Raw genomic sequence first — 41,693 nt, forward strand, 5'->3', positions numbered from 1 at the left:
GCCCCGACCCACGGGGCGATCGCGCCGGACGGCTTCGACCCGTGGCGCGAGGCGTTCCGCATCATCCAGGGGCGCGAGATCTGGCAGGCCTACGGCGACTTCGTCGAGACCAAGCGGCCGCGCTTCGGCCCCGGCGTGCGCGAGCGCATGGCGTTCGCCGCGACTGTCACCGAGGCGGCGGCCAACGAGGCCTATGCCGTGAAGGCGGCGGCGCTCGCCTGGATTCGCGGCGTGGTCAAGCCCGGCACCGTGCTGGCGCTGCCGACCGTCCCGTGCGTCGCGCCGAGGGCCGACGCGCCGCAGGACCTGCTCGAGTCGTTCCGGGTCCGGGTGATGCGCCTCACCTGCACGGCCGGGATGGCCGGCCTGCCGCAGGTGACGATCCCGGTCAGCACGATCGAGGGCTGTCCGGTCGGCCTCTCCTTCATCGGCTGGGCGGGCGGCGACGAGGCGCTGCTCGACCTCGCGGTGCGGCTCGCGCCCTTCGTCGGCGCCACCGCGGAGTAGCGGCCCCGCACTTTCTCTCGGATTGGTATACGAAGCGTGGACGCGGCGCCCGTTGCACGGGCGCAACGCGCGCCGGCATTCGGCCTCGCGTCTTCGTGATCACGACGGTGTTCCGTCCCGGCGGCCGCGCAAGACATCCTTCACCGGCGTCGCGGACAGTCTGCGCCCTCGCGGACACTGCCGCGATCGCGCCCGGGATCGAACCAATCCGGTCACCGACGCACCTTATTTGCGCCCGATCGGCCCACCAGATGACAGGGGTCGACCGGGTGGGACGATCCGCCGGCCGGCGGCCGCGAGGCCAGACCGAAAGAACCCCCGGCACGCATCCGGCGTGCCTTTCCGGAGACTGCGCAATGCCCCGTACCGAGCTGCGAACCTTCGAGACCGACGCGCCCCCGGCAGCCGCCCGCACCCCGGCCGACAGCAAGGTCGAGCGCGCCGAGACCGGTCGCCCGACCGGCCGCGAAGCCCGCCGCACCACGACCGACCGTTCCGCCGTCGCCTACTGCGTCGACAACGACCTGATCTGATCCCGATCTGATCAGCGTCGGCGCTCCGAGGCGCTGGTCATTCCGGGGCGGTGCACAGGGCCGAACCCGGAATCCAGCGGCGGTGCCGGAGTTCGGGGTTGAATTCCGGGCTCGCGGCTTCGCCGCACCCCGGAATGACGGTCGCGGACCTCTCTCAATACTTCATTGGCACGTAGAGCTCGGCCGGGAGCGTGCGGCGCTCGTAGTTCGGGTTGAACACCCGGTCGGGCAGCGCGATCGGCACGTGCGGCACCGGCTCGTAAGGAATCTGCTTCAGCAGGTGGTCGATGCAGTTGAGCCGCGCGCGCTTCTTGTCGTTGCCCTCGACGATGAACCACGGCGCCTCGCGGATGTTGGTCCGGAACAGCATGTCCTCCTTGGCGCGCGTGTAGTCCTCCCAGCGCACCCGCGACTGCAGGTCCATCGGGCTCAGCTTCCACTGCTTCATCGGATCGTGGATGCGCATGAGGAAGCGCATCTGCTGCTCCTCGTCGGTGATCGAGAACCAGTATTTCAGGAGGATGATGCCGGAGCGCACCAGCATGCGCTCGAACTCCGGCACGTCGCGGAAGAACTGCTCGACCTCGTCTTCGGTGGCGAAGCCCATCACCCGCTCGACGCCGGCGCGGTTGTACCAGGAGCGGTCGAACAGCACGATCTCGCCGCCGGCCGGCAGATGCGGCACGTAGCGCTGGAAGTACCACTGGGTGCGTTCGCGCTCGGTCGGCGCCGGCAGCGCGACGACGCGGGCGACGCGCGGATTGAGCCGCTGGGTGATGCGCTTGATGACGCCGCCCTTGCCGGCGGAGTCGCGCCCCTCGAAGATGACGACGATCTTCGCCTTGGTGTGCTGCACCCAGTCCTGCAGCTTGATCAGCTCGGCCTGCAGCGTGATCAGGTTGCGCAGATAGTCGCGGCGATCGATCGAGGGCGGGTGCGTCCGCTTGTAGATCTTGCGGATCTCTTCCGACAGGGCCGGCTCGGACAGCTCGAGCTCGTAGTCCTCGTCGAGCGTGTCGGCGAGCTCGGCGTCGAGCCAGTCGAGGCCGCCGTTCTCCGACCTGACGTCGCCGGCATGGCCGTCTCCGGCACGACCGTTTTCCGAATTGCCGTCGCCCTGCTTGCCATTGCCCGACTTGCCGTTGCCGGGCTTGCGGTCGTCCATCTGTCGCTCCGGTGAAGTCGCTGAACCGGCGAAGGGAATCGCCGGTCCAGACAGTGCCCGCGAGTGTGCGACAGTTCGATGACAAAGTCCGCGCGGCCGAGGGTCGCGCACCCTGCCCCGGGCCCCTCGAGTCACGCCGGATGGGCGGCGATCCAGGATTTCATCTTACTCACCAGCTCGGGAACCGGCAGTCGGGCGACGTCGTCCTTCGAGTAGCCGCGCTCGGTGAGGTCGACATACATCGCCGCCATGAAATCGTTGAAACGGCTCCACACGGCCGCCGGGCCGCGCGTCCGGGTCCCCCGCTGCGCCGAGAGCCAGTTCCGCACCTCGGTGAGTGCACGCAGCGGATCGTTGCCGTGGACGGCAATATCCGAGTTCGACATATCGGAGATCGCGGCCTGATAGCGATAACGCTCGGCTTCGAGGATCAGGCACCGCTTCGCGTTCAGGGATCGCGTGCCGAAGACCCGGCATCCGACGTCGAGTCCGAGCTCGAACGGCATGTTCAGGCGATAGAACTCGCCGCGTCGGCTCGCTCTCAGGCGCGATAGGTCATGGATGGCGAATTTCGACGTTCGGATGAGATCGATGATCTTGAGAACCCGCGGCTGCCCCGAGTCGGTCCTCTCCAGCGCAATTCTCGGCGCGAGGCCGAGATCGATCACGCAGAACAGAACAGGGCGAAGAATCGAAAGGTAATCGTCGTCGAAAGGGCAATTGATGAAGACATTATCCGAAAATGACATGCCGCAGACGCCCCCGGCACTCCTATCCGAATTTTTGCTTGGCGTAGGTATCGTGGCTGCGGACCGTCCCGTCCTTGCCGTGAACGAAAAGCTCGCCACCATTCTTGCGAAGCTTGTCACGCGCATAGGCGACGGCATCGGCCTGCTTGTCGAACGTCCGGGAGGCCCGTAACGCACCGGACTGTCGCACGCTCCACCCGCCGTTCGGCGAAGGCATCACGTGATGCTGGTCACGCTTCATCGCAACCTCCGTCCAGAGCTTCGACCATAGCGCCGGCCCGCCGGCCGACACAAGCGTCGTTTGTGCCGGCGGCGCGACCACAACCCACCGCTCGTCTCCCGTCACACCCGTGTCGGGTAGTTCGGGCTCTCGCGCGTGATGGTCACGTCGTGGACGTGGCTCTCGCGCAGGCCGGCGGCCGAGATCTTCACGAACTGCGCCTTCTCGTGCAGCTCGGCGAGCGTCCTGGCGCCGACATAGCCCATGGCGGCGCGCAGCCCGCCGGTGAGCTGGTGGAGCACGGCGCCGGCCGGGCCCTTGTACGGCACCTGCCCCTCGACGCCCTCCGGCACCAGCTTGAGCGAGTCCTTGATGTCCTGCTGGAAGTAGCGGTCGGCCGAGCCGCGCGCCATCGCGCCGACCGAGCCCATGCCCCGATACGTCTTGTAGGAGCGGCCCTGATAGAGGAACACCTCGCCGGGCGTCTCGTCGGTGCCGGCGAGCAGCGAGCCGATCATGGCGCAGTCGGCGCCGGCGGCGAGCGCCTTGGCGAGATCGCCCGAAAACTTGATGCCGCCATCGGCGATCACCGTCACCTTGGCGTCGCGGGCGACCCTGACGGCGTCCATGATGGCGGTGAGCTGCGGCACGCCGACGCCGGCGACCACGCGGGTGGTGCAGATCGAGCCCGGGCCGATGCCGACCTTGACGGCGTCGGCGCCGGCGTCGATCAGCGCCTTGGCGCCGTCGGCCGTGGCGATGTTGCCGGCCGCCACCTGCACGGCGTTGGACAGCTTCTTGATGCGGGTCACCTGCTCGAGCACGTGGCGCGAGTGGCCGTGCGCCGTGTCGACGACGATCAGGTCGACGCCGGCCCCGATCAGATGCTCGGTGCGGGCATAGCCGGAGTCGCCGACCGTGGTCGCCGCGGCGACCCGCAGGCGCCCCTGCGCGTCCTTGCAGGCGTTGGGGTTCGCCACTGCCTTCTCGATGTCCTTCACGGTGATCAGGCCGACGCAGCGATACTGGTCGTCGACGACCAGGAGCTTCTCGATGCGGAACTGGTGCAGCAGGCGCTTCGCCTCCTGCTGGCTGACGCCTTCGCGCACCGTGACCAGGCGCTCCTTGGTCATCAGCTCGGAGACCTTCTGGTCCGGATCATGGGCGAAGCGCACGTCGCGATTGGTGAGGATGCCGACCAGCCGGCCCTCGATTCCGGCGTCGGTGGTGACCACCGGGATGCCCGAGATCCGGTTCTCGGCCATCATCCGCAGCGCCTCGGCGAGCGGCGCGTCCGGCCCGATGGTGAGCGGGTTCACCACCATGCCGCTCTCGAACTTCTTCACCTGGCGCACCTGGGCGGCCTGCGCCTCGGGCTCGAAGTTGCGGTGGATGACGCCGATGCCGCCGGCCTGGGCCATGGCGATCGCCATGGCGGACTCCGTCACCGTGTCCATGGCGGAGGCGATGATCGGGATGTTGAGCGGGATCTCGCGGGTGAGGAAGGTGCGCACGTCGGCCTGCGAGGGCAGCACGTCGGACAGGCCGGGCTGCAGCAGCACGTCGTCGAAGGTGAGGGCCTCGCGCGGGGGGGCGTCGGACAGAACGGCCATGCCAAGCTCCTGGTCGCCGCAGGGGTCTCGGAGAAAGCGAATCCGGCCCGGTCGTCGTCGACCGGGAAGACTCGAACGCCCCTGTACGGAGTTGGCGAGGGTGGTTAGCACGCGCCTGCGACAATGGGAAGGCGGTAGCGCCGTGGCGCGCCGGGCGGGCCGGGGCGATCGGCGGGGCCAGGCCGAGCGGCCACCGGCCCGAAGCCGTCGTGAACCGGGCCGGCGCGGAGGGCTACCAACCGGCAGCCCGTCGGTAGAGAGATACGCCCATGCCCACGCTCCGATCCACGCTCGGCCGGATGGCCGGACCCGTGCTGTCGCTCGCCGTCCTGATGGCGGCGGGGGCGACGCCCGCGGCCGCGACCGAGACGGCCGGCGTCCCGGACGCGCGCTCCTGCTTCGATTCACGGACCTCGCTCGACGCGCGGTTCGCCGCCTGCAGCCGGGTGATCGACGCCGGCGGCGAGGCGGGCCGCGATCTCGCCGTCGCCCACTGCAACCGCGCCCATGTCCGCATCGAGCGGCGCGACCTCGACGCCGCGCTCGCCGACGTCGACGCCGCGATCCGGATCGACCCGACCTTCGCCTGCTCGTACAGCAACCGCGGCCGGGCGCTCGCCTTCAAGGGCGACGTCGACGCCGCCGTCGCGGCCTATGACGAGGCGATCCGGCGCGACCCGCAGTTCGCCATCGCTTACAACAACCGCGGCGACGCCTTCCTGACGAAGGGGGACGTCGATCGGGCCATCGCGGATTTCGACCGCGCCCTGGCGCTCGCCCCGGACTTCGTCCTCGCCTACGACAACCGCGCCGGCGCGTATCTCAGGAAGCGCGATCACGTCCGCGCGCTCGCCGATCTCGACCGGGCGATCGCGATCGCGCCGGACCGCGCCATGTCCTATCTGGTGCGCGGCAACGTGTATCGCGGAATGCAGGACTACGAGCGGGCGATCGCCGACTACGGAAAGGTGGTCGAGCTGTTGCCGGACGACGCGCGCGGCTGGCGCAATCGCGGGCTGATCCACCTGTTGCGCTACGAGGACAAGAAGGCGCTGCCCGACTACGACCGGGCGATCGCGCTCGATCCGGCCGACGTCTACTCCTACAACAACCGGGCCCGGGCCCGCATCGCGGTCGGCGACCGCAAGGGCGCGATCGCCGACTTCCGCAAGGCCCTGGCGCTCAGCCCCGGCCTGCCGCAGGCGATCGACGGGCTGAAGAGCCTCGGCGCCAAGCCGTGACAGCGAGCGCCGTGACGCCGACCACCGTGAGGCCGAACCCTGACGGCGCGCCCGCGGACGGGCGCGCCCTCCACTCCACGTCGCGAGGACGGCGCCGCGCTCACCGCCGCCAGCCGGGGGGCGGGCCGTGGCGCTCGATGGCGTCGACGATCTCGCGGTGCTTGCGGTTCTCGCGGGTCATGTAGACGCTGATCACGGCGTGCGCCGAGGGCACCAGCATGATGATCGGGAACGTGAAGATCGTCAGCAGCGTGAGCACGACGCTGAGGGCCAGCAGGACGAGATTGAAGATCGCGGCGAACGGCTGACCGTTCACCAGCAGGCCGAGGGGAGGCAGGAAGACCGCCAGGACGTAGATCATCGCCGCGTCGCTCCGGGGCACGGGGTGAGGCGCGCGAAGGCGCCGTCGAACCGTCATGTAGGGGCTCGCGCGACGCGCGCAATCCGGGGTGCGGCAGGCTGACTCCGGGGGGCGTATGGGCGGTGCTGTGGCACCGTTTTCCCGTGCACCCTCTTGCCGGCCGGCGCGTCCCGGCGCATAGGCGGGGCCCGCTCGGGCCTCCATGCGGAGGCTCCCGTTCCGTCGCCGCCCGGTGTCCCTCCGCATGCCCCTGCCCCGCGAGCGCATCGTCCCGTTCATCGTCGCGGTCGCCCTGTTCATGGAGAACATGGACTCGACCGTGATCGCGACGGCCCTGCCGGCGATCGCGGCCGACATCGGCACCTCGCCGATCGAGCTGAAGCTCGCCATCACGTCGTACCTGCTGGCGCTCGCGATCTTCATCCCGATGAGCGGCTGGATGGCCGACCGGTTCGGCGCCCGCACCATCTTCCGCAGCGCCATCGTGGTGTTCGTCGCGGGCTCGATCCTGTGCGCGATCTCGGGGGCGCTGTGGCACTTCGTGCTGGCGCGCTTTCTCCAGGGCATGGGCGGCGCCATGATGAGCCCGGTCGGCCGGCTGGTGCTGGTGCGCAGCGTCGACAAGAGCCGGCTCGTTGATGCCATGGCGCTCGTCACTCTGCCGGCCCTGATCGGCCCGCTCCTGGGCCCGCCGCTCGGCGGCTTCATCACCACGTTCGCGAGCTGGCACTGGATCTTCCTCATCAACGTGCCGATCGGCGTGATCGGCTTCGCGCTGGTGACGGCCTTCGTCGACAACGTGAAGAGCGACGTGCCGGAGCCGTTCGACACGGCCGGCATGGCGCTGGTCGCGCTCGGCATCGGCGGGCTCGCCTTCGGTGCGACGGTGAGCACCGTCGCGTTCGTGCCGACCTGGGTGGCGGCGACGCTGCTCGGGCTCGGCGCCGTCGCGACCGCGGCCTACGTGGCCTATTCGCGCCGCGTCGCCAACCCGGTGATGGACCTGACGCTGTTCGCGCTGCCGACCTTCCGGGCCGGCGTCGCCGGCGGCTTCGTGTTCCGCATGGGCGCCGGCGCCCTGCCGTTCCTGATGCCGCTGATGCTGCAGATCGGCTTCCACATGACGCCGTTCGAATCCGGCCTGGTGACGTTCGCCACCGCGATCGGCGCCATGGTGATGAAGACGCTGGTGCCGAAGATTCTTCGCCGCTTCGGCTTCCGCGCCACCATGACGGTGAACGCGCTGCTCGCCGGCGTCACGATCGGGGCACCGGCGCTGTTCACGCCCTCCACGCCGGTGTGGATCATGATCGCCGTGCTGCTGGTCGGCGGCCTCTTTCGCTCGCTGCAGTTCACCAGCATCAACACCATCGCGTTCGCCGAGGTGGATCCGCGCCGGATGAGCCGCGCCACCTCGCTCACCAGCGTGTCGCAGCAACTCTCGGTGTCGGCCGGCGTGACGGTGGGCGCGCTGGCGCTGGAGACCGCGATGGCGCTGCGCGGCGACGCGGCGCTGTCCGCCGCCACCTTCCCGCCCGCCTTCATGACCATCGCCCTCCTGTCCGCCTCGGCGACGCTCCTGTTCGCGATGATGCCGAAGGACGCGGGTGCGGAGATGGCGCAGCGGAAGTGAGGTTTCGTGATCAGGCCGACAGGAGACGGTCGATCTCGTCGTGCGCCTCGGCGAGCACGATGGCCTGCGGGGAGCCCGGCGCCTCGGCCATGACGGCCGCGAACAGGCGGTCGCGCCGCCGCGGGTCGACGAGCCAGTCGACGACCTGCCGCATCGCCGCCTCGTGCCGCTCCCAATGCGCGTTGCCGAGGCGACGGTCCTCGAGCAGCGCGAACGGGTGCCACTCCCTGATCATCGTGCGACTGACCAGCGCGGCCATGTGCAGGGACGCCGCGAGGGCGGGGTCGGCGTCCCAGAGCGAGAGGAAGGGCGCCAGGTCGGTGTCGGTCCGGGCGATCATGCACAGCACGGCTTCCACGTCGTCGTCGCTGAACAGCCACTCGCCCGTGCCGGCTCGGCGGAACAGATCCGGGGGCCGCGCGAGCGTGTCCGTCCAGTAGGCGCGCAGGAACCGGTCGACGGCGTCGACCTCGGCCTTCGACCAGCAGTCGCGAAAATTTTGGCCGTCCCAGCCGAGCGGCCCGCGCCCGAGGCGGATCAGCGCGAGCTCCTTGCCACAGATCCGGAACCGCGCGTTCGCGGCCAGAAGCTCGAAGATGCGGGGCAGGAAGTGCCGGACCTCGTCCGCCGCCGACCCCTCGGAGACATGGTGGGCGGAGCCGAGATACGCTTCGATAAGCTCGCAGGACAGGTCCTCTCGCCGCGTGGTCGCGAGCGCCCGCGCCGCCTGCGCGGAGACGCAGCACGCACAGACCGTCGCGCTCCGGCCGCGCCAGCGGACCTCCGGAAACACCGCGTACGCGTCGCGGATCGCCTGCCCGAGCGCCTCGTCCGTCTCCGCCATGCCGCCACCCGGTGTCGATCAGACGATCCAGCCCCTGCGACCAGACCAGCGCCCAAAAATGTCGTCCAGATATCGTGCCAGCTCGGGCGCCTTCGGTTCGCACGCCCGAAGAGACGCGCCATTTCGACGACGCCTGCCTCTCACCGTCACCCTGAGATGGCCGCGCGCCCGCGCGAAGCGCGGGACCGCGGCCCTCGAAGGGCGACGGCCCGGGCCGCATCCTTCGAGGCCCGGCTTCGCCGGGCACCTCAGGATGACGGGTCGAGCCGAGACGGCGGAATACGCTCCGCCATTCCGCCCTACGACGATCCGGCGACGCTCGCTGAAGTCCAGGGCGGGGAAGCGTATTCTTGAACCTGACGGCGCCGGCCACGGTGGCCGAGCATCGAATCGAGAGAAGGACCAGCGATGAGCGACGACATCACCAGGGACAGCAACGGCAACCCGCTCGGCGACGGCGATTCGGTGACCGTGATCAAGGATCTGAAGGTCAAGGGGACGTCGGAGACGATCAAGCGCGGCACGCTGGTCAAGACCATCCGGCTGACCGGCAATCCCGGCGAGGTCGAATGCAACACCAAGCAGGTCAAAGGCCTCGTGCTGAAAACGGAGTTCCTCAAGAAAGCATAGCCCCGCTTTGCGGGTCCGCCGGGCGCGACCGCGAAGCGTATTGCGCCGAAGCTCCTGCGCGGGCCGCGATGCCGAGACGGTGGAATACGCTCCGCTGTTCCGCCCTGCGACGATCCGGGCTGAGCTTGCTCTCTGTCATGGCCGGGCTCGTCCCGGCCATCCAAGTCTTCGCTGCAAAACGAACGCCAAACGTGGATGCCCGCGACAAGCGCGGGCATGACGACTCGGAGCTGAAGGTGCAGGGCGAGCGACGCGAAGCGTTGCCCGCGCCGTCCGGCACCGCTATTCCGACCGCGTGGGCACGGCGCCATGCGCCGCGCCCACCCTACGACTCGGACACCTGCCTAAAACCCATCGCCAGCACGTACAGCTCGGCCGAATCGGCGCGGCTGGCGGCGGGTTTGACGTGCTTGACCTTGGCGAAGTCGCGCTTGAGGTCGGCCAGGAGATCACCCTCCGTGCCCCCGCGAAGGACCTTGCAGAGGAAGGAGCCGCCGGGGCTCAGGACTTCGCGGGCGAACATCGCGGCGGCTTCGGCGAGCGCCATGATCTTCAGGTGGTCGGTCTGGCGATGGCCGGTGGCGTTGGCGGCCATGTCGGACAGCACCACGTCGGCCGGGCCGCCCAAAAGGGCCTTCAGCTTGGCGGGCGCCGTGTCGGCCAGAAAGTCGAGATGCAGGAGGTCGACGCCGACGATCGGCGGCATGTCGAGGATGTCGATGCCGACCACCCGGCCCTTGCGGCTCTCAGCGCCGACGCGTTTGGCCGCCACCTGGCTCCAGCCGCCCGGCGCCGCGCCGAGGTCGACGACGCGGCCGCCCGGCTTGAAGAGCTTGAAGCGGTCGTCGAGCTCGATCAGCTTGTAGGCGGCGCGCGAGCGAAAGCCCTCGCGCTTCGCCCGCGCCACATAGGGGTCGTTGAGCTGGCGGTCGAGCCAGAGCTTTTGGGCGAGCGTGCGGCTCTTCTTCTTCTTGACCTGGACTTTCAAAGGCCGGTTGCGGTCGGAGGTGGTCATGGGGTGCTCGGGTCGGTGGCGGCGCGCACCGGTGGTGCGCCTCTGCGAGGCGTCATGCGCGGGCGCGACCCGCGCATCCATCCTCGCGCAAAAGGGCCGCTCTTCGTAGAGGGATGGGTCGCCGGGTCAAGCCCGGCGACGACGCACGGGGTCGAGGTCGGCGCCAGTTGTTCCCTCTCCCCGCGTGCGGGGAGAGGTAAAGCGCCCGCTGCGCGGGGAGAGGTAAGACGCCCGGGGCGCAGCGAAAACCTCACGCCTGCGCCCACACCCCGTCGGCCCGCATCATCTTGACGAGAATCCCCTCGCGAAGGCCGCGGTCGGCGACGCGCAGGCGGGGGCACGGGAAGGCGCGGCGGATCGCCTCCAGGATGGCGCAGCCAGCGAGCACCAGGTCGGCCCGCTCGGCGCCGATGCAGGGGTTCGCCACGCGCTGGCGGTAGCTCATGGTCATCAGCCGGTCGATCACGGCGGCGATCTCGTGGCCGCGCAGCCAGCAGCCGTCGACCCGGCGGCGATCGTAGCGCGGCAGATCGAGGTGGACGCCCGCGATGGTCGTCACCGTGCCCGACGTGCCGAGCAGATGCATGCCGCCGAGGTCGCGCGCATGCGCCTTGGCGAAGTTCGTCAGCGCGACCGACACGTCGGCCACCATGGCGTCGAAGGTGGCGCGGTCGACCGTGACGCCGCCGAACCGCTCGGCGAGCGTGACGACGCCGATCGGCAGCGACACCCAGCCCTGGATCACCGGCTTGGGCGGGCCGCGGCCGGCGGCTTCCGAGCGGCCGAGCCGGACCAGCTCGGAGGAGCCGCCGCCGATGTCGAACAGGATGGCGCCGCGCGCGTCCGGGTCCATCAGCGGCGTGCAGCCGGTGGCGGCGAGCTCGGCCTCGGTGCGCTGGTCGACGATCTCCAGATCCAGCCCGACCAGCTCGCTGATGCGGGCCTGGAACTCGGCGCCGTTCCGGGCCGCCCGGCAGGCCTCGGTGGCGATCAGCCGGGCGCGCGTGACGCCGCGCGCCTTCATCTTGTCGCGGCACACCGCGAGCGCGTCGACGGCGCGCGCGATGGCGGCGTCGCCGATCCGCCCGGTGAGCGAGACGCCCTCGCCGAGCCGGATGATGCGCGAGAACGCGTCGACCACCCGGAACGCCGAGCCGGTCGGCCGCGCCACCAGCAACCGACAGTTGTTGGTGCCGAGGTCGAGCGCCGCATAGGTCGGCCATGACCCGGGGGCCGACCGAGCGATCGGCTCCGTGGCGGCCGCAGTCGGCCAGCCCGGTCCGGGGCGCTCGGGCGCCCCCTCCCTCCCCGACCGCGCCGGTCCGAGGAGGCCGGTGGTGGGGGCCTCTTGATCCATCAATCGCCTTCGCGCCGGCCGCCGTCGCAGGCGCCGAGCGTCATCACGATGTGTTGTTTCGTCGACTCGAAGTGTAACAGGCCTTCCCGCCGACGCAATTGCCACAGCGTGGCGACGCATTCGTTGCACTGCGGAGGCGTTCAAAGGAATGAATCGTGAAGCGCTCCTTATTCGCGGTTTGTCCGGGGCGCCCGGATGGTCTAGATCTCCGGCTTCCCATGCCCCCGGCTCCTGGACACCGATGACCTCTCCCGACGACGCCCGTCTCGCAGGGTCGCGCAAGCCCCTGCCCGACTCCTTGCCCCATTGGTCCGACGCCCGCTTCGCGGTCGGCCAGCCCGTCCCGCGCACCGAGGACCCGGTCCTGGTGCGCGGCCAGGGCCGCTACACCGACGACATCGCCCTCGCCGGCCAGGCCTATGCCGTGATGGTGCGCAGCCCGCATCCGCACGGGATCATCCGCGGGATCGACACCGAGGCGGCGAGCGAGATGCCGGGCGTGCTGGCCGTCTACACGGCCGCCGATCTGACCGACTGCGGAACGCTGAAATGCGTCACGCCGCTGAAGAGCCACGACGGCACGCCGCTCGCCAAGCCGCCGCGCCCGCCGCTCGCCACCGACCGGGTGCGCTTCGTCGGCGATCCGGTCGCCGTGGTGATCGCCGAGACGCTCGCGCAGGCGCGCGACGCCGCCGAGGCCGTGGGGCTCGACATCGACCCGCTGCCGGCCGTCACCACCACGACGGCGGCGATCGCCGAAGACGCGCCGCAGCTCTACGCCGAGGCGCCACGCAACATCGCGCTCGACTGGCGCACCGGCGCGACCGCCGAGGTCGCGGCGGCCTTCGCGACCGCCACCCATGTGGTGCGGCTCGACCTGACTGTCAGCCGCGTCGTCGTGGTGCCGCTCGAGCCGCGCGCCGCGGTCGCCGACTTCGATCCGGCGAACGGCCGCTTCACCCTGCATCTCGGCTGCCAGGGCGCCTTCGGCATGCGCGGCCAGATCGCCGACCTGATGCAGGTGCCGGTCGACAAGGTGCACATCCTCACCGGCCATGTCGGCGGCTCGTTCGGCATGAAATCGGCGGCGTTCCCTGAATATGCCTGCGTGCTGCACGCCGCTCGCGCCCTCGGCCGGCCGGTGAAGTGGACCGAGGACCGCAGCGCGAGCTTCCTGTCCGACACCCACGGCCGCGACCAGGAGCGCACCGCCGAGCTGGCGCTCGACGCCGAGGGGCGGTTCCTCGCCCTGCGCCTGACCGGCCACGCCGACATGGGCGCCTATCTCGGCCTCGTCGCGCCGCTGCCGCCGACCGTCAATGCGCTGAAGAACGTCGCCAGCGTCTACCGCACGCCGCTGATCGAGGTGCGGACGCTGTGCGTGTTCACCAACACGACGCCGATCGGCGCCTACCGGGGCGCCGGCCGTCCCGAGGGCAACTACATCATGGAGCGGCTGATCGACGCCGCCGCCCTGCAGACCGGCATCGACCGGCTGACGCTGCGCAGGCTGAACCACATCCAGCCGGAGGAGATCCCCTACGCGGCCGCCTCGGCGCTCACCTACGACTCCGGCGACTTCCCGGGCGTGTTCGAGCGGGCGTTGGCGGCCGGCGACCTGTCCGGCTTCCCGGCCCGCAGGCAGGCGAGCCGCGACCGCGGAAAACTGCGCGGCTTCGGGATCGGCAGCTACCTCGAGGTGACGGCGCCGGCGAGCCCCGAGATGGGCGGCCTCACCTTCGAGCCGGACGGCACCGTGACGTTCACGACCGGCACGCTCGACTACGGCCAGGGCCACGCCGCGCCCTTCGCCCAGGTCATCGCCGAAAAGCTCGGCATCCCGTTCGAGCGCATCCGGCTGCGCCAGGGCGACAGCGACGCGCTGATCGCCGGCGGCGGCACGGGGGGCTCGCGCTCCTCGGCGGCGAGCGGCACGGCGGCGGTCGAGGCCTGCACCAAGGTGATCGAGCAGGGCCGCGCCATCGCGGCCGCGATGCTGGAGGCCGGCGTCGCCGACATCGAGTTCTACGGCGGCCGCTTCACGGTCGCCGGCACCGACATGGGCGTCGGCCTCCTGGAGATCGCGCAACGTCTCAACGACGGCGCCGATCTACCTGAGGGCGTTCCGCAAAAGCTCGACGTGGCGCTTGTCAGCCCGGGCGCGCCCTCGACCTTCCCGAACGGCTGTCACGTCGCCGAGGTGGAGATCGACATCGACACCGGCGTGCCGGAGGTGGTGCGCTATCTCTCGGTCAACGACTTCGGCACCGTGATCAATCCGCTGATCGTCGACGGCCAGATCCATGGCGGCGTCGTCCAGGGGATCGGCCAGGCGCTGTTCGAGCGCGTCGTCTACGACGCCGACGGCCAGCTGATCACCGGATCGCTGACCGACTACGCCCTGCCCCACGCCAGCGACGTGCCGCCGATCGACACCGGCTATCACGGGGTGCCGGCGACCACGAACCCGCTCGGCGTCAAGGGCTGCGGCGAGGCCGGCTGCGCCGGCGGGCTCGTCGCGGTGATGAACGCGGCGATCGACGCGCTCGCGGAGCACGGCGTCCGCCATGTCGACATGCCGCTGACGTCCGAGAAGCTGTGGCGGCTGATGCACGGCGCCGACGCGGCGGCGTGACGTGACCCGGAGTGTCGCTGACGGCGCGCTCTCTTCCTTCTCCCCGCGTGCGGGAAGAAGGTGGCTCGCCGCGCAAGCGGCGAGTCGGATGAGGGGGCGTCTCCATATGCTCAGACTCGCGGCGACGCCCCCTCACCCGGACTTCGCGCCTGCGGCGCGAAATCCAACCTCTCCCCGCATGCGGGGAGAGGTGAAATCCTCGGAGGGCCTGCGATGACCGAGACCCGCCTGCCGATCGACGCCGCCGCCGCGAACGGGCGGGCCGCCGACCTGCGCGTCGTCATGGCGGTGAGCGCGGCGCATTTCGTCTCGCACTACTACATCCTCGCGCTGCCGCCCGTGTTCGAGATGGTGCGCGGCAGCTTCGCGGTCTCCTACACGGAGCTCGGCCTCGCGCTGGTCGTCTTCAACGTCGCCTGCGCGGCCGGCCAGACGCCGGCCGGCGTGCTGGCCGACCGCATCGGCGCGCGGCGCGTGCTGGTCGCCGGCCTCGCGCTCGGCGGGCTCGCGCTCGCCGCCGCCGGGCTCGTCGCCTCGTTCTGGCTCTTCGTCGTGCTGTTCGGGCTCGGCGGCCTCGCCAACGCCGTCTATCACCCGGCCGACTATGCGGCGCTGTCCGAGCGCATCGCGCCGGAGCGGATCGGCCGCGCCTATTCGATCCACACCTTCGCCGGGATGATGGGCGGCGCCGTCGCCCCGCCCCTGATGCTGTTTCTCGACAGCCAGATCGGCTGGCGCGGCGCCTTCGTGGCCTCCGCCCTGCCCGGCGTCGCGCTCGCCGCCTGGCTCGCGATCGCGGGCCGCGGCATCCTGCCGGTGACGCCCCGCCCGGCCGTCGTCCGAGGCGCCGCGACCGAGGCGAGCGGCTCGGTGCGGCTCCTCACCTCGCCCGTGATCCTGCTGAACTTCGTGTTCTTCGCCCTGTTCGCCGTGTTCCAGCTCGGGCTGCAGACCTACTCGGCCGTGGCGCTCGTCGCCGCCCACGGCCTGCCGCTCGCCGCCGCGAGCCTGGCGCTGACCGCCTATCTGCTCGCCTCGGCGGTCGGCGTGCTGGCCGGCGGCCTGCCGGTCGGCCGCATCAGCCCGGCCGTCCTCACCATCGCCGGCATGCTGGTGGTCGCCGCCTGCACGGTGGCGCTCGGGATCGGCACGATCGGCACCCTGGGCGCGGTATTGCTGCTCGGGCTCGCCGGCCTCGCCGGCGGCATGACCATGCCGGCGCGCGACATGATCGTCCGCGCCGTGACGCCGCCGGGCGCCTTCGGCAAGGTGTTCGGCTTCGTGACGACCGGCTTCAACCTCGCCGGCGTGCTCGGGCCGCTGCTGTTCGGGCTTTTGATGGACCACGGCCGCCCCGGCGGCGTGTTCCTGGTGGTCGCCGGCGCCTGCCTGCTGTCGATCCTCACCGTGCTGGGCGGTCGCCGACCGGTTACGGCGAGCTGAGCCGCAGCGCGGCCGGCGTGCAGCTCACTGCAGCGGCTGGCCCGGCACGCGGCCGCTGCGCAGATCGACGGCGATGCGCTCCAGCATGTCGGCCGCCCAGCGCTGGCCGCCGACCGACACCATCCGGGACAGCGCCTCGCACAGCAGCACCGAGACGACGGTCTCGATCGTGATCCCGTCGCTCTCCGCGTCGGCGATCGCGTCGCCGACGATCGCCTGGGCGTCGCCGAACCGTGGCGGGCCGGACGGGGCAGTCCTGTCGTCGTCGAAGACGCTCATCGAAATCTTCTGAAGTCTGGAGAGATCGGGTCGGCGCGGGGTGGCCCCTCTCCGCGCCCGAGCGGCCCCGGGCGACCGATCGATTTCGATTATTCTTGTAACACTATAACAAATTCGTCAATGGACCAGCGGTTGCGACCGCAGCGCAACATGGTGGTGGCATTGTGCGGCACATAACGTTACGGTATCCCCCATAGGAGCGAGCCATGTCCCGATCGGCGTGGCGGCGCCCTGATCCTGCGAGCCGCCCCATGGACCGGTTGTCCGCCGTCGACATCGAGCGTGTGCGCCACTCCTTCGACCGAGTGTGGTCGGAGTCGCAGCGCCTCTCCGACCTCTTCTACGCGCGGCTGTTCGAGACGGCGCCCGAGGTCAGGCCGCTGTTCCGCGGCGACCTGTCCGAGCAGAAGCAGAAGTTCCTCGGCACGCTCGCCGTGATCGTCGGCAGCCTGGAGAATGCCGCCGTGCTGATGCCGGCGGCCGAGACACTCGCCCGCCAGCACGTCGAGTACGGCGTCGCGCCGGATCATTATCCGGTGGTCGGCGAGGCGCTGCTTTGGAGCATGGCGCAGTGCCTCGGGCCGCACTGGACGCCGGAGATCGCCGCCGCCTGGACGAAGGCCTACGGCGCCGTCACGGGCCACATGATCGCCAGCGCCTACGCCTGACCGGACGGACCGCCCGAGCGGCGGCCACGGCGGCGACGGGTCCCGGGGCGGCGCACGACGGCGTGGAGCGCCGCGCCGGCAGGCCGTCATCGGGACGACGAACGCCACGCCCGCACCACCCTCGACAAGACCCTTCACGTCGCGGTATTGCGGACGCTGCACCGGTCGCGGAAGAAATCCCCGCGGGATTCCTGCCGCCGGCCCCCAAAGCATTGTGGTGATGCAGCGGTTTTGTAAACCGCAGAGCCTGGTTCGATTCCGGGTGGGGGCACCACGCCGTCGCGGCCGCCGACCCTGACCGGGCACGCCGTCCGGCAGACCGGGACCATTCCCACAGGCGCCACCGCTCGGCTCCGTCTCCCGCGGCGGACGGTTGCGCGTGCGGGGTGAACCTGCCTCGCCGCGAACGAGACGAAAGCGGGAGCACCGTCGCACCGCCTTCGCCGTCACGTCGCCGGCGCGGTCCGCGGGTCACCCTTCGATCGTCGAGACCAACATGACGCAGCACCTTGTCGTCGACCCTGTCGTCGTCATCGCCCCTGTGGTCGCAAACCCGGGCCGTGCCGCAGGGGCCGCCCCGGTGCCGCCCGCAAGGCCTCCCGAGCCGCGCCGGCCGGCCCGCGGCGCGAAAACGTCCGGCCGTCGCCTGATGCTGGCCGCCTGCGTGGCCCTGGCCGCCGGCATCGGCCTGCCCGAGCGATCGGCGGCGGAAGGGCGCGGCGCGCGCAGCGCCCGGATCAACGCGCTCGGCGCCGCCGGCAAGTACTCGGAGGCGATCCCGCTCGCCGAGGCCATGCTGGCGGACCTCGAGAAAGGCCGGCCGTCCAAGGACCTCGCCGGCGCCATGAACAATCTCGCGGAGCTCTACGGCCGCGTCGGCCGCGACGCCGAGGGCGAGCCGCTGCTCAAGCGCGCGATCGCCATCATGGAGCAGACGGGAGCGCTCGACTCCGTCGAGATCGCGCCGATGCTCAACAATCTCGCGGCGCTCTATCAGCGCCAGCAGCGCTACGCCGAGGCCGAGCCGCTGTTCCGCCGCGTGCTCGCGCTGTCGCAGAAGCAGCTTCCCTCCAACCATCCCGACCTCGGCCGCGCGATCAACAATCTCGCCACCAACTACGAACGGCAGGAGCGGCATTCCGACTCCGAGCCGCTGTTCCGGCGGGCGCTGGCGCTCTACGAGAAGGCGGCGGGTCCGGAGCATCCGGCCGTCGCGACCGTGCTCAACAATCTCGGCCAGGTCGTGAAGGTCGAGGGGCGCTACGACGAGGCCCAGCCGCTGATCAGGCGCTCGCTCGCCATTCGTGAGAAGGTGCTCGGCAAGACGCATCCGGACGTCGCGCGCTCGCTGAACAATCTCGCCGACCTCTATCAGCGAAAGGCGCGCTACGGCGACGCCGAGCCGCTGTTCGCCCGCGCGCTGGCGATCCGCGAAGCGGCCGTCGGTCCCGATCATCCCGACACCGCGACCGCGATCAACAATCTCGCGTCGCTCCATCTCGCCGCCGGCCGCATCGCGGAGGCTCTGCCGCTCGAGGAACGGCTGATCGCCGGTGGGCGCGCCCAGCCCCGCGTCGCGCTGCCGGTGCTGTTCGAGGCGGAGCAGCGCGGGCTGCTGCCACGCGAAAAGGCGCTCGACGAGGCGCTCGACGTGATCCAGCGCGGCACGCGGTCCTCGGCCGCGGCGGCCGTGAACAAGCTCGCGGCGCGGCTCGCCGCCGGAACCGATCGCCTCGCCGCGCTGGTGCGCAAGGACCAGGATCTCGCCGCCGAGGCCGTGCAGCTCGACAAGGCGATCGTCGCGGCGGTGTCGAAGCAGGCCGGACGCGATCCCGGCGCCGCCCGGCAGGCCCGCGACCGGCTCGCTGTGGTCACGCGAGAGCGCGCCGCCCTGCAGAAGACGCTGGCGATCGAGTTCCCGGACTACGCCGCGCTCTCCGATCCCCCGTCGCTCCCGGCCCGGGACGTGCAGGCGCTGCTGTCCGACGACGAGGCGCTGGTGCTGTTCGCGGTGTCGGAGACCGAGAGCTTCGTCGTCGCCCTCACGCGCGACGCCGCGACGTGGAAGCGCATCCCGTTCGGCGCCGGCGCCATGACCGAGAAGGTCGTGGCGTTCCGCCGCGGGCTCGATCTCGGTCGGCCGCGCGACGGCGATAGCCGCATGCAGCCGTTCGATCTGGCGCTCGCCGCCGATCTCTATGCCGCGCTGCTCGGCCCGGTCGAGCCGCTGGTCGCGAGCAAGGCGAGCCTGCTGATCGCGCCGGCCGGCGCCCTCACGGCGCTGCCGTTCCATCTTCTGGTGACGTCGGCGCCGCCGGCGGGCGTGCCCGACCGGTTCGAGGGCTATCGCACGGCGGACTGGCTCCTGAAGCGGCAGGCCGTGTCGGTGCTGCCGTCGCTCGGTAGCCTGAAGGCGCTGCGCCGCGCCGCGCAGCACGATCGCGCCGCCAAGCCGATGGCCGGCTTCGGCGATCCCCGGTTCGATCCCGCGGGCGAGCGCAGGGACGACCGCGTCGCCATGCGGAGCGTGACGGGCGTCGCCTACACGGAGTTCTGGAAGGGCGCCGGCGTCGACCGGGCGCGGCTCGCCGAATCCCTGACGCAGCTTCCGGAGACGGCGGACGAGCTGACCGCCGTCGCCAAGGATCTCGGGGCGCCGATGTCCGACGTCCATCTCGGAAGCGACGCCAGCGAGACCACGGTGAAGCGGCTGTCGCTCGCCGACTACCGGGTCGTCTATTTCGCCACCCACGGCCTGGTCGCCGGCGACGTAAAGGGTCTCGCCGAGCCATCGCTGGCGCTCTCGATCCCGGCCCAGCCGTCGGCCCGCGACGACGGCCTGCTCACGGCGAGCGAGGTCGCCGAGCTGAAGCTCAACGCCGACTGGGTGGTGCTCTCGGCCTGTAACACGATCGCCGGCGACAAGCCGGGCGCCGAGGCGCTGTCGGGGCTCGCCCGGGCCTTCTTCTATGCCGGGGCGCGCGCCCTGCTGGTGACGCATTGGGCCGTGGATTCGGCCGCCGCGACCCGCCTCACGACCTCGACCTTCGCCATGCTCAAGGCGGAGCCCGGGATCGGGCGGGCGGAGGCGCTGCGACGCGCCATGCTGGCCTATCTGAACGACGATTCGTCGCCCAAGAATGCCTATCCGGCGTATTGGGGAGCCTTCGCCCTGATCGGCGAGGGACGGAGCCGGTAGCTTCCCGGAGCCGGGCTCGCTGACCACCGGCGGATTTTCGTGCAAGCTCCGCGACAGCCAGCCACGACGAGAGGCCCTCATGGACGCCGCCGTGCCACCGATCATGGAGATGGTGATCTACGGCTGCGTGGTCGCCGCCTGCGTGCATCACCTGATCTGGGGGCGCCGGCGCGACGCGGAGCGGCTCGCCGAGATGCGTCGCCGGAAGGCGGCGGGACAAGACCCGGGCTGAACCGCTCGCCCAGTCGCCCCTCGGCCGCGGCGTCGCGCCGTCAGTTCTCGATGGTCGCGCGCCACGGGAAATCGCGGCCCGGCGCCCAGTCGCAGCGGTAGGTACCCGACAGCGAGCGGCGGTCGGACTGCAGGGCGCCCCGGTAGGTGCAGCGGCCCTTCTCCTGGTCCCGCAGGATCGTCACCGCGTCGCCGTCGATCCGGATCAGCATCGCCGCCATGTCGGTGCCGCCGGCGGGGTGGCGCCACACCGCGTCGAAGATCTCGCTCATCCCGCGCCGCTTGACGGTGGCGCGCCAGCCGTCGTCCTCGACGATGGACCACACCTGGCCGCGCCAGTCGTCGTGCGGCCCCTGCGGCAGCGCGTTGCTGATCGTCGCGCTCCACGGGAACGCGCGGTTGATGTTGTTGCAGCCGTAGGTGCCGGACGCCGAGAGGCCGTCGGCGGCGAGGCGGCCGCGATAGATGCAGGCGACCCGGGGGGCGCGGCGGACGATGTGGATGTCGTCGCCCGTGATCGCCATCTCGGCGACCGAGATGTCGAAATAGGCCCGCGTCGGATCGAAGTTGATGGCGTCGAACGTGTCGGAGGTGCCGCGCCGCGTCCAGGTGCCCCACCAGCCGGCGATCCCCTCCTCGGTATGCCAGACGCGACCGATCGAGCCGCGCCGGTCGGCCGGCGGGGTCGCCGGCACGGGCGGGGCGATCACGAACGCAGTGTCCTGCCGCGGGGGCGTGCCGGCCGGCGCGGCGGGCTTCGCCTTCGGTGCGGGCGTGTCCGCCGAGGCGGCCGCTGGCGGCTCGCCGAGATAGATCCGGCCACCCTGGGTCTGGTCGTAATAGGCCGGGCTCTGCTCGTGGCCGACCGAGCGGGCGAGCGCCGCGACCTCCTGGCGCACGTCGATCACCATGTCGGCGAGGTGCTTCCTGGGTGCGGCGAGCTCCGGCACCAGGGCACGGGTGAACACCGAGTTGGGCGAGCGGTCGGCGCCGCCGAGCCCGTCGAGCGCCGACTGGCCGAAGCCCGCGCTGTAGATCGCGAACACGCCTTGTGCCTCGGCGACCCGGGTGAGCCCGCGCGCCGCGCCGACCGAGCGGGTGACGCCCGGCTTGCGGAACGGGTTGTCGCGGCAGGCGTCGAGGATCATCAGCGTGACCTTCGCCTTGCGCTCCTGGATGTCGGCGACGATGTCCGCCTCACCGATCGCCATGTTGCGCAGCCGCGCCTCCTGCCCCGGATCGATCTCGGGCACATCGGCCGGCAGCAGGAAGTTCGCGCCGCCGATCGCGACCCCGTGGCCGGCGTAGAAGAAGGCGGCGGTGTCGCCCGGCCGGATCGCCTGGGTGAAGGCGAAGATGCGGTCGACCATGCCGCTGCGATCGAGATTCTCGCCGCGCATCACCGTGAAGCCGAGCTTCTCCAGCGCGTCGCCGACCGCGTTCGCGTCGTTGACGGCCTTGGCGAGCTGCTGGGCCGAGCCGAGATTGGCGTAGGCGTTGTTGCCGATCACCAGGGCGACGCGGGCGCCCTGCGCCGGGACCGCGACCACCAGCGTGGCGACGACGACCAAAGCGAGAGCGACGAGAATGGAAGCGAGACCGGCGGGCACGCGCATGTCGAGGTCCTGAATTGTTACGCCGCCTCGCGCGGCGATCGATCGCGGAAGATCGACCACAGCGCCGCGGCCCGTCTGGTCTGTCGCCGGTGCCGGCGCGGTGGTTCCGGCCACCGGCCCCGCGGCCGTCCGCCCGACGGCCGCCGGGTGCGGCCGTGCCGCCCGCGCGATACACTGCGTCGACCGTTCCACCGAGACTACGCCGAGGCTTCGACGAACCATCGGTATGGCGCCACCACGTCATGCGGCATCGCGATGGCGGCGCGGCGACGGAACGATGAGGCGCGACGACGTGTTGCACACGCGAAACCTTCGACCCAGACAGGTGCCATGCCCGCTCCGTCCATCGGCTCATCCGCTTCCGCCGCGACTCTCGTCGCCGACCGGCCCGTGACACCCAAGCCCCGCTTCGGCCCCGTTCTGGAGCCGGGCGGCACCCGTTTCCGGCTGTGGGCACCGAAGCACGCCGAAATCATGCTCGACCTCGTCGACGCCGACCGGCGGGTCGCCATGACGTCCGTCGGCGACGGCTGGCACGAGGCCGTGATCGCCGACGCCGGGCCGGGCACGCGCTATCGCTTCGTGCTGCCGGACGGCCTCGCCGTGCCCGACCCGGGCTCGCGCTTCCAGCCCGACGACGTGCACGGGCCGAGCGAGGTGATCGACCCCGACGCCTATGTGTGGGCGACGCCGGACTGGCGCGGCCGGCCGTGGGAGGAGGCCGTCGTCTACGAGCTGCATGTCGGCACCTTCACGCCGGAGGGCACGTTCCGGGCCGCGATCGACAAGCTCGATCATCTCGTCGATCTCGGCGTCACGGCGATCGAGCTGATGCCGATCGCCGATTTTCCGGGCCGACGGAACTGGGGCTACGACGGCGTGCTGCCGTTCGCCCCGGATGCGAGCTACGGCCGCCCCGACGACCTCAAGGCGCTGGTCGACGCCGCGCATGCGCGCGGCCTGATGGTGCTGCTCGACGTCGTCTACAATCACTTCGGGCCGGACGGAAACTACCTCGCCGCCTATGCGCCGATCTTCACCGAGCGGCATCACACGCCGTGGGGCGCCGCCGTGAACTTCGACGCCGAGGGCGCCGAGATGGTGCGCGCCTTGGTGATCGAGAACGTGCTTCACTGGATCGACGAGATGCGGCTCGACGGGCTGCGGCTCGACGCCGTCCACGCGATCCTCGACGACAGCGCCGAGCACGTCCTGCACGAGATCGCGGCCGCCGTTCATGCGGCGACGCCGGACCGCCACGTCCATCTGATCCTCGAGAACGAGGAGAACGAGGCGCATCTCCTGGTCCGCGCCGCCGACGGCGCGCCGCGCCTCTACACGGCGCAATGGAACGACGACGTCCATCACGTGCTCCATTGCGCGGCGAGCGGCGAGAGCACCGGCTATTACGCCGACTATCGGGGCGATGCCGACAAGCTCGGCCGTGCGCTGGCCGAAGGCTTCGCGTTCCAGGGCGAGGAGATGCCCTATCGCGGCTCGACCCGCGGCGAGCCGTCGCGCGACCTGCCGACCACCGCCTTCGTCGCGTTCATCCAGAACCACGACCAGGTCGGCAACCGCGCCTTCGGCGATCGCATCACCGCCTTCGCGCCCGCCGCGGCGGTGCGTGCCGTGACGGCCGTCTATCTGCTGCTGCCGCAGGTGCCGATGCTGTTCATGGGCGAGGAGTGGGCCGCCGCCGAGCCGTTCCCGTTCTTCTGCGACTTTCAGGAACCGCTCGCCAGCGCGGTGCGCGAGGGCCGCCGCGCCGAGTTCGCCCGCTTTCCCGAATTCCACGACCCGGCGCAGCGCGACCGCATCCCCGACCCGACCCTGCCGGCGACGTTCGAGGCCGCGAAGCTCGACTGGAGCGCCCTGCACCGCGACGGCCACGCGCGCTGGCATGCGCTCTATCGCGATCTCCTGAACATCCGCCATCGCGAGATCGTGCCGCGGCTCGCCGGCACCGGCGCCGGCCGCTACGCGGTGCTCGGCCCCGGCGCCGTGGCGGTGGAATGGGATCTCCGCGGCGCCCGGCTGCGTCTCCTCGCCAACCTGTCGCCCGAGCCGCTCGACCGCCTCGACCCGATCCCGGGCCGGACGCTGTGGTGCGAGGGCGAGATCCGCACCCGCGACGGCGCGTCTCCGGCCCACGCGCTCGGCGCCTGGACGGTCGTCTGGGCGATCGACGAGACGCAGAGCTGACCCTCGGCGTGCCCCGGACAAGGCGCGGCAGGCCGCAGGCCTGATGTGCCGCAGAGCCGGGGCCCAGGGGCGTAACGACAAGCGCCTCGCGCGATCGCCCCTGGGTCCCGGTTCGCCGCGCATCGCGCCGTGCCCGGACACGAGGCGGCGGCCCCGCGCCGCCCCCACGCTTTACGAATCTCGTCGCCGCGATAGAACGGCCGGAGCTTCAACGCGCGCCCCGAGCGGGCCGGAGGCTCGGATGAGCGTCGCCGCGCTGTCGAACTTCGACCTGCCCCAGTTCGTCAACACGCTGGTCAGCCTGGGCACGGCCTTCGTGCTCGGCACACTGATCGGCGCCGAGCGGCAGTGGCGACAGCGCAATGCCGGGCTGCGCACCGCCGTGCTGGTGGCGGTCGGCGCCGCCGCCTTCGTCGACATCGGCATGCGGCTCAACGGCAACGCCTCGGCCGTCCACGTGCTGGCCTATGTGGTGTCCGGCGTCGGCTTCCTCGGCGCCGGCGTGATCATGAAGGAAGGCCTCAACATCCGCGGCCTCAACACGGCCGCGACCCTGTGGGGCGCCGCCGCGATGGGCGGCGCCGCGGGCGCCGACCTGATCGGCGAGGCCGTCACCATCGCGGTGTTCGTGCTGATGGCCAACACGGCGCTGCGGCCGCTGGTCGATCTGATCAACCGCCAGCCGCTCGACGAGGCGACCACCGAGGCGACCTACGAGGTGCGCGTCACCGTCACGGCCGAGGAGATGCCGGTGGTGCGCGCCGCCGTGCTCGATCAGCTCGACGCCAAGTCCTACGCGGTGCGCGGCACCACGGTGGACGAGCAGGCGGAGGAGACGCTCGATCTCGCCGTGACGCTCGCCGGCTCGTCGGCCCGGCCGACGGAGCTCGACGAGATCGTCGCCCGGGTCGAGCGGCTCCCCGGCGTCGAGCACGCCGGCTGGACGATGCGCACGGCCGACTGAGCGCGGCCCGCGCCGCCGCCTCTACGCGCCGACCGGCACCCGGATCTCGAAGGCCGCGCCGGCGTCCTGCGGCAGCTGGCGCAGCGTCCCGCCGAGGCGCCCGACGACGCTCTCCGCCAACCGCAGCCCGAGCCCGCGCGCCCGGCCGAGCTCGAATCCGGCCGGCAGGCCTTGGCCGTCGTCGGCGACGACGACGACGAGCCCACCCTCCTCGCGGCTGCAACGAACCCGCACGGTGGGCCGCTGACCGCCGGCATGCGTCAGTGCATTGGTGACGAGCTCGGTCACGGCGAAGATCACGGCGAGGGCGACGTCACTCGCCAGTCGCACCTCGGACGTGCCGACGATCTCCATGTCGACCGGTCGCCCGGCGAGTCCGACCATGTCGCCGATCAGCTGCCGCAGCGTCGCGCCGATCTCGACGGTGCCGTGCTCGGCGGCGCGATGAAGCTGGTCGTGGATGCGCATCACCGTGGCGATGCGCTGCTCGAGCGCGACGATGGGACCGCGGGCCGGGTCGGACTCGGCCGCGCGGCCGCAGGCCTGGACCAGGCCGCAGACCATCTGCAGCATGTCGCGCATGCGCTGGTGGCCTTCGGACAGCAGCGCGAGGTTGCGCCGGTTGGCCTCGCGCAGCGCCCGGTCCGCGGCGACCTCGGGGCCGATGTCGCGGGCGATGGCGGCGACGCCGATCCAGGTGCCGTCGGCGAGATGGACCGGACCCGTGGTCACCGCGATCTCGACGCGGCGGGCGTCCTTGGCGATGCCGCGCGTCGTGAACCGCGCCGGCTCCCGGGCGAGCAGCTTGCGAGTGCCACTGCGCCCCTCGTCGTCCTCGAACAGGATCGAGGCCGGCCGGCCGACGATCTCGTCGGCCGCGTAGCCGAACAGCCGCTCGGCCCCGGTGTTCCAGTCCTCGACCATGCCGTTGCGGTCGAACCCGACGATCGCGTCGACGCTGTTGGTGACCACCGAGACGAGGCGCGCCGCGGCCGCCGCATTGGCCTCGGCGCGGCGGCGGGCGCGTTCGTAGAGGCCCGTCGCCCACAGCACGAGGACGGACAGGATCGCATAGGCGACCAGATTGCCGACGTCCTTGAAGGTCGGCACGGTGAGCTGAAAATACGGCGCGACGAACGCCCACTGGGCGACGATCCCGCCGAGGACTGCCGCGACCAGGCCGGCGCCGAGCCCGCCGGCGAGCGCGGCGACGACGACCGCCGGCAGCATGGCCGTGAAGGAGAGATCCGTCGGCAGCACCAGGCCGAGCAGGACACGCAGGCCAGCCGCCATCGCGACCGCCGCGGCGCCGACGAAGACGGCCCACGCCACGGCGACGAACGCCCTTCCGAGAACCCGGTCCTGCATCCGCAAACCCCGCGCCGAAAGAGCAGGCTGCGGAAATTCCTACCACACCGCCGTGCATCCCGGCGACGACGGCGATCGAAGATCGTGACTTTTGTCCAAAGGCGACTGTGTGACGCTGGTCCCGACGCGCTCGCGGGTCGCGGCTCGCGGCTCGACCGCCGCGCGATGGCCTGCAAGCCTGATCGTCTGCAAGCCTGCTCGAAGGGGCGCGACCAGCTCGAAATCAAGACGGCGCACCGGGTCATTCAGACCCGTGCGCCGTCAAAGCTCCACCCGCCCTGCTCCGGCCGAGGGCCGGAGACCGGTCAGGTCACTGGCCGTAAGCCACGACCGGGATGTCGGAGGCCATCGGGCCCCGCAGGCTGTCGGGCCGCGGATCGTCGTTGAGGGCGACGGTCAGGTCCGGAGCGGTCTGCTGCTCGAAGGCCGCCTGGATGGTCGCCGCGTCGACGGTCGGGCAGGTCCAGGTCTCGCCGGTCGGCGCCGCCGCCATCCAGCGCTGCTCGATGAGCTGGCGAACGTCGAGCTGGTCGGCCGTCGCCACGCCCGCGACGGCGGTGCCGGCGAGCGCGAGCATCAGGGTCAGAGTCTTCGTGCGAAACGTCATGTCCACCTCCCGTTCGGGCCGTCGCTGTCGAGGGGCCGCGATGGCCGGACAGCATCGGCATGGGTCCGTACAACACCCGGCCGGTCACGGACGTGGTGGACGACGGTGTGCCCCCCGCACCACCGAACCGGCTCCCGATACAACCGGAAAGACCGCCGCCGGTTCCCTGCCCGACAGGCGCATTCGTCGAGAAAAGCTTAAGAGCGCGGCCGATTCACGCGGTCGTGATCAGAACGCGGGGCGAACCGACGCGCACGGCGCGGCAAGCCGCTTCAGTAGCTCGCCTGGCCGCCGGAGAGGTCGAACACGGCGCCGCTGTTGTAGCTACAGGCGTCGGAGCACAGCCACGCCACCAGCTCGGCGAACTCGGCGATCGTGCCGAGCCGCTTCATCGGGCTACGCTGGACCACCGCCTCGACGGCCGCTGGTGGCATGGCGCGAAGGAACTCCGTGTCGACGGCGGCCCAGACGACGCAGTTCGCCCGGAGCGGCGTGTCGCCGAGCTCCTTGCCGAGCGCCTTGGTGAAGGCGACGATGCCGGCGCTGGCCGCCGAGAAGGCGGCGAGGCCGGCCCGGCCCTCCTTGGCGGCGAGCGAGGCGACCGTGACGATGCGGCCGCGTCCGATCCGGCACATGTGCGGCACCACGGCGCGACAGACCTGGAACACGCCGGTCAGCGTCACGTCGATCACCTGGCGCCATTCCGACTCGCTCACCGCGTCGACCGATTTCCGGGTGCCGCCATAGCCGGCGGCGAGCACCAGCATGTCGATGCCGCCGGCGGCGACCGCCCGCGCCGCCGCGGCGGCGACTTGGTGCGACGAGGTGACGTCGACGGCGACCGGCACGATGCCGTCGACCGCCACCGGGTCGACGTCCCAGGCCTCGACGACGGCGCCGGCATCGCGCAGCCGTTCGGCGACGCCGCGGCCGAGACCGCGCGCCCCGCCCGTCACCACGGCGCGACGGCCGGAGAAATCGTAGGACACCGATCGCGGCGCCGCGCTGGTCACCGCACCCGGCGTCGAACCGGTGACCGGCTTGCCGGCCGTGCTGGCAGCGTCCGTCATGGCATCCTCCGCCCGACCGGCGCCGCGACGACCGGCGGCCCGGCACGCGGTGCCATCATACGGCGGCTCAGGGCCGGCGCGCGAGCGTGAAGGCGCCGCGCATGTCGCCGGCCTTGAAGCCGGTCGCGGTGTCGTCCGGATAGAGGCGCTTCAGGGCGGCGACGACGTCCGGCTTCAGCTCGGAGCCGTGGCAGCCGAGGCACGGCTCGCCGGTCGGGATCGCCTTCATGAAGCGGAACATAGGTCCGTCGGCTGTGTCGACGACGGCGCTGCGTGTCTGCGCGGCGACGGGCTGCCCCTCCGCGATTTTGGTCGCGAACATGTCCATCGTGGTGCGCTCGAACTCGTCCGGCGCGGCGGCCGGGTTGCGCGGCTTCAGGCTGGTGCGGGCGATCCGCCAACCGGTGCGCTGGCTATGCTCCGCGGCGATCGCCGGCGCCTGCTCCTTGCAGAAGCCGATCGCGCCGACGAGGCCCGAGGTCTCGATGGCGCTCTTCACGGCCCCGAGCAGCGTCGCGCCGTAGTCGGCCGCGACCGTCGCGGCCTGTGCGGCGAGGCGCGCCTCGCGCGCGGCGCGGTCGCGCTCGGCGCCGAGCCAGAGCGCAGCGGCGCCGACGACGGCGGCCCCGACGACGATGATCCTGAGCGACATGATCCGACCCTCCGTGCGACCGGACGGCAGGCGTCCGCGACGGGGGCCACGATGGCGAACCCCACCGGCCCGGTCTGTGACGGAGTCACCGGCGGCCCATCAAACGCCGTCGGCGATGCCCAGTCGTTCGGCCGATCAGGCGGCGCCGGCGTCGCGGGCCGGCGGATCGGCATAGCGCGCCGCCGCCTCGCGCAGGATGCGGGCGACCTGGCGGGCGCCGAGCGTCCGGGCGAGGTTCTGGGCCGCGACGTCGAGCAGCACCACGGCGCCGTCACCGACGCCGTGCGCCTCCGCCTCCGCCTCCAGCCGCGCCACCCCGTCGCGCCAGAAGGCGTCGGTGCGGGCCCGCTCGGCGGCGACGATGTCGGCGATCGGCGCGCCCGTGTCGGGGATCGCGGCCGGGGCGATCGGCGCCGGGTCGATCTCGGCCCGCTGGGCCGCCCGGACGACGTTCGCCTTCGGGGTGTCGCGCTTCGGCGTGCCGCGCGGCGGCGCCCACTGGTCCGGCAGCCGTCCCTCGCGCATCGCCTCGGCGGCGGCCTTGCTGCGGCGGATGTCGGCGCGCAGCCCCCACAGGCCGACCACCATGGCGAAGGCAGCGGCGCCGAGAACGAGATAATTCCCGCCGTCGCCGCGCAGGAGCATGACGCCCTGAATGCCGACGAGCGCCGCCCCGAACGCGGCCGCGCCCGCGGTGAAGAAGAATGAAATCAAGCGGATCATCTGGTCGTCCCATCGTGCCGCCGCACCCGAGATCGCCGGCGGGCGCGCCGATCCTCGCGCGCCGGGCCGGCCGGTTGTCAAGCTGGGAGAGTTCCGGGATGTCGCCCCGGATTGACACCGCAGGACAGGTTTTTCGACCTGCTCCGCGGAGCGGCCACGCGCCGGACGGCCGGGCGCCGCGACGCCCCGGCGCCGGCATGCCCAAAAGCTGCCGCCTTGCCGGCGTCAGTCGGCCGCGACGGGCGGGAGAGGACCTTCATGCGATACGTGCTTGTGATGTTGACGTGCCTGGCGACCGCCGGGAGCGCGGCGGCGCAGTCCGGCGGCGCCCCGGGCCTGCCCGGCGTCTACGACCGCCGGCCCGACTTTCGGGCCGCCAACCGGCCGGGCGAGGATCCGGTCCGCCAGTCGGCCCCGGCCTGGGACGCCAACCGCGACGGCGTCTTCACCTGCGACGAGTGGAAACAGTACGTCACCCGCATCTTCGTCAACGCCGACGCCAACCGCGACGGCTTCGTCGACGCCAAGGAGTTCGATGCGCTCCGCCGCGCCGACCCGGCGTTCAAGAACGCCGAGCTCGGCTACTTCGACGACAACCGCGACGGCCGCATCGCGCGGGCCGAGTTCGTCGATCGCCCGAGTCCGTTCTTCGCCCGTTTCGACCGCAACGGCGACTGCAAGGTGACGGCCGAGGAGATGCGGGGTGGTGGCGGCGGCGGGCCGAGCATGCGCCCCAATCTCGGCGGCGGCGGCATGGGCGGCACGGTCGGCATCCCGTTCTGAGCGCCGGATCGAACGGGCGGAAGCGCTGCCTTCGGTTGCCGGGTCGCGCGGGTCTGCGATACGACTGGGCCGTGCCCCGCACGGCCCTCTCCCCACCCCTGCGCCGTGCCCGAGTTTCCCCCGATCGAGTGCCCCATGACCAGCGCCACAATGACCAGCGCCCTGTTCACTCCCATCGAGATCGCCGGCCGGACCTTCGAGAACCGCATCGCGGTCGCGCCGATGTGCCAGTACAGCGGCAACGACGGCTGTGCCTCCGACTGGCACATGACGCATCTCGGCATGCTGGCGAACTCGGGCGCCGGCCTGGTCGTCGTCGAGGCGACCCATGTCGAGCGGCGCGGCCGCATCACCCATGGCTGCCTCGGCCTCTACTCGGACGCCTGCGAGGCGGCGCTCGCCCGCATCGTCGCCCATTGCCGGCGCATCGGCACCGCCAAGCTCGGCGTCCAGCTCGCCCATGCGGGTCGCAAGGCCTCGTCGCAACGCCCCTGGGAGGGCGGCAAGGCGCTCGCCGTCGACCACGACCCGTGGCCGACCGAGGCGCCCTCCGCCCTGCCCTTCGGGCCGGGCTGGCACGTCCCCCAGGCGATGACCGAGGACGACATGGAGCGCGTGATCGCCGCCTTCGCGCAGGCCGCGACCCGGGCGGTGCGCATCGGCTTCGATGCGGTCGAGCTGCACGCTGCGCACGGCTATCTGGTGCACGCGTTCCTCTCCGCCGTATCGAACCAGCGCACCGACGCATACGGGGGCTCGCGCGAGAACCGGATGCGGTTTCCGCTCGCCGTCGCCCAGGCGGTGCGCGGCAGCGTGCCACGCGACGTGGCGCTCGGCGCCCGCATCACCGGCAGCGACTGGCTGGACGGCGGGATCGACGTCGACGAGGCGATCGTCTTCGCCCGCGCCCTGAAGGACATCGGCTACGACTATGCCGACGTGTCCTCGGGCGGCCTGACGGCCGAGGCCCGCAACCCGACCTCGCCCGGCTACAACGTGCCGCTGGCCGAGGCGGTGCGCCACGCGACCGGCCTCGTCACCCGCGCGGTCGGCCTGATCGTCGACCCGAAGCAGGCCGAGGTGATCGTCGCCGAGGGCAAGGCCGACATGGTGGCGCTCGCCCGCGCCATGCTGGACAACCCGCATTGGGGCTGGCACGCGGCCCGCGCGCTCGGCGCCGAGGCGCGCCGGCCGCCGCAGTATCTGCGCGCCGGACCGAGCCTGTGGGCGCCCGCGGCACGCGGCTGAGCCACTCGCCGGCGGCGACAGGCGGCCCGGTGTCGGCCTTCGGCATCGATGCGGCGACGCTCGGCCTCCGGCCCGGCAGCGCGGACGACCAGACGCTCGTCCTCCAGCGCGCCCTCGACCGCACGGCGGCGACCGGCGCGCCGCTCGCCTTCCCGCCCGGCGTCTACAAGGTCGGTGGCGTGCGGCTGCCGGACGGCGCGAGGCTCGTCGGCGCGCCCGGCGCAGTGCGGCTCCAGTTCCTCGGCGGCGCCTCGCTGCTGTCGGCCGCCAATGTCGGCCGCGTCTCGCTCGACGGCCTGGTGCTCGACGGCGGCGGCCGGCCGCTGCCGCCCGACCGCGCCCTCCTGCAGTGCGAGCAGGTCGATGCGCTCGCGGTGACGAACTGTAGCGTGGCGGGCGCCGATGGCACGGCGCTCTACCTCTACAAATGTGCCGGCACGATCGCCGACAACCGCGTCACCGAAACGGGCGACGTGGCGATCCAGACCCGCGACAGCCGCGGCATGGTGATCGCCCGCAACGTGATCGCCGGGGCCGGCAACAACGGCATCCAGGTGCTGCGCTTCGAGGCCGGCGAGGACGGCACCCTGATCGTCGACAACCGGGTGACCGATGTCCGCAACCGGGCCGGCGGCCAGGGCCAGTTCGGCAACGCCATCAACGTGTACCGGGCGAACGGCGTGATCGTGCGCGGCAACCGCATCGCCGATTGCGCTTTCTCGGGCGTGCGCGGCAACTCGGCCTCCAACCTGCAGATCGTCGGCAACACGGTGACCCGGGTCGGCGAGACGGCGCTGTACTCGGAGTTCCAGTTCGAGGCCGCCCTGGTGGCGAACAACATCGTCGACGGCGCCCAGATGGGCGTCTCGATCGCCAATTTCGCCAGCGGCGGGCGGATCGCCGTCGTCCAGGGCAACATCCTGCGCAACCTCGCGCCCGGGACCGTCAATCCGGACCCCGAGTTTCTGCTCGGCGTCGGCATGTATGTCGAGGCCGACACCACGGCGACCGGCAACGTCGTCGAGAACGCGAGCGCGGTCGGCATCGCGGTCGGCTGGGGCCCCTATCTGCGCGACGTCTCCGTCACCGGCAATGTGGTGCGCCAGTGCGGCATCGGCGTCGGCGTGACGGTGGTCCCGGGCGCCCGCAGCACCGTGCTGTCCGCGAACATCATCTCGGGCAGCCGCGCCGGCGCCATCGTCGGGCTCGACCACAAGACCCCGGTCACGGGCGACCTCGCGACCGGCGGAGCCGAGCCTTATCCGCATCTCTCACTAAGTGGTAATAAGGTTTCGTGAGCCAGGCGACACGGCATGCGGCGCCAGATCCCAATGTGTCGCCCACTGTAAATACAGCCCATCCAACTAGTCCGAAGTTGCGCTGCGGCATCGAATTTCCGCGTTCAACCCTGAATTCTTGCTGGCGTGATCTACGGCTTTTCTGTTAGACTAAAGTCCAAGCTGCAGTCGACTTCGCCTCGGCTGGCAGTCTTCCAAAAACAGGCAGAACACCAAGGGGGGTCTCGGCCGTCGCGTCAGCGAGGCGCCGAGATCCAAACTGCGTCGGCGCGGCATCCCCATCCGCACCCCGGACGCAGGGCATGGTGACAACACCGCCACGACAGGGAGGACTTGATCATGATGAACGGCGGCTACCTCGACACGCGGGCGCCCGACAGATCGTTGTTCGGCAAGCAGCACTGCCCGCGTTGCGCCTATCTGCTGGTGGCGCCGGACGAGTCGCATCACATCGCCGATCGTGTGGTCCGCCACCTGTGGACCTGCGAGGCGTGCGGCACCGGGTTCAGCACCTGGGTCAAGTTCCAGCCGGAGTTCGGCGAGATGCACTGCGAGCCGCAGTGCGCCGAAGCGGCCTGAGCCGCTCCGCCGGGCGACCACCGGTCGCCCGTGCACGCACCGACCGCAGCCGGGCGGGCCTACGGCCTGCCGCTGAGGCGGTCCCGAGTGATCTCGCCTGCTCGAGTCGAGTCGCCTGCTCGAGCCGTCTTGCCTGCCCGAAGGCGGGTCGCCTGCCGGTGTCGTATCGCCCGCTCCGCGCGTGTCGGTCCCGGCATCGATCACATTCTCGGTCGTATATTCACCCGTAATTGATTGCTCCGCGCCCTCGGCCTCGCGCCCCTTTCCGACAGCTCGGCGCTCGTGCGGATGAGCCCGTCGCGGCGCCGCCGGACGCCGGCGCGTGCAGGCGTCGTCCCGGACCGGCGCCCCCGAGGTCGGCCGGACGGGATGCCCCGGCGGTATTGCCCAAACCCGTGAATCCCGGCTAACTCCACGGCCCGATCAAGTGCCCGGCCTCCCCCGACCGGCGGCCGCGCCATCGCACAGGACCGCCGATGTTCTCGCATCTGATGACCACCAGACGGTTCGCCCCCCTGTTCTGGTGCCAGTTCTTCAGCGCCTTCAACGACAACTTCCTGAAGAACTCGCTGGTCTTCCTGATCCTCTATCGGATGACGGGCTCGAACTCGGAAGCCCTCATCACGCTCGCCGGCGCCACGCTGATCTTCCCGTTCTTCGTCCTGTCGGCCGTCGGCGGCGAGATCGCCGACCGCTACGACAAGGCGATCGTGGCGCGCTGGCTGAAGCTCGCCGAGATCCCGGTGGCGCTGTTCGCGGTGCTCGGCTTCTGGCTGCACTCGATCGCGCTCCTGTTCGTCGCGCTGTTCCTGATCGGCGTCATCGCCGCGCTGTTCGGCCCGATCAAGTACGGCATCCTGCCCGACCATCTGGAGCGCTCCGAGCTGCCGGCCGGCAACGCCCTGGTCGAGGGCGCCACCTTCCTGGCGATCCTGCTCGGCACCATCGTTGGCGGCCTCGCGTCCAAGGACGGCGGCGACCCGGCCTCCTTCGCCGGGCTGATGATGATCGTCGCGATCCTGTGCTGGCTCTCGGCCCTGCTGATCCCCCGGACCGGACAGGCCGCGCCGAACCTGACGATCGACACCAACATCGTGCGCTCGACCGCGCGGCTGATGGGCGAATTGAAGGCCGAGCGGCGGCTGTGGTGGTCGGCCCTCGTGGTCTCCTGGTTCTGGCTCACCGGTGCGATCGCGCTCTCGCTGATGCCGCCGCTGATCAAGACCACGCTCGGCGCCGCCGAGGAGGTGATCACGGTCTATCTCGCAGTGTTCTCGATCGGCATCGCGGCCGGCTCGGCGCTCGCCGCCTGGCTCGCCGCCGGCCGCATCGTGCTGCTGCCGACCGTTCTCGGCGCCGCGCTGCTCGGCATCCTGTGCATCGATCTCGGCTGGTGGATGTCGGGCGTCGCGAGTCCGGTGCAGGGCCGCGGCATTTCCGAGGTGCTCGGCTCGGTGCGCGGCATCCATGTCGGCTTCGACCTGTTCGGCATGGCGGTCGCCGGCGGCCTGTTCATCGTGCCGGCCTTCGCGGCCATGCAGGCCTGGGCCGGCGCCGACCACCGCGCCCGGGTGATCGCCGCCAACAACGTTCTCAACGCCGCCTTCATGGTGGCGGCCGGCATCTTCGTCGCCGTCCTGCAGCTCGCCGGCCTCGCGCCGGCGACGCTGTTCATGCTGCTCGGCGTCGCCAACCTGGTCGTCGGATACGCGATCTTCAAGACGCTGCCGACCAACCCGGTGCGCGATTTTCTCTCGACGGTCGCGCGCGCGTTCTTCCGCGCCGAGGTGCACGGGCTCGAGAACATCGAGAAGGCCGGACCGAACGCCATCATCGCGCTCAATCACGTGAGCTTCCTGGACGCGCCCTTCGCGCTGTCGGTGCTGCCCAAGGATCCGGTGTTCGCGATCGACTGCCACATCGCCGAGCGCTGGTGGGTGAAGCCGTTCCTGCGCTTCACCCGCGCCATGCCGATCGACCCGACCAATCCGTGGGGCACCCGCCAGCTCATCCACGCCGTGCAGGGCGGCGACAGCCTGATCATCTTCCCGGAGGGCCGCATCACGGTCACCGGGAGCTTGATGAAGATCTACGACGGCGCCGGCCTGATCGCCGACAAGTCCGGCGCCATGGTGGTGCCGGTGCGCATCAAGGGGCTGGAGCAGACGCCGTTCTCGCGCCTGAAGGACCATCAGGTCCGCCGCCGCTGGTTCCCCAAGATCACGATGACCATCCTGCCGCCGGTGCGGATTTCGGTGCCCGAAGAACTGCGCGGAAAAAAGCGCCGCGTCGCCGCGGGCGCCGCGCTCTACCGGGTGATGTCCGACCTGATCTTCCGCACCACCGAGATGGACTGCACCGTGTTCGAGGCGATGGTGCATGCCGGCGAGTTCCACGGCATGAGCCGCATCGCCATCGAGGACCCGGTGTCGGGCGCCCTCACCTACAAGCGCATGCTGGTCGGCGCCGCGGTGCTCGGCCGCAAGCTCTCGGTCCATGCCGGACCCGGCGAGTATCTCGGCGTGCTCTTGCCGAACGCCAACGGCGCCGCCGTGACGCTGCTCGGCCTGATGTGGGCCGGCCGCGTGCCGGCGATCCTCAACTTCTCGGCCGGACCGACCAACATCCGGGCCGCCTGCAAGGCCGCCGGGCTCACCACGGTCGTCACCTCGCGCGCCTTCATCGAGAAGGGCCGGCTCGATCACGTGATCGCGGCGCTCGCGCCCGACTACCGTATCGTCTACCTGGAAGACGTGCGACCGACCGTGACGACGCTCGACAAGCTCAAGGCCCTGCGCGAGTTCAGGACGCCGCTGGTGGCGCGGCAGCCGTCCGACCCCGCCGCCGTGCTGTTCACGTCGGGCTCCGAGGGCGTGCCGAAGGGCGTCGTGCTGTCGCACCGGAACATCCTGTCGAACGCCGCCCAGGCCAAGGCGATCGTCGACTTCGGCTACTCCGATAAGCTGTTCAACGTGCTGCCGGTGTTCCACGCCTTCGGCCTGACGGCGGGCTTCATCCTGCCGCTGGTCAACGGCGTGCACGTCTATCTCTATCCCTCGCCGCTGCACTACCGGCTGGTGCCCGAGCTGGTCTACGCGACCAACGCGACCATCATGTTCGGCACCGACACGTTCCTCAACGGCTACGCCCGCACCGCGAACCCCTACGATTTCCGCTCGCTGCGCTACATCTTCGCCGGCGCCGAGGCCGTCAAGGAGGCGACCCGCAAGACCTACATGGAGAAGTTCGGCGTGCGCATCCTGGAGGGCTACGGCGTCACCGAGGCGGCGCCCGTGATCGCGCTCAACACGCCGATGTTCAACAAGTTCGGCACGGTCGGCCGGCTCTTCCCCGGCATCGAGGCGCGGCTCGACAAGGTCGAGGGCGTCGACGAGGGCGGCCGGCTCTACATCCGCGGGCCGAACGTGATGGTCGGCTACCTGAAGGTCGACAAGCCCGGCGTGATCGAGCCGCCGCACGAGGGCTGGCACGACACCGGCGACATCGTGACCATCGATGCCGAGGGCTATGTGGCGATCAAGGGCCGGGCGAAGCGCTTCGCCAAGGTGGGCGGCGAGATGATCTCGCTCGCCGCCGTGGAGACGATCGCGTTCGACCTGTGGCCGGACGCGCTGCATGCCGTCGCCACCATCCCGGACGCCCGCAAGGGCGAGAAGCTGATCATGGTGACGACCCAGAAGGGCGCCACCCGCTCCGACTTCATCGCCTTCGCGAAGTCGCGCGGCGCGTCCGAGATGCTGATCCCGGCCGAGTTCGTCCATGTCGAGAAGATGCCGCTGCTCGGCTCCGGCAAGGTCGACAACCTCACGGTCGTCCAGATGGTGCGCGAGCGCGCCAAGCTGGAGGGCGCGGCGTAGCGCCACGCCGGCGCCTCCGAGACCCTCTCCCTGAGGGAGAGGGTCGGGCGTCCGCGAAGCGGACGACCGGGGTGAGGGTTTACGGCGCCAGTTGGATGCCTCGGCACCCCCTCACCCGGATCTCGCGCCTGTCGCGCGAGATCCGACCTCTCCCCGCTGGGGAGAGGTGAATCTGTCGTCTGCCCAAAGAACGACGACGATCTTTCAAAAATTCGCCCCGACGCGCAGCATGAAGGTCCGCCCCGGCTGCGGATAGGCGTTGTAGACGCCGTACTTGCTGCCGAAGCCGTCCGGATAGGGGCTGGCGACCGCGTAGTCGAAATAGTCCTCGTTCAAGAGGTTCTGCACGGCGAACGACCAGAAGTAGCGGTCCCACTCACCGGCGATCTTGGCGTCGAGGATCGTGTAGGTCGGCGTCATCGGCTGGAGGTTGCGGCTGTCGTTGTCCATGCGGCGCGAGCCGACGAAACGCACGTCGCCGGTGAACACCAGGCGATTGTCCAGGATGTTCCACACGACGCCGACGCCGGCCGTGTTGCGCGCGACGAGCGGCACGTCGTTGCCGGCATAGACGCCCTCGCGGAACACGGCGCGCGTATAGGCGTAGCTGCCCTTCAGCCGCACCGTGTCGGAGACCCGCATGGTCGCCAGCGCCTCGGAGCCGTAGCGCCGGGTCGGATCGAGATTCACGTTGGTGGTGGTGAACGGCGAGTAGAAGATCTCGTTCTCGAGATTCATGTCGTAGATGCTCCACTGCAGGAACATCGGGCCGGCCGTCACCTTCACGCCCGCCTCCCAGTCGCGCGAGGTCTGTGTCTTGAGCGCGAAATTGCTCGGCATGCCGTAGGGCGCGCTGCCGATGCGCTCGTCGACGTTCGGCACCCGGAAGCTCTGCGCGGTGCGGCCGAACAGCGTGAGCTGCTGGTTGAAGCGGTGCTCGATGCCGATGTGCCAGGCGCGGTTGGTCTGGGTGTCGTCGAGCGGGTTTGCCTGCACGACGGTCGGGAAGCCGAAGTAGAGATAGCCCGGTGCCGTCGCGTTCACGGCGTCGCGCGCCGACAGCGAGGTCCGCTGCACGCGCCCGCCGACCGAGACGTCGGTCGTGGAGAACAGCGTCACCGTGTTCATCGTGTAGGCGGCGAGCGAGGTCTGGTCGAGATCGTACTGATGCAGCGCCGCCGCGCCCTCCATCAGGGCGCGCGGCGACGAATAGTCGGTGTGATAGACGTCGACGCCGCTCAGCGACTTCAGCGGCAGGCCGAACGCCGTGGTGTCGACCTTCAGGCGCGGCGTCACGGACGAGGTGACGAGCGAGGACTCGAAATAGGACGTGTCGTAGGCCGAGCCGATCTGCTGCCGGCAGGCGGCGTTGTAGACGCCCGTGAAGGTGTCGAGGCAGGACGGGAAATAGGCCGCCTGCTGCTTGCGGACCCGCACGCCGCCGTCGACGATCAGCTCGGCACCCGGCGCCAGGTCGTAGGTGATGCCGGTGGTGGCGGTCGCCTGCTGCTGGTTGGCGAAGTCCCACGGCGTGTTGGTGCCCCGCCGGTCGTTGGCGAGCTGATTCAGCCCGAACCACGGGTCGACGCGGCGGCCGGCCGGAAGCCCGAGCACCTGATCGCTCAGCGTCGTGTTGAGATAGAAGCTGCCCCAGTCGCGGGTGTAGCGATAGTCGCCGCCTGCGTTGGTCTGATGATACTGGCCGTTGTCGCGATAGCCGTCGGAGCGCACCGCATTGGCATAGAGCGCCAGCGCGTGCGGCCCGCTCGACGCGAAGGCGGTGCCGCGTCCCTCGACCTGGTTGAACGAGCCGTAGGCGACCTCGGCGCGGGCGCCGTTCGGCCGTCCGGTCGCCTTCTTGGTGACGATGTTGATGACGCCTCCGACGGCGCCGTCGCCGTACAGCACGCCGCCGGAGTTGCCGCGCGTCACCTCGATGCGCTCGACCGAGTTGATCGGCACCGAGCCCCAGTCGAAGGTCTGCAGGTCGGGCAGATCGACGCGGCGTCCGTCGATCAGGATCAGCGTGTTCTGCGCGCCGGTGGCGCCGAAGCCGCGGATGTCGACGGTGGCACGCGCCCCGTTGACGCCGCCGTAGAGGTTCGAGACCTGGACACCGGGCTCGCGGGCCAGGATGCCCGGGATCGTCTGCTCGGGCGAGCGCTCGATCTCCTCGGCCGTGATCACGGTCGTGGACGCACCCGTGATCCCGAGCGCACCGCCGGCGCCGCCGCCGAGGCGCGTCGCGGTGACGTAGAGGTCGGGAAGCGTCGTGTCGGTCGCCGCCGTCTGGGCCTGCGCGGCGCCGGCGAGAAACGCGGTGCTGCCGAGCAGAACGGCGAGGCCGGCGGCGCGGGCCGCCCTAGCGCGGTTCGAATGGTCGTGGGTCATTCCTGTCGTCCTTCGCGAAAGGGTCATGCGGTTCGGGTTGCATGAGCCGACGCGAAAGACGCCCGTCCGGCCGTCCCGGCCGATCGGTGTCCAAACGCTTCACGAGACGAACGAGCATAGCGGTCCCCGCGCCGGTCACGGTGTCACCGCTGCGAAAGACCGCTCCGTATGGGGCTTCCCGCCCACCGGTTGGGTGACTGTGCGGGCAGGTCTCCTGGCTCGCGGGTCGTCGCTGCATCCGGCCTTCCCGGTTTCCCAGTGGCCACGGTGGATGCGGCTCGCCGCTCACAGTTGCGGGTCCAGCCACGGCTTCACGACCCTCGCGGGGCGCGTTCCGTGTTCCCTCTTTCCTCCCGGCGGTCGCCCGCCGGGAACCAGCACACGCGCACCTTCGGTCGCCCGCGCCCCGCGCGTCAATCGTGCAGGCCCCGACCCGAGTGCATTAGCCGGAGAAGTGTTGCGCGAAGCCCACACCCGGCAGAGTCATTCCGGGGCGTGTGCCGTGAGGCGCACGAACCCGGAATCCAACCAAGTCCTTCGGATTTGCCCGCTGGATTCCGGGTTCGCACCTTCGGTGCGCCCCGGAATGACGGCGTCCGGAGCAACCTGGAACACGGTCTTCAGTCCGCGGCGTCGTCCGCCTTGGTCTCCGCCAGGAGCCAGCCGAGATAGGCCTGGTCGACGCTCTCGATCGGCAGCACCAGGATCGCCGGGGTGGTGTAGGAGTGGCGCGCCTTCACGGCGGCCCGCACCTCCTCGGCGCGCGACGCCCGGGTCTTGATCAGCATCACGACCTCCTCGCCGCGCTCGATCGCACCCTCCCAGCGATAGAGCGAGACCATGCCGGGCAGGATGTTGACGCAGGCGGCGAGCCGCGCCTCGACCAGCGCGCGTCCGGTCTCCTCCGCCTCGACAAGCCCCGGAAAGGTCGTATAGACGAACACCACCCGTTCCATCGCCACTCCTTTCGCGTCGGCGGCGGTGCGGCGCCGGTATCGCACGAACCGCCGAACGATCCGCCGCACGAGCCGCGCATGACCCATCTGCCTGCCGAGATCGAGCGGATCGCCTTCGTGGCGAGCCAGACGCCCGAGGCGACCGCGGCCCTCGCCCGGCTGACCCAGCGCTACGGCAATGTCGATCCGCACGAGGCCGACGTCATCGTCGCGCTCGGCGGCGACGGCCTGATGCTCAAGACCCTGCACGTCTTCATGAGCACCGGCAAGCCGATCTACGGCATGCATCGCGGCACCGTCGGCTTCCTGATGAACGAGTATCACGAGCACGGGCTGAAGGAGCGGCTGCACGACGCCGAGGCGACCGTGATCCACCCGCTGCTGATGCGCGCCCTCGACGTCGACGGCGGCGGCCACGAGTACCGCGCCATCAACGAGGTCTCGCTGTTCCGCCAGACCTACCAGGCCGCGCGGCTCGACGTGATGGTCGACGGCAAGATGCGGCTGCGCGAGCTCACGGCCGACGGCATCATGGTGGCGACGCCGGCCGGCTCGACGGCCTACAATCTCTCCACCGGCGGCCCGATCATCCCGATCGGCTCGCCGCTGCTCGCCCTCACCCCGATCAGCGCGTTCCGGCCGCGGCGCTGGCGCGGCGCGCTCCTGCCCGACTCGGCCGTGGTGACCATCGAGGTGCTGGAGGCCGACAAGCGGCCGGTCGCCGCCGTCGCCGACCACGACGAGGTGCGCTCGGTCAAGCACGTCGAGATCCGCATGGACCATGCGATCGAGATGCTGATGCTGTTCGACCCCGGCCACAATCTCGACGAGCGCATCCTGCGCGAGCAGTTCAGCCATTGAGCTTCGACAGACTCGGTCGTCCCGGGGCGCGGCGAAGCCGCGAGCCCGGGACCCATATGTGGACGGCCCCCGTGCAGCAAGAGATTTTCAGAACGGATCGGATCGCTTGCGTCCATATGTTCGGCCTGTCGGTGCGGCCACTCGCGGCCGCTGGCCAAGATGGTTTCCGCG

35 protein-coding genes, 1 tRNA gene and 1 riboswitch are annotated in these 41,693 nt (G+C 70.9%); of the genes, 19 read left to right on the forward strand and 17 right to left on the reverse strand.

Annotation, left to right across the window (positions count from 1 at the left end; genetic code table 11):
- A partial coding sequence (locus CCR97_RS26185; protein ID WP_244670676.1) for an amidase family protein occupies positions 1-507 on the forward strand: 507 nt, incomplete at its 5' end.
- A gap of 356 nt (positions 508-863) precedes the next feature.
- A complete protein-coding gene (locus CCR97_RS26190) occupies positions 864-1,040 on the forward strand; it encodes a hypothetical protein (RefSeq protein WP_170145765.1) in 177 nt (58 codons plus the stop codon).
- A gap of 154 nt (positions 1,041-1,194) precedes the next feature.
- On the opposite strand, the gene ppk2 is transcribed toward CCR97_RS26190, so the two are convergent.
- The 4 genes from ppk2 to guaB form a co-directional block, all read right to left on the reverse strand.
- Positions 1,195-2,205 (reverse strand): polyphosphate kinase 2, encoded by a 1,011-nt coding sequence (gene ppk2 / locus CCR97_RS26195; protein ID WP_111356553.1) that lies wholly within the window; start codon positions 2,203-2,205, stop codon positions 1,195-1,197.
- Positions 2,206-2,336: 131 nt separating this feature from the next.
- A complete protein-coding gene (locus tag CCR97_RS26200; RefSeq protein WP_111356554.1) occupies positions 2,337-2,954 on the reverse strand; it encodes a hypothetical protein in 618 nt (205 codons plus the stop codon).
- Between the two features lie 22 nt (positions 2,955-2,976).
- Positions 2,977-3,195, reverse strand: coding sequence for a DUF2188 domain-containing protein (locus CCR97_RS26205; protein WP_111356557.1), 219 nt, complete (start codon positions 3,193-3,195; stop codon positions 2,977-2,979).
- Positions 3,196-3,296: 101 nt separating this feature from the next.
- Complete coding sequence (gene guaB, locus CCR97_RS26210) at positions 3,297-4,787, reverse strand: IMP dehydrogenase (protein ID WP_111356555.1); 1,491 nt, start codon at positions 4,785-4,787, stop codon at positions 3,297-3,299.
- Positions 4,788-5,056: 269 nt separating this feature from the next.
- On the opposite strand from guaB, the gene CCR97_RS26215 reads away from it, so the two are divergent.
- Positions 5,057-6,028 (forward strand): tetratricopeptide repeat protein, encoded by a 972-nt coding sequence (locus tag CCR97_RS26215; RefSeq protein WP_244670677.1) that lies wholly within the window; start codon positions 5,057-5,059, stop codon positions 6,026-6,028.
- Positions 6,029-6,128: 100 nt separating this feature from the next.
- On the opposite strand, the gene CCR97_RS26220 is transcribed toward CCR97_RS26215, so the two are convergent.
- Positions 6,129-6,389, reverse strand: coding sequence for a hypothetical protein (locus CCR97_RS26220; RefSeq protein WP_111358458.1), 261 nt, complete (start codon positions 6,387-6,389; stop codon positions 6,129-6,131).
- Between the two features lie 244 nt (positions 6,390-6,633).
- Between CCR97_RS26220 and CCR97_RS26225 the strand changes: the two genes are divergently transcribed.
- Entirely contained in the window at positions 6,634-8,022 is a 1,389-nt protein-coding gene (locus CCR97_RS26225; RefSeq protein ID WP_244670678.1) for a DHA2 family efflux MFS transporter permease subunit, read from the forward strand.
- Between the two features lie 10 nt (positions 8,023-8,032).
- Here CCR97_RS26225 and CCR97_RS26230 read toward each other — a convergent pair whose 3' ends face one another.
- Positions 8,033-8,866, reverse strand: a complete 834-nt coding sequence (locus tag CCR97_RS26230; protein ID WP_111358457.1) for a hypothetical protein — start codon at positions 8,864-8,866, stop codon at positions 8,033-8,035.
- A 408-nt stretch (positions 8,867-9,274) separates the two neighbouring features.
- On the opposite strand from CCR97_RS26230, the gene CCR97_RS26235 reads away from it, so the two are divergent.
- Complete coding sequence (locus CCR97_RS26235; RefSeq protein WP_111358456.1) at positions 9,275-9,496, forward strand: alkylphosphonate utilization protein; 222 nt, start codon at positions 9,275-9,277, stop codon at positions 9,494-9,496.
- A gap of 325 nt (positions 9,497-9,821) precedes the next feature.
- Here the strand turns inward: CCR97_RS26235 and CCR97_RS26240 are convergent, their stop codons facing one another.
- Both CCR97_RS26240 and CCR97_RS26245 read right to left on the reverse strand, forming a co-directional pair.
- Complete coding sequence (locus tag CCR97_RS26240) at positions 9,822-10,511, reverse strand: RlmE family RNA methyltransferase (protein WP_111358455.1); 690 nt, start codon at positions 10,509-10,511, stop codon at positions 9,822-9,824.
- 250 nt (positions 10,512-10,761) lie between these two features.
- Complete coding sequence (locus CCR97_RS26245) at positions 10,762-11,868, reverse strand: Ppx/GppA phosphatase family protein (RefSeq protein ID WP_111358454.1); 1,107 nt, start codon at positions 11,866-11,868, stop codon at positions 10,762-10,764.
- 241 nt (positions 11,869-12,109) lie between these two features.
- On the opposite strand from CCR97_RS26245, the gene CCR97_RS26250 reads away from it, so the two are divergent.
- Positions 12,110-14,503, forward strand: coding sequence for a xanthine dehydrogenase family protein molybdopterin-binding subunit (locus tag CCR97_RS26250; RefSeq protein WP_111358453.1), 2,394 nt, complete (start codon positions 12,110-12,112; stop codon positions 14,501-14,503).
- Positions 14,504-14,716: 213 nt separating this feature from the next.
- Positions 14,717-15,946 carry an MFS transporter gene (locus CCR97_RS26255; protein ID WP_201160018.1) on the forward strand — a complete coding sequence of 410 codons (1,230 nt, stop codon included), beginning with the start codon at positions 14,717-14,719 and terminating at the stop codon, positions 15,944-15,946.
- Positions 15,947-15,970: 24 nt separating this feature from the next.
- On the opposite strand, the gene CCR97_RS26260 is transcribed toward CCR97_RS26255, so the two are convergent.
- Entirely contained in the window at positions 15,971-16,225 is a 255-nt protein-coding gene (locus tag CCR97_RS26260) for a hypothetical protein (RefSeq protein WP_111358740.1), read from the reverse strand.
- A 251-nt stretch (positions 16,226-16,476) separates the two neighbouring features.
- Here CCR97_RS26260 and CCR97_RS26265 point away from each other — a divergent pair, with 251 nt between their 5' ends.
- The 4 genes from CCR97_RS26265 (at position 16,477) to CCR97_RS26280 (ending at position 20,324) form a co-directional block, all read left to right on the forward strand.
- Positions 16,477-16,893, forward strand: a complete 417-nt coding sequence (locus tag CCR97_RS26265; protein ID WP_111358739.1) for a globin family protein — start codon at positions 16,477-16,479, stop codon at positions 16,891-16,893.
- A gap of 200 nt (positions 16,894-17,093) precedes the next feature.
- Positions 17,094-17,167: transfer RNA gene (locus CCR97_RS26270), tRNA-Thr, on the forward strand.
- 375 nt (positions 17,168-17,542) lie between these two features.
- Entirely contained in the window at positions 17,543-20,092 is a 2,550-nt protein-coding gene (locus CCR97_RS26275; protein WP_111358738.1) for a CHAT domain-containing protein, read from the forward strand.
- A gap of 79 nt (positions 20,093-20,171) precedes the next feature.
- Entirely contained in the window at positions 20,172-20,324 is a 153-nt protein-coding gene (locus tag CCR97_RS26280) for a hypothetical protein (protein ID WP_170145959.1), read from the forward strand.
- Positions 20,325-20,364: 40 nt separating this feature from the next.
- On the opposite strand, the gene CCR97_RS26285 is transcribed toward CCR97_RS26280, so the two are convergent.
- Complete coding sequence (locus CCR97_RS26285; RefSeq protein ID WP_170145958.1) at positions 20,365-21,939, reverse strand: caspase family protein; 1,575 nt, start codon at positions 21,937-21,939, stop codon at positions 20,365-20,367.
- A 330-nt stretch (positions 21,940-22,269) separates the two neighbouring features.
- Between CCR97_RS26285 and treZ the strand changes: the two genes are divergently transcribed.
- Positions 22,270-24,144 carry a malto-oligosyltrehalose trehalohydrolase gene (gene treZ, locus CCR97_RS26290; RefSeq protein WP_201160019.1) on the forward strand — a complete coding sequence of 625 codons (1,875 nt, stop codon included), beginning with the start codon at positions 22,270-22,272 and terminating at the stop codon, positions 24,142-24,144.
- Positions 24,145-24,385: 241 nt separating this feature from the next.
- A complete protein-coding gene (locus tag CCR97_RS26295) occupies positions 24,386-25,108 on the forward strand; it encodes an MgtC/SapB family protein (RefSeq protein ID WP_111359593.1) in 723 nt (240 codons plus the stop codon).
- A 21-nt stretch (positions 25,109-25,129) separates the two neighbouring features.
- Here CCR97_RS26295 and CCR97_RS26300 read toward each other — a convergent pair whose 3' ends face one another.
- The 5 genes from CCR97_RS26300 to CCR97_RS26320 form a co-directional block, all read right to left on the reverse strand.
- The gene (locus CCR97_RS26300) at positions 25,130-26,476 is read right to left on the reverse strand and encodes a sensor histidine kinase (protein ID WP_146618893.1); all 1,347 of its coding nucleotides are present in this window, start codon (positions 26,474-26,476) and stop codon (positions 25,130-25,132) included.
- Positions 26,477-26,786: 310 nt separating this feature from the next.
- The gene (locus CCR97_RS26305; protein WP_146618892.1) at positions 26,787-27,083 is read right to left on the reverse strand and encodes a hypothetical protein; all 297 of its coding nucleotides are present in this window, start codon (positions 27,081-27,083) and stop codon (positions 26,787-26,789) included.
- 272 nt (positions 27,084-27,355) lie between these two features.
- Positions 27,356-28,153, reverse strand: a complete 798-nt coding sequence (locus CCR97_RS26310; protein ID WP_201160020.1) for an SDR family oxidoreductase — start codon at positions 28,151-28,153, stop codon at positions 27,356-27,358.
- A 67-nt stretch (positions 28,154-28,220) separates the two neighbouring features.
- Positions 28,221-28,805, reverse strand: a complete 585-nt coding sequence (locus CCR97_RS26315) for a Tll0287-like domain-containing protein (RefSeq protein ID WP_111359981.1) — start codon at positions 28,803-28,805, stop codon at positions 28,221-28,223.
- 135 nt (positions 28,806-28,940) lie between these two features.
- Positions 28,941-29,528 (reverse strand): hypothetical protein, encoded by a 588-nt coding sequence (locus CCR97_RS26320; RefSeq protein WP_111359982.1) that lies wholly within the window; start codon positions 29,526-29,528, stop codon positions 28,941-28,943.
- A 258-nt stretch (positions 29,529-29,786) separates the two neighbouring features.
- Here CCR97_RS26320 and CCR97_RS26325 point away from each other — a divergent pair, with 258 nt between their 5' ends.
- From CCR97_RS26325 to CCR97_RS26345, 5 genes are all read left to right on the forward strand, one after another.
- Positions 29,787-30,311: an EF-hand domain-containing protein gene (locus CCR97_RS26325; protein ID WP_111359983.1), complete on the forward strand. Its 525-nt coding sequence runs from the start codon at positions 29,787-29,789 to the stop codon at positions 30,309-30,311.
- 150 nt (positions 30,312-30,461) lie between these two features.
- Positions 30,462-31,559, forward strand: coding sequence for an NADH:flavin oxidoreductase/NADH oxidase (locus tag CCR97_RS26330; protein WP_111359984.1), 1,098 nt, complete (start codon positions 30,462-30,464; stop codon positions 31,557-31,559).
- Complete coding sequence (locus tag CCR97_RS26335) at positions 31,535-32,857, forward strand: TIGR03808 family TAT-translocated repetitive protein (RefSeq protein ID WP_201160021.1); 1,323 nt, start codon at positions 31,535-31,537, stop codon at positions 32,855-32,857. The genes CCR97_RS26330 and CCR97_RS26335 overlap by 25 nt, the downstream gene beginning before the upstream one ends.
- A gap of 333 nt (positions 32,858-33,190) precedes the next feature.
- The gene (locus CCR97_RS26340; protein ID WP_111359412.1) at positions 33,191-33,436 is read left to right on the forward strand and encodes a hypothetical protein; all 246 of its coding nucleotides are present in this window, start codon (positions 33,191-33,193) and stop codon (positions 33,434-33,436) included.
- A 476-nt stretch (positions 33,437-33,912) separates the two neighbouring features.
- Positions 33,913-37,314 carry an acyl-[ACP]--phospholipid O-acyltransferase gene (locus tag CCR97_RS26345; protein WP_111359413.1) on the forward strand — a complete coding sequence of 1,134 codons (3,402 nt, stop codon included), beginning with the start codon at positions 33,913-33,915 and terminating at the stop codon, positions 37,312-37,314.
- A 204-nt stretch (positions 37,315-37,518) separates the two neighbouring features.
- Here CCR97_RS26345 and CCR97_RS26350 read toward each other — a convergent pair whose 3' ends face one another.
- Positions 37,519-39,705: a TonB-dependent receptor gene (locus CCR97_RS26350; RefSeq protein WP_170146052.1), complete on the reverse strand. Its 2,187-nt coding sequence runs from the start codon at positions 39,703-39,705 to the stop codon at positions 37,519-37,521.
- Between the two features lie 187 nt (positions 39,706-39,892).
- Positions 39,893-40,099, reverse strand: a riboswitch (cobalamin riboswitch).
- Between the two features lie 226 nt (positions 40,100-40,325).
- Positions 40,326-40,661 carry a divalent-cation tolerance protein CutA gene (gene cutA, locus CCR97_RS26355; RefSeq protein WP_111359897.1) on the reverse strand — a complete coding sequence of 112 codons (336 nt, stop codon included), beginning with the start codon at positions 40,659-40,661 and terminating at the stop codon, positions 40,326-40,328.
- A gap of 78 nt (positions 40,662-40,739) precedes the next feature.
- On the opposite strand from cutA, the gene CCR97_RS26360 reads away from it, so the two are divergent.
- Complete coding sequence (locus CCR97_RS26360; RefSeq protein ID WP_111359895.1) at positions 40,740-41,522, forward strand: NAD kinase; 783 nt, start codon at positions 40,740-40,742, stop codon at positions 41,520-41,522.
- Positions 41,523-41,693 lie beyond the last annotated feature (171 nt).

Source organism: Rhodoplanes elegans (assembly GCF_016653355.1).
GTDB lineage: Bacteria > Pseudomonadota > Alphaproteobacteria > Rhizobiales > Xanthobacteraceae > Rhodoplanes > Rhodoplanes elegans.

Bases quoted from the DNA above. Each gene is read 5' to 3' on its own strand.
- guaB (WP_111356555.1), bottom strand. From the start codon at position 4,787: ATGGCCGTTCTGTCCGACGCCCCCCCGCGCGAGGCCCTCACCTTCGAC.
- CCR97_RS26275 (WP_111358738.1), top strand. From the start codon at position 17,543: ATGCTGGCCGCCTGCGTGGCCCTGGCCGCCGGCATCGGCCTGCCCGAG.
- CCR97_RS26225 (WP_244670678.1), top strand. From the start codon at position 6,634: ATGCCCCTGCCCCGCGAGCGCATCGTCCCGTTCATCGTCGCGGTCGCC.
- CCR97_RS26205 (WP_111356557.1), bottom strand. From the start codon at position 3,195: ATGAAGCGTGACCAGCATCACGTGATGCCTTCGCCGAACGGCGGGTGG.
- CCR97_RS26310 (WP_201160020.1), bottom strand. From the start codon at position 28,153: ATGACGGACGCTGCCAGCACGGCCGGCAAGCCGGTCACCGGTTCGACG.
- CCR97_RS26330 (WP_111359984.1), top strand. From the start codon at position 30,462: ATGACCAGCGCCCTGTTCACTCCCATCGAGATCGCCGGCCGGACCTTC.
- CCR97_RS26190 (WP_170145765.1), top strand. From the start codon at position 864: ATGCCCCGTACCGAGCTGCGAACCTTCGAGACCGACGCGCCCCCGGCA.
- CCR97_RS26295 (WP_111359593.1), top strand. From the start codon at position 24,386: ATGAGCGTCGCCGCGCTGTCGAACTTCGACCTGCCCCAGTTCGTCAAC.
- CCR97_RS26325 (WP_111359983.1), top strand. From the start codon at position 29,787: ATGCGATACGTGCTTGTGATGTTGACGTGCCTGGCGACCGCCGGGAGC.
- CCR97_RS26240 (WP_111358455.1), bottom strand. From the start codon at position 10,511: ATGACCACCTCCGACCGCAACCGGCCTTTGAAAGTCCAGGTCAAGAAG.
- CCR97_RS26350 (WP_170146052.1), bottom strand. From the start codon at position 39,705: ATGACCCACGACCATTCGAACCGCGCTAGGGCGGCCCGCGCCGCCGGC.
- CCR97_RS26300 (WP_146618893.1), bottom strand. From the start codon at position 26,476: ATGCAGGACCGGGTTCTCGGAAGGGCGTTCGTCGCCGTGGCGTGGGCC.
- CCR97_RS26265 (WP_111358739.1), top strand. From the start codon at position 16,477: ATGGACCGGTTGTCCGCCGTCGACATCGAGCGTGTGCGCCACTCCTTC.
- CCR97_RS26305 (WP_146618892.1), bottom strand. From the start codon at position 27,083: ATGACGTTTCGCACGAAGACTCTGACCCTGATGCTCGCGCTCGCCGGC.
- CCR97_RS26320 (WP_111359982.1), bottom strand. From the start codon at position 29,528: ATGATCCGCTTGATTTCATTCTTCTTCACCGCGGGCGCGGCCGCGTTC.
- CCR97_RS26235 (WP_111358456.1), top strand. From the start codon at position 9,275: ATGAGCGACGACATCACCAGGGACAGCAACGGCAACCCGCTCGGCGAC.
- CCR97_RS26315 (WP_111359981.1), bottom strand. From the start codon at position 28,805: ATGTCGCTCAGGATCATCGTCGTCGGGGCCGCCGTCGTCGGCGCCGCT.
- ppk2 (WP_111356553.1), bottom strand. From the start codon at position 2,205: ATGGACGACCGCAAGCCCGGCAACGGCAAGTCGGGCAATGGCAAGCAG.
- treZ (WP_201160019.1), top strand. From the start codon at position 22,270: ATGCCCGCTCCGTCCATCGGCTCATCCGCTTCCGCCGCGACTCTCGTC.
- CCR97_RS26220 (WP_111358458.1), bottom strand. From the start codon at position 6,389: ATGATCTACGTCCTGGCGGTCTTCCTGCCTCCCCTCGGCCTGCTGGTG.
- CCR97_RS26280 (WP_170145959.1), top strand. From the start codon at position 20,172: ATGGACGCCGCCGTGCCACCGATCATGGAGATGGTGATCTACGGCTGC.
- cutA (WP_111359897.1), bottom strand. From the start codon at position 40,661: ATGGAACGGGTGGTGTTCGTCTATACGACCTTTCCGGGGCTTGTCGAG.
- CCR97_RS26260 (WP_111358740.1), bottom strand. From the start codon at position 16,225: ATGAGCGTCTTCGACGACGACAGGACTGCCCCGTCCGGCCCGCCACGG.
- CCR97_RS26230 (WP_111358457.1), bottom strand. From the start codon at position 8,866: ATGGCGGAGACGGACGAGGCGCTCGGGCAGGCGATCCGCGACGCGTAC.
- CCR97_RS26360 (WP_111359895.1), top strand. From the start codon at position 40,740: ATGACCCATCTGCCTGCCGAGATCGAGCGGATCGCCTTCGTGGCGAGC.
- CCR97_RS26255 (WP_201160018.1), top strand. From the start codon at position 14,717: ATGACCGAGACCCGCCTGCCGATCGACGCCGCCGCCGCGAACGGGCGG.
- CCR97_RS26250 (WP_111358453.1), top strand. From the start codon at position 12,110: ATGACCTCTCCCGACGACGCCCGTCTCGCAGGGTCGCGCAAGCCCCTG.
- CCR97_RS26245 (WP_111358454.1), bottom strand. From the start codon at position 11,868: ATGGATCAAGAGGCCCCCACCACCGGCCTCCTCGGACCGGCGCGGTCG.
- CCR97_RS26285 (WP_170145958.1), bottom strand. From the start codon at position 21,939: ATGCGCGTGCCCGCCGGTCTCGCTTCCATTCTCGTCGCTCTCGCTTTG.
- CCR97_RS26200 (WP_111356554.1), bottom strand. From the start codon at position 2,954: ATGTCATTTTCGGATAATGTCTTCATCAATTGCCCTTTCGACGACGAT.
- CCR97_RS26215 (WP_244670677.1), top strand. From the start codon at position 5,057: ATGCCCACGCTCCGATCCACGCTCGGCCGGATGGCCGGACCCGTGCTG.
- CCR97_RS26345 (WP_111359413.1), top strand. From the start codon at position 33,913: ATGTTCTCGCATCTGATGACCACCAGACGGTTCGCCCCCCTGTTCTGG.